This window comes from Marinifilum caeruleilacunae (genome assembly GCF_013141825.1).
In the GTDB taxonomy this organism is placed as follows: Bacteria; Bacteroidota; Bacteroidia; order Bacteroidales; family Marinifilaceae; genus Marinifilum; species Marinifilum caeruleilacunae.
In genome coordinates, this window is sequence record NZ_RZNH01000014.1 from 1 (window position 1) to 57,671 (window position 57,671).

47 protein-coding genes (1 of these 47 running past the window's edge) are annotated in these 57,671 nt (G+C 38.8%); 14 read left to right on the top strand and 33 right to left on the bottom strand.

Features of this window, described 5'->3' with window-relative positions; all coding sequences use genetic code 11:
• Positions 1-358: 358 nt before the first annotated feature.
• From ELS83_RS09870 to ELS83_RS09900, 7 genes are all read right to left on the bottom strand, one after another.
• Complete coding sequence (locus ELS83_RS09870) at positions 359-778, bottom strand: hypothetical protein (protein WP_171595404.1); 420 nt, start codon at positions 776-778, stop codon at positions 359-361.
• Positions 775-4,770: a DUF6443 domain-containing protein gene (locus tag ELS83_RS09875; protein WP_171595405.1), complete on the bottom strand. Its 3,996-nt coding sequence runs from the start codon at positions 4,768-4,770 to the stop codon at positions 775-777. Before ELS83_RS09875 ends, ELS83_RS09870 begins: the two co-directional genes overlap by 4 nt.
• Before the next feature lie 43 nt (positions 4,771-4,813).
• Positions 4,814-7,957, bottom strand: a complete 3,144-nt coding sequence (locus ELS83_RS09880; protein WP_171595406.1) for a hypothetical protein — start codon at positions 7,955-7,957, stop codon at positions 4,814-4,816.
• A gap of 495 nt (positions 7,958-8,452) precedes the next feature.
• Complete coding sequence (locus ELS83_RS09885) at positions 8,453-9,604, bottom strand: AI-2E family transporter (RefSeq protein ID WP_171595407.1); 1,152 nt, start codon at positions 9,602-9,604, stop codon at positions 8,453-8,455.
• 595 nt (positions 9,605-10,199) lie between these two features.
• On the bottom strand, positions 10,200-12,335 hold the full coding sequence (gene ovoA / locus ELS83_RS09890) for a 5-histidylcysteine sulfoxide synthase (protein ID WP_171595408.1): 2,136 nt from the start codon (positions 12,333-12,335) through the stop codon (positions 10,200-10,202).
• Between the two features lie 113 nt (positions 12,336-12,448).
• Entirely contained in the window at positions 12,449-12,766 is a 318-nt protein-coding gene (locus ELS83_RS09895) for an antibiotic biosynthesis monooxygenase family protein (RefSeq protein ID WP_171595409.1), read from the bottom strand.
• On the bottom strand, positions 12,763-13,710 hold the full coding sequence (locus ELS83_RS09900) for a hydrogen peroxide-inducible genes activator (RefSeq protein WP_171595410.1): 948 nt from the start codon (positions 13,708-13,710) through the stop codon (positions 12,763-12,765). The genes ELS83_RS09895 and ELS83_RS09900 overlap by 4 nt, the downstream gene beginning before the upstream one ends.
• 193 nt (positions 13,711-13,903) lie before the next feature.
• On the opposite strand from ELS83_RS09900, the gene mtnN reads away from it, so the two are divergent.
• The 6 genes from mtnN to ELS83_RS22560 all read left to right on the top strand — a co-directional run bounded on the left by mtnN (position 13,904) and on the right by ELS83_RS22560 (position 20,752).
• Entirely contained in the window at positions 13,904-14,614 is a 711-nt protein-coding gene (mtnN, locus tag ELS83_RS09905; RefSeq protein WP_171595411.1) for a 5'-methylthioadenosine/S-adenosylhomocysteine nucleosidase, read from the top strand.
• A gap of 3 nt (positions 14,615-14,617) precedes the next feature.
• On the top strand, positions 14,618-15,097 hold the full coding sequence (locus ELS83_RS09910; RefSeq protein ID WP_171595412.1) for an S-ribosylhomocysteine lyase: 480 nt from the start codon (positions 14,618-14,620) through the stop codon (positions 15,095-15,097).
• A gap of 98 nt (positions 15,098-15,195) precedes the next feature.
• The gene (locus ELS83_RS09915) at positions 15,196-15,645 is read left to right on the top strand and encodes a DUF3592 domain-containing protein (RefSeq protein ID WP_171595413.1); all 450 of its coding nucleotides are present in this window, start codon (positions 15,196-15,198) and stop codon (positions 15,643-15,645) included.
• A gap of 136 nt (positions 15,646-15,781) precedes the next feature.
• Positions 15,782-16,375, top strand: a complete 594-nt coding sequence (locus ELS83_RS09920) for a DUF4251 domain-containing protein (RefSeq protein ID WP_171595414.1) — start codon at positions 15,782-15,784, stop codon at positions 16,373-16,375.
• A 117-nt stretch (positions 16,376-16,492) separates the two neighbouring features.
• Positions 16,493-18,466, top strand: coding sequence for a peptidase U32 family protein (locus ELS83_RS09925; protein WP_171595415.1), 1,974 nt, complete (start codon positions 16,493-16,495; stop codon positions 18,464-18,466).
• A 171-nt stretch (positions 18,467-18,637) separates the two neighbouring features.
• Complete coding sequence (locus ELS83_RS22560) at positions 18,638-20,752, top strand: M3 family metallopeptidase (protein ID WP_171595416.1); 2,115 nt, start codon at positions 18,638-18,640, stop codon at positions 20,750-20,752.
• Between the two features lie 91 nt (positions 20,753-20,843).
• Here ELS83_RS22560 and ELS83_RS09935 read toward each other — a convergent pair whose 3' ends face one another.
• The 9 genes from ELS83_RS09935 to ELS83_RS09975 all read right to left on the bottom strand — a co-directional run bounded on the left by ELS83_RS09935 (position 20,844) and on the right by ELS83_RS09975 (position 31,331).
• Positions 20,844-21,431, bottom strand: a complete 588-nt coding sequence (locus ELS83_RS09935; RefSeq protein WP_171595417.1) for a TetR/AcrR family transcriptional regulator — start codon at positions 21,429-21,431, stop codon at positions 20,844-20,846.
• A 433-nt stretch (positions 21,432-21,864) separates the two neighbouring features.
• A complete protein-coding gene (locus tag ELS83_RS09940; RefSeq protein ID WP_171595418.1) occupies positions 21,865-22,287 on the bottom strand; it encodes a hypothetical protein in 423 nt (140 codons plus the stop codon).
• A gap of 462 nt (positions 22,288-22,749) precedes the next feature.
• Positions 22,750-23,691, bottom strand: coding sequence for an NrfD/PsrC family molybdoenzyme membrane anchor subunit (gene nrfD, locus ELS83_RS09945; RefSeq protein WP_171595419.1), 942 nt, complete (start codon positions 23,689-23,691; stop codon positions 22,750-22,752).
• 159 nt (positions 23,692-23,850) lie between these two features.
• Positions 23,851-24,384, bottom strand: coding sequence for a 4Fe-4S dicluster domain-containing protein (locus ELS83_RS09950; protein ID WP_171595420.1), 534 nt, complete (start codon positions 24,382-24,384; stop codon positions 23,851-23,853).
• Positions 24,381-26,615: a molybdopterin-containing oxidoreductase family protein gene (locus ELS83_RS09955; protein ID WP_171595421.1), complete on the bottom strand. Its 2,235-nt coding sequence runs from the start codon at positions 26,613-26,615 to the stop codon at positions 24,381-24,383. The genes ELS83_RS09950 and ELS83_RS09955 overlap by 4 nt, the downstream gene beginning before the upstream one ends.
• Positions 26,616-26,812: 197 nt before the next feature.
• A complete protein-coding gene (locus ELS83_RS09960; protein ID WP_171595422.1) occupies positions 26,813-27,658 on the bottom strand; it encodes a sulfurtransferase in 846 nt (281 codons plus the stop codon).
• A gap of 63 nt (positions 27,659-27,721) precedes the next feature.
• Positions 27,722-28,762: a porin gene (locus tag ELS83_RS09965; protein ID WP_171595423.1), complete on the bottom strand. Its 1,041-nt coding sequence runs from the start codon at positions 28,760-28,762 to the stop codon at positions 27,722-27,724.
• Between the two features lie 95 nt (positions 28,763-28,857).
• Entirely contained in the window at positions 28,858-30,738 is a 1,881-nt protein-coding gene (locus ELS83_RS09970) for a rhodanese-like domain-containing protein (RefSeq protein WP_171595424.1), read from the bottom strand.
• A 59-nt stretch (positions 30,739-30,797) separates the two neighbouring features.
• Entirely contained in the window at positions 30,798-31,331 is a 534-nt protein-coding gene (locus ELS83_RS09975; RefSeq protein WP_171595425.1) for a rhodanese-like domain-containing protein, read from the bottom strand.
• Positions 31,332-31,691: 360 nt separating this feature from the next.
• On the opposite strand from ELS83_RS09975, the gene ELS83_RS09980 reads away from it, so the two are divergent.
• The gene (locus ELS83_RS09980; RefSeq protein WP_171595426.1) at positions 31,692-32,387 is read left to right on the top strand and encodes a Crp/Fnr family transcriptional regulator; all 696 of its coding nucleotides are present in this window, start codon (positions 31,692-31,694) and stop codon (positions 32,385-32,387) included.
• A gap of 61 nt (positions 32,388-32,448) precedes the next feature.
• On the opposite strand, the gene ELS83_RS09985 is transcribed toward ELS83_RS09980, so the two are convergent.
• Positions 32,449-34,509 carry a helix-turn-helix domain-containing protein gene (locus tag ELS83_RS09985; protein ID WP_171595427.1) on the bottom strand — a complete coding sequence of 687 codons (2,061 nt, stop codon included), beginning with the start codon at positions 34,507-34,509 and terminating at the stop codon, positions 32,449-32,451.
• A gap of 257 nt (positions 34,510-34,766) precedes the next feature.
• Here ELS83_RS09985 and ELS83_RS09990 point away from each other — a divergent pair, with 257 nt between their 5' ends.
• Both ELS83_RS09990 and ELS83_RS09995 read left to right on the top strand, forming a co-directional pair.
• Positions 34,767-35,348, top strand: a complete 582-nt coding sequence (locus tag ELS83_RS09990; RefSeq protein WP_171595428.1) for an ankyrin repeat domain-containing protein — start codon at positions 34,767-34,769, stop codon at positions 35,346-35,348.
• A 73-nt stretch (positions 35,349-35,421) separates the two neighbouring features.
• A complete protein-coding gene (locus tag ELS83_RS09995; protein WP_171595429.1) occupies positions 35,422-36,510 on the top strand; it encodes an acyltransferase family protein in 1,089 nt (362 codons plus the stop codon).
• 482 nt (positions 36,511-36,992) lie between these two features.
• Here ELS83_RS09995 and hutU read toward each other — a convergent pair whose 3' ends face one another.
• Both hutU and hutH read right to left on the bottom strand, forming a co-directional pair.
• The gene (gene hutU / locus ELS83_RS10000) at positions 36,993-38,993 is read right to left on the bottom strand and encodes a urocanate hydratase (RefSeq protein WP_249414436.1); all 2,001 of its coding nucleotides are present in this window, start codon (positions 38,991-38,993) and stop codon (positions 36,993-36,995) included.
• A gap of 8 nt (positions 38,994-39,001) precedes the next feature.
• Positions 39,002-40,492: a histidine ammonia-lyase gene (gene hutH, locus ELS83_RS10005; RefSeq protein WP_171595430.1), complete on the bottom strand. Its 1,491-nt coding sequence runs from the start codon at positions 40,490-40,492 to the stop codon at positions 39,002-39,004.
• 341 nt (positions 40,493-40,833) lie between these two features.
• Here hutH and ELS83_RS10010 point away from each other — a divergent pair, with 341 nt between their 5' ends.
• Positions 40,834-42,156 (top strand): M48 family metalloprotease, encoded by a 1,323-nt coding sequence (locus ELS83_RS10010; RefSeq protein ID WP_171595431.1) that lies wholly within the window; start codon positions 40,834-40,836, stop codon positions 42,154-42,156.
• 61 nt (positions 42,157-42,217) lie between these two features.
• Here ELS83_RS10010 and ELS83_RS10015 read toward each other — a convergent pair whose 3' ends face one another.
• A complete protein-coding gene (locus tag ELS83_RS10015) occupies positions 42,218-42,874 on the bottom strand; it encodes a hypothetical protein (RefSeq protein WP_171595432.1) in 657 nt (218 codons plus the stop codon).
• Between the two features lie 219 nt (positions 42,875-43,093).
• Positions 43,094-44,794: a glutamate formimidoyltransferase gene (ftcD, locus tag ELS83_RS10020; protein WP_171595433.1), complete on the bottom strand. Its 1,701-nt coding sequence runs from the start codon at positions 44,792-44,794 to the stop codon at positions 43,094-43,096.
• A gap of 137 nt (positions 44,795-44,931) precedes the next feature.
• Here ftcD and ELS83_RS10025 point away from each other — a divergent pair, with 137 nt between their 5' ends.
• Complete coding sequence (locus ELS83_RS10025; RefSeq protein ID WP_171595434.1) at positions 44,932-45,828, top strand: LysR family transcriptional regulator; 897 nt, start codon at positions 44,932-44,934, stop codon at positions 45,826-45,828.
• A gap of 65 nt (positions 45,829-45,893) precedes the next feature.
• On the opposite strand, the gene ELS83_RS10030 is transcribed toward ELS83_RS10025, so the two are convergent.
• Both ELS83_RS10030 and ELS83_RS10035 read right to left on the bottom strand, forming a co-directional pair.
• Positions 45,894-46,454: a nitroreductase family protein gene (locus ELS83_RS10030; protein ID WP_171595435.1), complete on the bottom strand. Its 561-nt coding sequence runs from the start codon at positions 46,452-46,454 to the stop codon at positions 45,894-45,896.
• A 127-nt stretch (positions 46,455-46,581) separates the two neighbouring features.
• Complete coding sequence (locus tag ELS83_RS10035) at positions 46,582-47,457, bottom strand: radical SAM protein (protein WP_171595436.1); 876 nt, start codon at positions 47,455-47,457, stop codon at positions 46,582-46,584.
• A gap of 416 nt (positions 47,458-47,873) precedes the next feature.
• On the opposite strand from ELS83_RS10035, the gene ELS83_RS10040 reads away from it, so the two are divergent.
• The gene (locus ELS83_RS10040) at positions 47,874-48,737 is read left to right on the top strand and encodes an AraC family transcriptional regulator (RefSeq protein ID WP_171595437.1); all 864 of its coding nucleotides are present in this window, start codon (positions 47,874-47,876) and stop codon (positions 48,735-48,737) included.
• A gap of 6 nt (positions 48,738-48,743) precedes the next feature.
• On the top strand, positions 48,744-49,169 hold the full coding sequence (locus ELS83_RS10045; RefSeq protein WP_171595438.1) for a MarR family winged helix-turn-helix transcriptional regulator: 426 nt from the start codon (positions 48,744-48,746) through the stop codon (positions 49,167-49,169).
• A 29-nt stretch (positions 49,170-49,198) separates the two neighbouring features.
• Here the strand turns inward: ELS83_RS10045 and ELS83_RS10050 are convergent, their stop codons facing one another.
• From ELS83_RS10050 to ELS83_RS10090, 9 genes are all read right to left on the bottom strand, one after another.
• A complete protein-coding gene (locus ELS83_RS10050; protein ID WP_171595439.1) occupies positions 49,199-50,005 on the bottom strand; it encodes a glycine betaine ABC transporter substrate-binding protein in 807 nt (268 codons plus the stop codon).
• A gap of 40 nt (positions 50,006-50,045) precedes the next feature.
• A complete protein-coding gene (locus tag ELS83_RS10055; protein WP_171595440.1) occupies positions 50,046-50,843 on the bottom strand; it encodes an SDR family NAD(P)-dependent oxidoreductase in 798 nt (265 codons plus the stop codon).
• A 22-nt stretch (positions 50,844-50,865) separates the two neighbouring features.
• A complete protein-coding gene (locus ELS83_RS10060) occupies positions 50,866-51,327 on the bottom strand; it encodes a hypothetical protein (RefSeq protein ID WP_171595441.1) in 462 nt (153 codons plus the stop codon).
• Positions 51,328-51,452: 125 nt separating this feature from the next.
• Positions 51,453-51,854: a nuclear transport factor 2 family protein gene (locus ELS83_RS10065; RefSeq protein WP_171595442.1), complete on the bottom strand. Its 402-nt coding sequence runs from the start codon at positions 51,852-51,854 to the stop codon at positions 51,453-51,455.
• Positions 51,855-51,916: 62 nt separating this feature from the next.
• Complete coding sequence (locus ELS83_RS10070) at positions 51,917-52,762, bottom strand: enoyl-CoA hydratase/isomerase family protein (RefSeq protein ID WP_171595443.1); 846 nt, start codon at positions 52,760-52,762, stop codon at positions 51,917-51,919.
• Between the two features lie 351 nt (positions 52,763-53,113).
• Entirely contained in the window at positions 53,114-53,785 is a 672-nt protein-coding gene (locus tag ELS83_RS10075) for an NAD(P)H-dependent oxidoreductase (RefSeq protein WP_216616474.1), read from the bottom strand.
• Between the two features lie 373 nt (positions 53,786-54,158).
• Positions 54,159-54,692: a hypothetical protein gene (locus tag ELS83_RS10080; protein WP_171595444.1), complete on the bottom strand. Its 534-nt coding sequence runs from the start codon at positions 54,690-54,692 to the stop codon at positions 54,159-54,161.
• A 2-nt stretch (positions 54,693-54,694) separates the two neighbouring features.
• Positions 54,695-55,513 carry a hypothetical protein gene (locus tag ELS83_RS10085; protein ID WP_171595445.1) on the bottom strand — a complete coding sequence of 273 codons (819 nt, stop codon included), beginning with the start codon at positions 55,511-55,513 and terminating at the stop codon, positions 54,695-54,697.
• 21 nt (positions 55,514-55,534) lie between these two features.
• Positions 55,535-56,071 carry an HD domain-containing protein gene (locus tag ELS83_RS10090; RefSeq protein ID WP_171595446.1) on the bottom strand — a complete coding sequence of 179 codons (537 nt, stop codon included), beginning with the start codon at positions 56,069-56,071 and terminating at the stop codon, positions 55,535-55,537.
• Positions 56,072-56,339: 268 nt separating this feature from the next.
• Between ELS83_RS10090 and ELS83_RS10095 the strand changes: the two genes are divergently transcribed.
• Positions 56,340-56,921: a hypothetical protein gene (locus ELS83_RS10095; protein ID WP_171595447.1), complete on the top strand. Its 582-nt coding sequence runs from the start codon at positions 56,340-56,342 to the stop codon at positions 56,919-56,921.
• A gap of 183 nt (positions 56,922-57,104) precedes the next feature.
• On the opposite strand, the gene ELS83_RS10100 is transcribed toward ELS83_RS10095, so the two are convergent.
• A protein-coding gene (locus ELS83_RS10100; RefSeq protein WP_171595448.1) for a hypothetical protein crosses the window boundary here: on the bottom strand, positions 57,105-57,671 show its 3' portion. It continues 216 nt past the right edge of the window; only the last 567 of its 783 coding nucleotides appear in the window; its start codon lies beyond the right edge, outside the window — the gene reads right to left on this strand; the stop codon is at positions 57,105-57,107.

The window sequence follows — 57,671 nt, forward strand, 5'->3', positions numbered from 1 at the left end:
AGCAAAAAAATCTCTAAAAACCTCGCTACTACTACTGTTTTTCAATAACTTACACTCTTAACTTAATGACATTGGGCGCGAGCTTGTAGCTCGTGTCCTGTGAATACAGAAAAACAATCCAAACTCAAGCTACACCCTCTCTCATTACTGCTACACGTGACTTGTGGCGTTAAAAAGCGCAAACCTATTCCCATAAAATCATGTGACATATTTGCAAGTTCTGCTTCGCAGAGTCCGATCCCGATAGCTATCTGGGAGCAAACTCGAACTGGCGGGCAGTGCAAACTCGCGCCATCAGGTGCCGCACTCAAAAGATTCACTAAGTAGCCATTAGTCCAGTTCTTATGTCGATTAAATTTTATTTTATCGATAGTTGATCAAAATACCTTAAACACAATCGCAACTCTTTAGCTCTTTGTAGTAAATTCCGCTCCAATTCGTCTTTTACATTGAACTTTGAAAAGTACTGATCGTTTGAGTGCAATTCGTCTTTACTCACCCTAGGTAATACAAGTCTGTTTAAGTGTTTTAAATGAAGTGTTTTAAATTCATCTTCGTAATCTGGCATTTTGTCATTTAATAACTTAAATACAATCACCTCTAGATGTTCTTCTATGTTTTCATAAGAGATCGAAACGACTTTTTCATCGCGTCTATACTCAACATCATAAAAAGCATTCCCATTTATTGTTTCATTCACTTTAATAAAAGCAAACTCCAATTCAAGAAAGGAATAAAACATTCCTACGATTTTCAAATATTGATTTCCTTTTATCATGGTTTTATAATTTTAAATGCGTTTGGATGTAGTTTTAAATAATTGTTAATCATCTTTCGTTCCATCTGATAGAATATACTTGGAGTTCCCCGTGTTGGATCGAATCCAATATCCATTATTGGCTTCCCACTTCTCATTTGTTGCAACAACCATCTACGATTATACTGCATCATTTGACTGGTTATTTGGTGTGGAGATCCTGAAAAATGTGGCATATTATTCAAAATAGTAGAACCAGGACTCCTTGCAGCAGCTACGCTCACACGCTTCATTCCTTCACCAATTATTGTTTGACCTCCCTTGGCAGTACTCCTAGCCAACAAAGATCTACCCGTACCCAAAATAGAGGCAGCCCCTTCTATTCCACCTGTAGCCACAAACAACAAACCATGAATTGTGGCCTGAGTTACAGGGTGGTTTATAAAATCAGCATGAGCTCCATGAATTAAGGCACCCATGATTTGCTCCTGTCCTTGTGCGCTAAATCCACTACCTTCTGACAATAATTTTCCCAATAATTCAGGGTCATTCAGAATTTTCTGCTTTACATTTATTGCGCCATCCAGTGAGGTTACTCCGTAGTTTTGGAAAGCATTAAAATAATATCCTTCCCCAAGTTGGATACTTACATTTGCCCCAATATTGGAATAAGTATTATCGTCAACCTCAATCGTTTCATCACTGCCATCCCGATAGGTATAATGATTGTTACCATCTTCATCAATGTATCGATACCAATCCATCCCAGTCGGGTCAATATTATTGATCGGATTATTCCCGAAGAGGCTATATGGCGATTCGCTATAATAACCTTCCAGATGTGGATCAGGTGTTGTGGTTCGTACAATTGTACCATCATACATTCGCGCATGAAAATCCAACCACTCCGTCTCCTCCTGCAACTCTTTTCCATTAAAGAGGTATTTGTTTGTCGAAGCTTGGTTTAGGTTCATACATAAACCAAATGGATAATAATCAACAGACTGTACTGGTCTCGATTGATTCTCCAGGAAAGCCACACGGGTATTGCCCAGGTGGTCTTTCAAATGGTACTCGTAGCTGCCACCGTTTTCTGTGTGATTCACTACAAACCTTCCCTCATCGTGCAATATATATTTCAAAGAGCTTCCTTCATACACAAAGTTAGAGATATAATACAGCTTTCTGTTGTTGATGCTGTTCTTTATTTTCAGCCCTCCTGCCGAGTATTCATACCTTACTGAATTAGAGCCTATACTCATGCTTTTAGGAAGATTCAATTGATTGTATGCCAAACTTCTAATGCCCTGATTGCTGTTGGCAGTCATATTACCATTATAATCGTAGCTAAATTCGTTGACAGCCGGGGCAGTTCTTCCGTTCTCGCCCAGTGCCATTAGCTGGTTGCCCTGGTAACGGTAACGAAATTGGTCCTTTACTCCTGTACCCGAATTGTTTCGTTTCAAGTGCAGAATATTTCCATTCAAATCGTAGCTTATTCCATTGGCATTTCCTCCAAGATCATATTTTGTACTGTTGCTCCACGAAGAAGTTTTCTCCTCATAGTCGGCAGTTTTCAGGCGGTTAAGGGCATCGTAAATAAAACCATAGGCTTTTAAATTGCTGTAATTGCCCGATACACTGTTTTTCGATTTCCAAAGCATGGCGGCTATGTTTCCATTATATTGCACCCTATTGCTCACATTGCGAAGTTCGGAGCTATTGTTGTACAACAACTTCATGGCGAACAATTTGTTGCCAATTTGGTAAGGGTCGTTAATGTGGGTGAGCCACCCACGAATATTGTAACGGTAACTACAGGTCTGCTGTCCATTGTGATAGCTTTTGCTTTGTAACTGCCCCAACTCATTATAGGTTATGCCTAAGGTTTTCGTTCGGGCTTTGTTAATGGCCCCGCTCATGCTTAGGTATACCTGTGTAAGCCTACCTGCATGGTCGTAGTACAGCTCCTTATCAATTCTTTGTGGTCGACTCAGCTTTGGTGAGTTATGCACTTGTACACATCGCGTTAGTTTACCTGTAAAATCGTAGCGATTCGAAATGCAATCCTCAAAAGTAGAAGTCCGACCCAATTCAACCAGGCTTAAGCGTTGAAGACTTTGTATCATCTGCTGTTTCTGATCGTAGTAATAACTTGTTGTTAGCCAGCTGCCTTCTTCGGCTCCCAGAATTTTTTCTTTGTGAGTGCTAACCTGCCCTTTTATCGAAGTCATTCTATTGGAACCCGAAATGTTTTGCCCTGCATCAAAACCTATGGCCTCGCTTCCATACCTATCGTACCAGGTATAAGTATGTGCCCTTCGGCCCGATGGCACATAATTCAGGCTGTTGCCAACAGATGTTTGCAAGTTCAAAAACGACGCATTGGTTCTGATACTGCCAGTTTCAACTGGTTGGTTAAAATCGTTGTACAGCGTATACATCCATTCTTTTGTTGATTGATGGCGCTGGTTCCCATCCTGGCTTAAAACCAAACGATCTCTCTTATCGTAAAGCATGTAGATCCAATCGGCTCCCGGTAGTTTTTTATGAGTCATGCGCCTGCATTTATCGTATTTGTACTGGTAAGCAAATTGATTTAGCAATGCCTGACTGATTACAGGAATCCTGGCGATTACTTCATTCCTCCTGCCATATTGACGATTCGGTAAACCCATTGTGATGAGCGTATGATATCGAAGTGACCATCCACGATCTACCCTAATACCAGGATTAGGCATCCTGCCAGGGTAGGTAGTCGATAGCGCAATATTGTAGGAAAAATCACCCGATCCCGCCAAAGAAGGATTGAAGCTGTAGGAATCAGCTCTTCCCCCAACTAGACCTGGGAAGGGATTGTTGAAATCGGGAGTCCCAATCCCAATTAAACGCGCTGCTGTACCGCCATGAATAGAAACAAATCCATTCTGAACTGACAGGTGAATCGGAACACCAGTTGCAACATCCATACTTTTTAGATAGTAAAAATCAGGTGGTAGTATTCCCTCTCCTATTTTCCCAGTGGCGGATAGTGAAAAATCTCCTAAAGAATTATACACCACTGTATTGATATCGATTTCTATGCTAAGACTGTTGCGATTAATGGTATATCGTACATATCCTACAATTCTTTCCGGAACATGAGGGAAATGCCTGCCAAGTAACAAACCATTGTTCAGGTAATGCATTTCGAGAAAAAAGGTTCCTGTATAACTTGCATAGATTTGTCGGTATTGAGCTGTGGCTATGAGCTGAGGTGGCAACACATAACGAAGCTGTCCAAAATCATCATACACGTAATAGGTATCAACTACATCGGGCATATTGCCAGCATCTGGACCATCTTCAACATAACTCCGTTTAAGGATGATTTTCCCTTCTTTATCAGTAAATTCTTCAGTGGTATGTAGATTTCCTGAGTTCCAGTTTTCATCTTTTAATATGCTTTTATGCAAGCTGTTGGCCTGGTAAAATCCTTCCACTTCCAGGTCATCCCCTTCCATTCTGAACAAAAGAACTTCCATATCTTGATTGAAATCATAATCCATTCTTTGTTTGTGGTTCCCACTTACTTGCCAGGCCGCCCCTGGAGCTCCCTGTGCAAATACACGGTTCAGAGGCGAGGCATCGAACTGAGTTTCGGCATAGGCATATTGCTTTTCACCTCCATAAATAGCCCATTTATTCGGGTCTAATTTGGATGCCACATAGGCTCCTGCATTTGAATGTCTCAAAGCATATGGCAGGAATTTCTTCTTTTCACGCCCTAACTCATCATAGTCAAAAGGCTGAACAAGATCAAAACCATTAGGCGTCGCACCGATCTCTATGTTTTGATCAACTCGCCCCAGGCCATCAAAATATTTAAGGCTGTGCAGGGTTTTGCCGCTTAAACCACTGGTAGTTTGCGGCCTGGAAATTTTAATGTAATTTTTCGATTGTGTTTGTGCAAAACTTAAACATGAAACTAGCAGAAAACACAGTGGCATTATAGTTCGTATAGTGTATTTCATTTGTTTTTAATTTTTGGGGTTAAAATCAATAATTCGAGCTTGATCAATCATTCTCATCTTGGTAATGGTATTCATATTCCTCCACCACTTCCTTGTCATGATTTTTAATCCGTTTCAAACGTCCAAAGTCATCATATTCGTAGTAGTTTATCATACCTGCAATATCCGCTTCGGATATCATTCCAATTGCAGGATCAAAGACATAGGTTTTGATGGCTACACCCCTTAAGCGACTATCGGAACGCAGGAGCCTGTTGAGACGTTTCCACAAGTCATTTTGTGTATAGCTTTCCAATGTTCCTATGCGGCTATACACGTGTTGCAAATCACCTCCTGTTAATTGTCGACAAACGGCATTCACCCCATTTTCCAGATCTTGTGAAGATATTCCATCGGCCACAACCACGGCATATTGGTGGTTGTATGCCCACATGAAAGAAGAAAGAGGTCCAGATTTAGGTTCGTATTCCAACACATTACCGTAGGAGTCGTAACGCTTATAGTTATGCTGGTTTTCATACAAATCCGAATACAAAAAATTGACATAGGGTAGCGTATTTAATGAATAAGATAATCGTCTTACCGGTCGAGACATTGGTTCAGCCAGAAGCAGTTGTTTTGTAGAAAGTGGTTTGAAATGACCAGCTGTTGTTTTTGTATAAAGGTGCAGTTCAGAATCAACAATTTTCTCATCTTTGAAGCGGGTGATTTCCACGGGGAAGTCGTACATCTTCCTATCAACCATCTCTTTTAAAACACGGGCATTCCCTTGGTAACTACTAAGGTTTGGGTATGACTTTAAACAATAATCTATGGGGTATCTGTATTCTATACTACTGCTTTCTCCATCGCTGCAAATGGTTGATTCTTTTCTTACATTTTTATCCTCTCCATAAGTGTAAATCAATTTTGTACTTAAGGCAGGAATTGTAGATGATTTCTGATAATAGGTTTTACTTTTTGAACCTGGCAAGTAGGAATGCATTAAATGATGGTAAGCCACCCGGATATCTGCATAATCACCACCATTACTGCAAATGGCAATTGATTTCTTAGAAATACTTCTGACATCCCGGATATTAAATCCTCTAACTCGCTGGTATTGGTTCTCCTCTTTGTAAACCGGGTAAGAATTGGCATCAAATAATGTTTTTCGCAAAAGTTTACCTCTTTCCTGTAACCTGGAATTAAAGGGAATTAAGGGTGAATACTGCGTATTGTAAAGGGTATTAGCCTTATTGTCGGGATTGCTATGGTAATCGGAATATTCATAAAGGGTATAACTTCCATCTGCCTGCACTTCTGCAACCTGCGAATAACTGATGTATTTGCCAATACTGCTTGACGAAAGTGGAATAACCGGATTGTTATTCTTATTATAGTATTGAAAAGCTTTGCCACTAATCAACCTACCCGTGAAACTATAGTTGTAACGCGGTTTTACATTTAGAATACCACTCGATACCCCACCACTCATTCCCGGCTCGTAATCTTTCACATAGTAATATCGCTTGTAATGTTCATTCCCCAAACCATCAACATGTGTGATTTTCCTTATCCTTAAACCGCCTGCAATACCATTTTCTAATGACAATCCTGTACGCTCATCATTCACATAGGCACCATAACTGTTTTGTTCAAATTCAAATTTTGTCATTCCTCCTGTTGGGTATTGAATCTCTTTTATGATTCCATAGAAAACCTTAGAAGTCGGTCTACGCTGGTACAAAAAATTCAACTGATTAATCGATGGAAACAGAACTCCATTGTTAAATCCCCAATGGTCTGTTATGGTTGAAATATAGTCGGGAAGCAAGCCCTTATCCCGATACCTAAAGGTATGCACTTTGCCCCTGGCATTCTGATGGCTCCCCTTTTCAATCAGGCTTTGCAAAAAAAGGTGCTCATTTAAATTGGTGTTATAAGCAAAATCGAAAGATTTGAGGAGCTCGTTGTTATCCGTTCTTTTGATCTCAACACGGTCCAGTTTTAACCATGCCAGCCGGTCAAAATCTCTGCTCCACTGATCTATATAAGGGCTTTCAACAATATCAAGAATGCTATTATTGCGTGTATCAATAAGCCCGGGACCATTGAACAGTCGATTGTAATCGTCCCTACTGTATATTTCACGTTCAATTCTTGATTTCTGAAATTCAATCTTCAATGACTTTGCAGGAAAATCAATATGATCAAGATAGACAGGTGAGCTAAACTTTCCTGTAATTCCAGATCGAATTCCCCAGGATGAACAGGATGAACTTAAGAAGGAACCACCTCCATCTGCTCCTTGATTCGAATCGTAAGCAAATTTATACAAATGAGCTACAAAAGGACCGCGCTCATAGTTCAGGTGAATGAGCTCACTACCATCTGCCGATTCTATTTTAATTAGATACCATGTATTCGCAATACATAGTTCACCAGCTCGTTTAGGTAACGTTTCGATATTATCGGAATATTCAATAGCATCTGCTCCTCCAAAAGTATATTTCGTACCCTTGCCATCGGTGATTTCAAATGCTTCAAATGTTTTGGACAAATATGCATAACTGCCATTGGTATATCCGGTATTGTGAACAATGGTATTGATAAACTCTCCATTAAAGCAAACCGAAAAATTTTCATCACTTTTCACCACCCAATCGCCTTCACAATTCATGTAGAACTTGCCTGTTTTTCCCATAAAATTAAATTGGAACTCATCCGGTGCAGAATCATATGCGTGAGTATATTCATTAGGATTACTCAGTTTTGTAAGGTTTGCCCAATCAGATTGATTCAAATCGCCATGGCGATAATAAAAGCCACGCTTCCTAAAATTTAAAGCATCGGTTTCATCTGGCTGATCATTCACTATTCGTGTAATGGAACCTCCTGCAAACAATGACCATCCTTCACCAAGCCAACCCGGAGGAATATTGGGACGAACCCCTGCGCTATGGTAAGATAAATAAACATTTAGCCCAATGTTTTTGCCCTGAATAGCATACAAAGGAAGAGAAATGTTTGGAATTCCTTTATTTAAGGATACCGGGATATCACCATAGACGTCCAAATCGGCGATATTGGGACTAGGAATACTTTTAATTTGTGATTTTACAGGTAAAATGAATAAGACCAATAGAACTAATAGGCCAATTGTACTGGTAACAGCTCTATAGAATTTAGCATAGTTTTTCATCATATCACATTAATTTTTGGAACTCTTGGGGAATAGTTGTAGAAACAGCACATAATATGGATCATGTAACTTTCGAAGTCTTACAATTTGATCCATTAAGAGAGATTCGCTCGAGATTATACCTGAACAATCATCACAGGCAAACACAATTCCTTGTTAGAGTGAAGTAGCTTCATCTCGTAGCATTTAGTATCAAAGTTTGGAGGAGTGTGATATTTTCGGTTAGTAAACACCCAGTCACCGGATTGATTTCCAATCAGTTTAAAAATTACTTTATTGAATTCCTAGCGATATCGACAAACGCATACTCAGCATCGATAATCGGGCATTGAGCATCGATTTAGCAGATTTGGAAATGAGAATTTTTGGGTAAACAGCTTATGCTATAACAGAAAAAACCCACTTACATTTTTGTGTAAGTGGGTTGGGTTTTAAGTCTATATATTTTTTCAGTCGCAAGTCAAATGCTTGCAGCACATGCTATATTACAATTGTTGGCTATTGCGGCGATACCTCCTCTTTCTTTCCCAAACAGATGTATTCGTAGGATTCCAGTACATATCGTTTAATGAAAATGACAATGAGAATGGTAAGTGGGATACCGATAAGTAAACCTGGTGTTCCCAAAGTGTAGCCCCAAACACTTAGTGCCAATACCATGATTACCGGGTTTAAGCCAATATTTTTTTCCATGATAAATGGATTTAGCAGCAGTTCTTCTATAATGCTGGCTACAATAAATGTGGCAATTACAATTCCATAATAAAATAGAAAGCCATGCTCATTTTCTATGGATAAAACCAGGCAGGACAAGGCAATGGGAATAAGGCTAAGATACTGAAGATATGGAATGTAAGACAAGATGATAATGAGCAGTGTGAACATGATGATGCCCGGCAAATTTAGAATGGAAAATACCAAAATATAGAGCAGGGAAAGGATCAGCACAATTTTTGTTCTGAGCTTGAAGTAGATGAAAAAGCTGCGGTTAAAATCGTCGAGTACCATCTGAAATTTCGACTCGATTTTGTTTTTAAAATATCTGGCCTTCAGCGAAATAAAGTAATCGAAATTGAATAGTATCAGTACAAAATAAAGCAGGGAGGAATACAGAATATACAAAAAGCCAAAACTTTCAGAATCATCCTTCTCCTCTACCTCCGAATCGGTCTGAAATACAGAAGTGATTTTACCAAAAGCCGATGAAATGGTTTCTGTATCCAAATTGTCGCCTAATTTTGCTTTCAATGTATCAACCTGTGCTTCGAAATCCATTTCCAGGTTTTCCGATTGGTAAATTTCGCCAACATAAGTTTTCACTTTCTGCTCAATGCTTTCCAACTCGCTCTTGTTATCGGAAATTAACACATGGAAACTCTGATTGACCCTCTTAAAATCTTTGTTGACATAGCCTGCAAAAAACACAAGCGACAGAACAAAGATGCCCATGATCCCGGCCAGGAAAAGAAAAGATGCCAATTCGCGGCTCTTAACAAGCTTCTGTATTTTTTCTATGGCTGGCAAACAAGCAAATGCCAGGAGCAAACCAATGACAAATGGCAAAAAATAACCGTACAAATAGAAAAAAGCTATGGCCGATAGTACAACAAAAGCCGTAAGAATAATTTCGTGTTTGTATTTACTAAGCATAGTGGTTTTAATTGGTTAAAAGTTCTAGATAGCATTCAGCTTCAAGCCTCAAGCTACAAGCCTCCCATCTGCTGGCCAAAGTTTCTGACTTGTGTCTTGCAGACAGCATCTAAATATTTGCAAAAAATGATTTTAAAGGTAGAGATAAAAATTTATTATCATCATTAGAGAGTGAATATTGTACTTTTTTTTGTGGAAAGGGGTATGATGCTTTTTAACTGCAAGAAAAAAGCCACAAGTCACAGACTTGCGGCAGTGCAGATTATCCTCAAAAGTCGCTGTCCGGCATTCTTAAAATTGTGATTTTATTCGAAGAAAGGCTTTAGTAAGACCGATAGCTATCGGGACGGGAAGCTGATCCCGATAATTATCGGGAGAAGATCACCCGGCCGCACTTAAGCATTTCAAGAATCAAATTGCAATTTTCAGTTCGCCTTGGGTTTTTTGCTTACTTTTTGGGCTTAAGCCAAAAAGTAAGAGCCCCTCCGGCTAGAGGAGAAATAAATAGCATTCAGTGTTTAACTATTTTATTTACGACTGCAACATACGAGTCATAGACTTGCGGCATTTGCTTCGAATTCTTTATAAGATTTAATTATCTCTTTCTCCAGATGGTCATTTCGGCTACCGTGTGCTGGTACTTGCGCGATGTTTCGCGGATGACAAAAGGCACATCGATTGGATCTTCCAGCAGTTCAAACTGATCGGACAAGAGATCTTTAAGTCCTTGCAGTGTGGAATAGGGTTCTCCATCTTTTCTGAATCCTCCAATCCATTTTTCTGCTTCGGTAAACTCTTCCAGCCAGGTGTAAGGCGATGTCAAAACCAGCAATCCATTCCTGTTGATTCGCGTGGAGATATCAGCCAGAAATTTCTTCGGATCGTACAAGCGGTCAATCAGGTTGCCTGCAAATACAAGGTCGTAGCCAGTAAAGAGTGCTTTCAGGTTACAAGCATCGGCCTGGAAAAATTCGACTTTCTCGCGGTAGGCATCCAATCCAAAATCGCTCAATTTACATTCCTGGTAGGAATTGAGTTGTCCCTCTTCCTGTCGCAGGTAGTTGAGTTTTCCGGTTTCTTTCAGCTCGGTTCCAATGCGAATAAAGCGGGCCGAGAAATCGAGACCTGTAACCTGTTTAAAATGCTTTGCCAATTCGAAAGTCATGCGGCCAGTTGCGCATCCTAAATCTAATGCTTTGCTTTCATCAAAGCCTTTTAAATGCTTCTCTATCAAACCAATACAAGAAAGGGCGTAATTTTCCACCCCAAAGTACTTTTCGCCATACTGAAATTCGCAATATTGCGATACCAGTTCATCGGTTTCGTAGTAATCCGATTTGATCTCTACCTCCTCGTCCGACTCGATGTACCTAAATCCTGCATGTTGGAAAAAATGACGGCGAAATGCGTAACGCGAATCACGAATGGCCAGGTTGCCTGTAGATATCCACGAACCTCCTTTAATCAGGTTGTGCTTGGCATCGAAAGTTGGGGTCGAAAAATCGTCGTAGAATGGGTGAACTTCAAATCCATCCAATCCGGAAATTGGCATTTCGGTCCACTGCCAGACATTTCCAACTACATCGTAAAATCCGGCAGATTCGAATCGATCTACAGGACAAGAGGATGCAAAGTGCTCCAGGTTAATATTTCCTGGCGCCTTTTCCCAATCGGGTTGGTCCGGGATGTTTACGCTATCGTACAAACGGTAATATTCTGCTTCGCTAGGCATGCGCAATTTTTTCCCGCTTTGCGCGGATTTCCAATTACAAAATGCTTTCGCCTCCAGGTAATTGACTTCAACCGGCCAGTTCCAGGGCATGTCTATCTCCTCGCTCACCAGGCGAAGCTTCCAGTTTTCACCATCTTTCAGCCAAAAGAAAGGAAAGCTACACTTTTTGTATTGTACCCAGTTCCATCCCTCTTCGGTCCACCATTCTGGGTTTTCATAAGCACGATCGTCTACAAAAGCTTTAAACTCTTGATTTGAAACTAAATACTTTGAGGCATTAAAAGAATTGATTTCAGTTTTGAAGCTTCCAAATTCGTTGTCCCAACCGTAGAGCGCAGCTTCTCTTTCTTTTCCAATTTTCACCCTGCCCGATGCTACACTTATCAATTCATTTTCGGGTGCCACGCCACTCTCTTTGCATGTTTCAAAAAGGTCGATATTTTGCACCTGATCGATGGGCAACTGCCTGATCAGCACCGAGGAAGTCTCGATGTGAATGCGCTGATGCTCAATACCCATGAGCAACACCCAAAATTGAGAATCCCAATCGATGGGCATTTGAATGGGCAGTTCCTGAATCAGCTTTTCAATGACTTGCTTTACCTGCTTTCGATATTCCTTTACTTCGACCAGCTTTGGCCAGTCGTAATGCTGTTCGTTCAAATCGTCCCAGGACATCTCATCAACACCCACCGCAAACATCGACTCCAGTTTCGGATTGATTCTTTGCTTAAGAATGCCGGCCAATATCAACTTATTGATAAAGAAAGTTGCAGTATGCCCGATGTAAAAAATCAGTGGGTGACGAAGTGGATCGGCACGCATGTAAAATGCTTCCTCTGTTTTCAGACAATCGTATAAACGATCGTCGAGCTCCCAGGTAGACTGGAAGTAGGACAAAATTTCCGCTCTTTTCTCTTCGGGTGTACCCTCATTCAAAATGGGCGATTTGGTATGTAGAATATTCTGGTATTCTGCTATTTTTGTTGCATTGTTCATCATTTTCGGTTTCAAAGTTTCATTTGAAGGTAACCAAAAATGCATGCAGAACAAAGCAAAAACAGCTTCGATCTGGCTTTTAGGAAAGAATTAACATTACCCTAAAGGGCAACTTACTTCTCAAAAAAGTAATCGGAATCTACTTTACAAATACGCACCGCATATTTCTTGTACCACTCTTCTTTGCCTCGTTTCTGGGCAATCTGATGTGCCGGGTGTTCTTGCCATTTCTTAATGGCCTCAAGGCTTTCCCAATAGGATACGGTAATGCCCAATTCATTTCGTGCCGATTCTACACCCAGGAAACCCGGTTGAGTATGAGCCAAATCCATCATGGTATCGGCCATTTCGGCATAACCTTGATCGCCCTCTTCCCTCAAAGACGAAAATATTACGGCATAATAGGGTGCTTTAATTGTTTTTGCAATCATCCTTCAATAAAATTAGTTTTTACGACTTCCTTGCCTTCCTTATTCAGCATTTGCTTTGGAATACAAGACTGAATGGTTTCCACCACCGATGTCAGCAAGTTTTTTCTCACTTCGCTTTTCAATTGAACCAGGCTAATCTCCCTCACTTTTTCTATTCCTGACAGCTCCTTCAGCAAGTCCTCCTGATCGGCAGGAATCATTAAAGTAGCCAGTTCGGGAACAAAGGTGAGTCCTCCCTTGTACTCCACAATCCTGCGAAGTGCATCAATATTGTTGCTTTCATAAATCAGTTCACTTTCATGCTTTCCAGCAATGGAACACATATTGGCCACCTGGTCCATAAAACAGTTCCCTTCCTTTAGCATCCATACATTTTCAGTATTTATCTTCTCAATCTCAACTTCATCTTGCTCGAAAAGAGCATGTTTTTCGGAGACATAGAGATAGAATTTCTCATAAAAAATGGGCTTTAATTCCAGCTTACTTTTTATTTGAATGGGGGTTGAAATAATGCCTCCATGTAATTCCCCTTCTTTCACGCCCTGCAAAACTTCCTCGGTAATCAACTCTTTAACAACAAGTTTAATTTTTGGAAAACGCTTTTTCAGTTCATCGGCAAAAAGTGGAACCAAATAAGGCGAAAGCGTAGGTATAATCCCTAAATTCAAGTCACCCTGCACCTCTTCCGAAAGTTCAAGTGCAAAATCTTCCAGGTGTTTCGATTGGGTTACCAACAACTGGGCCTTCTCCAAAAACAGTTCTCCATTACTTGTGGTCTCCACCTTTTTTTTGCTGCGATCGAATAGTTTAATGCCCAACTCTTCTTCCAAAGCCTGTATTTGCAAGCTAACCGCAGGTTGAGATACGCCCATAAACTTTGCCACTCGCCCATAACTGCCCAAATTACCCAGGGCCAGTGCGTATTCAAGTTGTTTTAAAGTCATGTAATTAGATTTTGTTATAGATAACTCAAATATAATTAAATTCGCTTATAGCTAATGCACTTCCATTTGATTATCTGGAAAGAATACAAATAAATTTATAGCTTCCCTCACAAAAAGGCATTTAGTTTTATAACTTTGCACTCACAAAATCAATTTACCAAAACACAGTACGTGTTACTTTATACTATAGTGAATGAAAATAGGAATTATTGGTGCAATGGAGATCGAAGTGGTAAGACTGAGAGCTTTATTGTCGGATAAAAATGAACAAAAAAAGGGTGGTTTTGTTTTCTATACCGGGAAACTAAATGGAAATGAGATTGTTTTGTTGCAATCAGGCATTGGCAAGGTTAATGCAGCCATTGGTGCAGCCATTATGATTGACAATTACACGCCCGATTTTGTGATTAACACGGGAGCCGCAGGTGGCTTTCCAGGCGATTTAAAAGTAGGCGATATCGTAATTTCTAGCGAATTGATCCATCACGATATGGATTGTACGGTATTTGGATACAAAACAGGCCAGGTTCCTGGCATGCCGGCAAGTTTTAAGGCCGACGAACGCCTGATTGAACTGGCCGATAAATGCATTCACAGGCTAAGCGATGTGCAAACCAGGACAGCGAGTATTCTTACTGGCGATCAGTTTATGAACAACCCGGAGGCAACCCAAAAAATTAAAGAGATTTTCCCGGCTGCCGAAGCTGTAGAAATGGAAGGGGCTGCCATTGCTCAAACCTGTTTCCAGTTTGCAACTCCTTTTGTTGTTATCCGATCTATTTCGGATATTGCTGGACAAGAGAATGCGGTTGAGTATGAAGAATTTGTAGAAACAGCAGCTGTGAATTCTGCAAATATGGTTGTTGAAATGACAAAAGAATTAGCAAATCAGATAAAAGAATAAGATATGGAAAAGATAGATAGCTTTACGGTAGATCACAATAAATTGAAAAGAGGAATTTACGTATCGAGAAAAGACAAGGTTGGAGCCGAAGTGGTAACCACTTTCGATATCAGAACCAAACTTGCCAACCAGGAACCTGCAATGGATATTCCTGCCATGCATACCATGGAACACCTTGGTGCTACCTTCTTAAGAAATCACAAAGAGTGGTCTGAAAAAACCATTTATTTCGGTCCTATGGGATGTAGAACAGGTTTCTATATTATTTTCCATGGCGATTTAAAATCGGAAGACATTGTGGAGGTAACCAGAGAAATGTTCGATTTTATGGCTGAATTCGAAGGAGAAATTCCAGGTACCAATAAAATTGAATGTGGAAACTATGTAAGTCACGATTTAACCGTTGCAAAATGGGAGTCGAACAAGTATCGCAGCGAAGTACTTTCCGATTTAAAAGAAGAGAATTTGAACTACCCTCAATAGATCGTTCAAAACGACATGAAAGGCTGTCCATTATGCGACAGCCTTTTTTATTGCCTAATTTTCACTAAATTTAGGAAAATTGAGAAGACCTATTGTCTATGAAAATTTCGGGCTTTCGTTGTATTCTTATTACGGTACTGATATTGCTGATTCCCATTTACGGGAACTGGAGACTATTCCTGCAAGGTGAAAAAGCAGAAGGAGTTGTGATTAGAATCAGCAAAGACAGCATTAGTGGCATCTACTCTATCTACTCGATTATACGATACGAAGTGGAGGGCGAGCACTATCGCATTAAAGGTCTCGAAAATGTAGAATATCCAATAGGAAAAAAGTTCACCATCTTGTACCATCCCGATAATCCTCAGGATGCCATTCTGTATAACTTAAAAGGAGTGTACTTCAACCGAATGACCTCTGTTGCCATTGTGCTTTTTGTACTGTGGGTGGCTTTTTACCTTAGTTTCACTCCAAAAAGCGAAAAGCGTAAATCGGAACAGGAACGCTTTAAAACCAATGGTAAATTTTCGCACCACAAACTGAATTAAGCATATCAGCTTGACTCAAATAACTAATTTTCAATCTTTTTAAGATTTCTTGACATTTGATTGGCACGCATCTTGCAATTCGATTGTCAACTGCAGTAGTTAAAAATTTAGGGATAGAAAAATTTATCAATTAGTTATGAGAAAAAATACAGTTAAAATAGTATCAGTTGTCGTATTAGGACTTACAATATCCTTTTCGGCTTTAGCAGATGGCAAAGAATTGACAAAACAGGAAAAAAAGGAATTGAGAAAAGAGAAGAAGGCCATTCGTAAAGCCGAAAGAGAAATGTACGATAAAGCACTGCACGAGCAGGCTTACCAGGCTTTAAAAGATCTCGATTTTGTTTTGGAAGCACATACCGTGCAAGGGAAAAGAGGCAAAACCATTAATGTTTCAGACAATCTGAACTTTATTTCGGTTGAAGAAGATAAAGCAACGCTACAGTTGGCTTTTAGAGGATATGGCGGACCTAACGGATTAGGAGGCATTACATTGAATGGAAGAATCAGCAATAAAAAATACTCCACCGATAAGCATGGCAATAAATTCCTGAAATTTAACGTAATGGGCGCTGCCTTGCATGCCGAAGTGAGAATTGATTTAAATGCTTCGAACAATTATGCAAATGCATATGTTGAGGCTTCGACCAGAAGCGGTAAAATCCAGTTTCATGGCCGATTGGTTCCCAAAAGCGAAACCAGAACCTATAAAAGTGGTTTCGACATTTAAATAACAAACACAACATACGCTCACCGTTCTTTTTCGAAAGAGCGGTTTTTTTGTGCCTAAAACTCGCTAAGCCCAATTTTCGGTTCTATCTTTGCAAACAGAACAAATTTTTAAAGAATGAATAAACCAGAATTATTATTACCCGTTGGGAATCCTGAAATGTTTCATGCTGCCGTAAAAGGTGGAGCCGATGCCGTATACCTTGGACTGCGACAATTTAATGCACGTGGAAGAGCATCGAATTTTACAAGCTCACAATTGCTGGCTCTCATTAAAATTGCCAGGAAGAACAACATGAAGGTTTATCTTACTTTAAATACGGTAATTAAAAACGAGGAATTGCCCGATTTGCTGGATACCTTAAACCTGGTGCAGAAAATTGGTGTGGATGCCATAATCATTCAGGATTGGGGCGTTTATTACCTGGTAAAAAAGCATTTCCCGAAAATTACGGTACATGCCAGTACACAAATGGCACATCACAATTCGCTGGGTGCGATCTATTGTAAAGATAAAGATTTCGAGCGCGTGGTAATGGCCAGGGAATTAACCCTGCCCGAACTGAAAGAGATTCGCAAAAAATCGGATATTGAACTGGAAATCTTTATGCATGGCGCATTGTGCTACTCCTTTTCGGGCATGTGTTTGTTCAGCAGCTTTTTAGGTGGTAGTGGCGCCAATCGCGGCCTTTGCGCACAACCTTGCAGAAGATTTTACGAAACCGGGAAAGAGAAAAGCTATGTATTCAGTTTAAAGGACAACCAGGCCGTTGATGTTTTGCCCGACCTAATGAAAATGGGTGTTGAATCCATTAAAATTGAAGGCCGTTTGAAACCGGCAGAGTTTGTGTACAATGTTTCGAGGGCCTATCGTAAGGTAATTGATGAGAATGATGTAAAAACGGCCAAAGAGATTTTGGCTTACGATATGGGGCGTGAGAAAACTGGTTATTTTCTTGCCGGAAATGTAAACAAAGCCATTACAGAAAATACCAACACAGGAATTTTGATTGGAAGGGTTGAAAAAAGAACAAAGAACACTGTGATTTTCACCTCTAATCATGAAATTAAAGTTGGAAACAGGGTTCGATTCAAGCAAAAAAACGGAGAACCGCAAAAGGCAGTGAAGGTGAAAGAGTTTAGAGAACTGAGCAAAGCTTCCTATGAACTCGAAATTGGAAATGTAGTTGCCGAGAAAGGCGACCAGGTGTACCTGGCCGGAATGATGCAGGAAAAATTCCCAAACAAATTCCGCGAAGAAGGAAAACCACTAAAAGCCAATCTTCACCGAACGGAGAAAGCAAAAATCTTACACTCACTGGGCAAAAAGAACATTCCTCAGAAAGAACAGGTTTACGTTCGAATCGATTCTTTGGCTTGGTTGAGAAAAGTTCATTTGAACGAGGTAAACTACCTGATTTTGAACCTGAAAAAATCGGAATGGGAAGAGTTGAAGTGGGATGTGCCTTTCCTGCAGAAAAATGCACAAAAAATCATGATTGAATTGCCAAAATTCATCCAGGAGAAAGATCTTGATTTTTACAAGCAGCTGTGCAAGAAAGCTATGCGAAACGGATATCAGAATTTTATGCTGAGCCACATCTCTCAAAAGTTGCTATTGCCAAACAAAGCGCGTGTTTCCTGTAACGAGAATGTGTACCTGTTTAACGATGCCGCAATTGCGCACTTGCGTGATGAAAGAATCAATCTGTACAGCCATCCCCAGGAAAATGACCTGGAGAATTTGTTAAAAAGCAATGACCGATTCGGAATTGTACCAGTCTACTTCTACCCACAACTGTTTTACTCGCGCATGCCAGTAAAAACAGTAAACGATGAATTAATTGACGATATGCAGGGCGAATACAATAAAGAACTTCGCGATGGAATGACCATTGTCTATCCAAAACATCCGGTAACGTGGATGCAACAGAAAAATAACCTGTACAAAGAAGGTTTCAGAAGGTTCCTGATCGACCTGAGCAACGAGAAAGTATCCTCGAATACTTTCAAAAGACTGATGAAGAATTTCCAGCAATCGAAACAGGTACAGCCATCTACGAGTTTTAACCTTAAAAAAGGACTTAAATAACAATTAGCAATTATCAATGATCAATTAACAATTAGGAATTGATCATTATTAATTGATAATTGCTAATTGCAAAAAACATGTTGCTAAATGGGTAAAAACCCTTAGTAAAGACAGAGTTTTTTACTATTTTGGCGATTCAACAATTTTAATATTAACACTAAACCTATTAAAGTGAAAAAGACGTTCCTTTATTTACTTGTAGCAGGTGTTGTTTTTACAGCCTGTGATGGAAAAAAAAGCGAGCAAAAGACTGACAATCCGTTTTTTGCTGAGTACAACACTCCTCATCAAACTCCTCCGTTTGATTTAATTAAATTCGAACATTTCGAGCCTGCTTTCATGAAAGGTATGGAAGAAGGTCGTGCGGAAATTGAAGCCATTGCGAACAGCAAAGAAGCTCCAACTTTCGAAAACACAATTTTAGCATACGAAAAATCTGGTGCTTTATTGGATAAAGTAGGAAATGTATTCTACAATATCAAAGGATCAGAAAATACCGATTCAATTGCTGCTTTGGCGAAAAAATTATCGCCAATTACAACAAAGTACTATGGTGATATCAGCCTAAACGAAAACTTATTCAAAAGAATTAAGGCAGTTTACGAGCAAAAAGATCAATTGGAACTTTCTGTTGAAGAACAAACCATGTTAGACAAAATGTACAAAGGATTTGTTCGCGGTGGTGCTAACCTTCCGGCTGACAAGAAAGAAAAACTTCGTGCAATTGATGCTGAACTTTCTTCATTAACGCTTCAGTTTGGCGAAAATGTACTGAACGAAACCAACAGCTTCGAATTGGTTATCGATAACGAAAAAGATCTTGCTGGTCTTCCTGCTGGTGTTATTGGTGCTGCTGCCGAAACTGCAAAAGCTGCTGGTAAAGAAGGCAAGTGGATGTTCACAACTCAGAAGCCAAGCATGTTGCCTTTCCTACAGTACGCAGATAATCGTGATCTTCGTAAGAAGCTTTACATGGGCTATGTAAATCGTGGTAACAACAACAACGAGTACGATAACAAAGAGATTGCGAAGAAAATTGTAAACCTTCGTATCCAACGTGCTAAATTGTTTGGTTACAACAACCACGCTGAATACATTTTGGAAAGAAACATGGCTAAAACTCCTGAAAAAGCCTTCGAATTGTTGAACAAGCTTTGGACTGCTGCTCTTCCAAACGCGAAGAAAGAAGTGAAGGAGATGCAAAAAATCATTGATAAAGAAGGTGGTAAATTCAAACTGGCTTCATGGGACTGGTGGTACTATGCTGACAAGGTGAAGAAAGCAAAATACGATCTTGACGAAGAAGAATTACGTCCATATTTCGAAATCAACAACGTACGTGAAGGTGCATTTGCATTGGCTAACAAGCTTTGGGGTGTGAAATTTATTGAGCGTAATGATATTGCAAAATTCAACCCGGAAAACCAGGTGTTTGAAATGCAGGAAGCTGATGGAACTCACATTGGTATTTTCTATATGGACTTCCACCCACGTGCTTCTAAGCGTGGTGGTGCATGGATGAGCTCATTCCGCAAGCAATCAGGTTTCGGTACAGATAAAGAGGTTACTCCTATCATCATGAACATCTGTAACTTTACCAAGCCTGTTGGCGATACTCCTGCTTTATTAACTCCAGACGAAGTTGAAACTTTATTCCACGAATTTGGTCACGCTCTTCACGGATTTTTCTCTAAGTGTAAGTACAACTACTTATCAGGAACTTCTGTATCTCGCGATTTCGTAGAGCTTCCATCTCAGATTATGGAAAACTGGTGTTTCGAGCCAGAAATGTTGGCTATTTACGCGAAGCATTACAAAACTGGTGAAGTAATTCCTGCTGAGTTGGTGAAGAAAATTCAGGATGCTGGTAAATTCAACCAGGGTTTTGCAACTGTTGAGTACCTTGCTGCTTCTATGTTGGATATGAAATATCATACACTTTCAGAAGAATTAACTGATGATGTAATGACTTTCGAAAAGAACTACTTGAACGAATTAGGTTTGATTCCTGAAATCTATTCAAGATACCGTTCTACTTACTTCAACCACATTTTTGCTGGTGGTTATTCAGCTGGTTACTATGCTTACATTTGGGCTGGTGTATTGGATACTGATGCTTTCCAGGCTTTCAAGGAAACTACTTTATTCGATGCTGAAACTGCTAAAGCATTCCGCGATAACATTCTTGCAAAAGGTGGAACTGAAGATCCAATGGAATTGTACGTACGATTCAGAGGTGCTGAGCCAAGCATTGACGCATTGTTGAACAAGAGAGGATTAAAATAAGCTATAACAGATAGCGAATCAAATATAAAATCCGATCCACAATGTGGATCGGATTTTTTTATATTATTCATTATTCATTACACATTATTCATTACTCCTCGTATTCGGCCTTGGTAATATACATATTCAAAATCTTTTGCTGCATGGCATCAATTGGATATCCTTCTGGCTCCAGGACATAATTCATAGCTATACCATCCAACATCGAGGTTAAAAACTCTGTTTCCATTTCGGGATCGGCCGCACCGCTCTTGCTGAAATATTCATTCAGCACATCGAACTTCATGCTCACAATTTTATCTAGTTCCTGCTGGTACAATGGCAGAACACCTGGCTGCCATCGAAGTGCATAGAACAATTTAAAGAATTTTAGGTTCTTTTCGGTCGAGTCGAAATAATCGTTGATAAAGAAGAGCAATTCAACTTCCAGAAGATCTCCATCCTCATTCGGATCCAGTCCATCGAATAGAATATGAACCGCCTCATCCACAATGGTATGCAGCAAATCTTCCTTGGTTTCGAAATAGGAGAACAACTGATCCTCCGAAATATCTGTAGCTTTGGCTATGCTTGCTCCGGTAGCTGCAAAATAACCTTCCTGCACAAAAATTTCTAAGGCTGTACTTAGAATTTCTCTCCTCTTCTCTATCTCTTTCGGTAATTTATTTGTAGGAGCCATAATCACAATTGTTTAAATAAAAACATCGGTTTTTATCTAAGTTACAACAGAAATACCGTTATTTCCAAATATTTACAAATACCAATATGTTCTAAACCTCGATTTGGGAACTAAAAAAAAGAGCCATTCACCTCAGATTTACTGACACTTACAGAGTCTCATGAAACTTTCAATAAATTTGTGTGCAGGTGGATTTGTGTAATTTGAATCTCATCGGGTATTTATTCTCTCCAGAGAGTATGCTTGACTTTCTATACCAGGTGAGTGAAAATGTCTTGATTAGTAGCCCATCGTAAGTTATTACACTGTTGGTTATAGAAAATTACGATAAGATTTTCCAATGATAATTAAGATCACAAAAAAGCCCTCGTTCTCCCTTCAGGAATTCAGCTTCAAGTGCATTTAGAAATGAATAGAAGCAGTCATGTGTTGATTATTTTCTATATTCTATTTTTTTTCGAAACACCATATTCACTCTGAATTTGGAATCATTTATAGAAAATTCCTTATCTCCTCCTTCAGCACCAGAAGCCGTTGCCTGGTATGCATCAACATATTCAAAACCTAATTTGGACATTGCATTTAACAAGTCGGTTTGATTTCTAATTTGTAACTTTTTTCGATTTTGTAACAATAATTCCAATTGCTCCAAAACCTGTTTGTATTCAGATTTTTTGTAATCAATGCTTATACCCGATCCTCCCAATAGCTTGGTATTTTCTGATGTTATGATTACATACTCCGGAAGTTGTTCTATTTTGACACCTGAAGATTCGCTTACACTCAACTCTTGAGCACAAACACTATTTATACTGGCAAATAGAAGAATTACTAAAATAGTTTTAATCTTTTTCATCTTAAAAAATATTAATTGTTAATAGAATTTACAAAGAATGATAATTGGGAGCAATGAACTCCAACTCACATAAGTCCCAACAGTATAGCTAATTATAAATATGCAATCCGATTTTTATTTATACAAGCGATATCGACATATCGTATCTAACAATCGACGAACGCACACTCATAATCGACTTAATTTATATTGAGTAATTTTTGAGATCGTAATTTGGCTTAATGGAAAGTAAAAATCTGCTTCATGAAACATTACTTTTTTGATTCTAAAATTCCAATCAAGAACAGCCTCTATAATTGAAATTACTTTTAAAACGCTTAGAAGAACGCATTAGAAAATGAAGCAAAAAAAAAGGATACAGTAACTGTATCCTTTTCAATTTACGTGATTAACTTGTTTCAGTTCCCCAAAACAATCATTTTAAACCTAAGCTTTACAATTTGGATGATGCATGATCGCATGTTAATATAGATACTTACTAATTTGTCCGGCATCTACCATGATAAAACGGAAGATCATTCCACCCAAAAGGATAAGGAAAGCCGGAAATGCCACAGGTATTTTTTTTCCTCTCAGTTCCATAATTTCCAAAATGGCAGGTACCAGTAATCCCAGTACCACTACTCCACCCCAGAATGGCAATGTATAAGCTCCGCCAAGGAAGAGTTGTGCTGCTTCAATTTGAGCGGCATTACTTGCCAGGAATCCCATAAACAAATGGATGATGAAAAAGATTTCGATTCCGATCAATATCAAATCAATTTTACTAAAAAGGGTTCTTTCCAGATGATCTTTCGACATCCACATGATAACAGCTGCACCTGTAGATAAACCAGAAACCAGGAACAAAGGGCCTAATATTGAGGTGTTCCACAATGGTCTGGCATTAAATGCCGAAAGCAAAATACCGGTATAAATTCCTAAAATTACCGATGAAACAATCATTACCCAGGCCAATGGCTTGCGATATTTGTTCACCATCTTTTCGATATATTCCAACCACTCTACTTTGAATTTCCAGTTGGGAACCAAATCTCTCCAATAGGCAACACACCATACAATTGATAGTGGTGTAACCAGCATTAAAACCCATGCTCCCCAAGACATTGGAGATTCTAAACGGATTGTGGTATACAGTTGCCAGAAATAGAGTTTATTCTTTAAATCGAGGAATAAAGCAAACAAACCAATTACCAAAATAGCCGGCACAAGGAAAGTTGCTCTTCTTACGGCAGTTGGCAATTCTTTTTCCCTGCCTAATATGGTATATAAAGCGGCAAAAAATAAGATTCCTGCTGCCAATCCACCTAAAAATAAATACAATGGAATTTCCCATCCCCAAATCGCCAGTACTGGATCGATTTTGGGATTCATTCTTCCACTAATTATAATTTCTTCGTTCATAATTCGATTGTTTTTAGATTTCGTTCATCAGACTTACCCCAGCGCATAAGAAGCCTGACGAACGGAATCGTATTAAAACTTGAACTTGTTAAAACCTGCCGGAGAAACGCAATACAACAACCAACTTGAATGGCTTTGCCGGCATTATCTTGAATATCATTAAACCAGATAGTAAACGTGTGGTTTTGTTCCCACTTCGGGAGCCAGCACTTTCCAATCTCTGTTTTGTAACAATTGATATACTTTGCTTTCCTTGTCATCCAAATCGCCGAAATACATGCATTCGGTTGGACATACCGACACGCAGGAAGGCAATTTTCCTTCGCTTATTCTGTGATGACAGAAGGTACATTTGTCGACAAATCCGTCGGGATGAGAGTAACGGGCATCGTAAGGACAAGACTGAACACAGGCACCGCAACCAATACATTCGTGGCGAGTTACTTTTACCAACCCTCCTTCTTCGTAATGACTTGCCCCTGTTGGGCAACATCTTACACATGGAGAATTTTCGCAGTGGTTGCATCGCTCTGATCTGAGCTCAATACTCACATTTGGAAATGTTCCTTTTGCATTTTCGATAACCCAGTCGCGACAGTATCCAATAGGAACACGATTTTCGTTTTGGCAGGCAACAACACAATCGCTACAGCCAACACATTTTTTTGTATCAATTACCATTGCATATCTCATGATACTACCTCACTTTCTGGTTTATCTGTTACAAAACTTACAAAGTTTCCACGCATTCCGGTTCCACCCATAATTGGGTCAACCATAACGTTTGTTACCAATTGAGTATCGCTAATTCCCTTACCGTATGATCGTTTCAGTTTCTTATTGGCTCTACCAAATCCGTGAATCATATAAACATTGTCTTTTCCGATACGCTCGGTAACGCGAACTTTAATTGGAAACTCCGAAACAACTCCATCCTGGTTCTTCAGCCAAACCTCCTGGCCATTCTCCAAATTATTATCGGCAGCCACAAATGGGTTCACCCACAGGCAATTTTCGCTCATCAGCTCATTCAGGTTCGGATTGTTAACCGTTCTTCCGAAGGTGTGCATTGGAGCTCTACCATAATTCAGGCGATAATATCCTTGCGGTGGCTCGGGGTGTGGTGTATAATTCGGAATTGGGTCGAATCCTTCCATTTCCAGATCCAGGGAGTACAGCTCAATCATTCCGGTTGATGTTCCAAATTCATGGTAATCATCCTCTTCCAGGAACATTGGACTCTTACGATCTAGTTTCAGAACGCCTTTCTCCTTTAGTTCTGCCAACGAAGAACCTACTTGCTTCAATTGCCAATCGATTACCTCGGCATAACTTTCGTAGTTGAAGTGTTTCGATAATTTCAGTTTCTTAGCCAGTTTTCTAACGATCCAGTCGGATGGTTTCGATAAATATTTTGGCTTAACAGCCGGAACACGAACGGCAATATTAGGTACACGATTCGGAGACAAACGCATATCGTCGTAACGCTCCAGGTAGGTACATTCAGGCAATATAATATCGGCATAACCCGTAATTTCCATTGGCATGGTATCAACCACCACCAACAAATCGAGGTTTTGAATGGCCTCTAAGGTCCTTTCTGTATCAGGAATGGTGGAAATTAAATTGGTTCCCACAACAAACCATCCTTTTATTTTATGATCCGATTCGTTATCGGGATGCGACATATCTACAAATACATTCGCAATTGAAGATCCTGCCAAAGCATATTTTCCATCAAGGTAATCGTTCCAGGTCCAGCTTGCCGGTGGATAACCCGGGTGAGGGAATGAAGGTACTTTTGCTTTTTCGGGGAAGTAGAAACCACCTTTTCTACCCCACGATCCCAATAAGGCATTCAGCATGGCCATTGCCCTGCATCGTTGTGTATCATCGCCATACCAGGTAACGTGGCGGCCAGGATGTATTAATGTTGCTGGTGCGTGAAAGGCCATTTCTCTTGCTGTCTGGCGAATCACATCAGCACTAATGGTGGTAATTTTTTCTGCCCACTCAGGGGTTTTATCGGCAACATGGGCTTGCAAATCTTCCAGACCATAAGCGTATTGCTCGATATAGTTTTTATCGTATAATTCTTCGGTAACAATTACGTTCATCCAAGCCAGTAAAAGGGCAAGATCGGTAGCCGGTTTAATTGGCAACCAGTATTTCGATTTGCTGGCAGCTGTAGATAATCTTGGATCTACAGTAATAATTGTTGCACCTCTATCAATGGCTTTCGACATTTCCTGCACATGAGAGTTGTGCATGTTCTCTCCAATGTGGTTTCCAATCAGCACCAAACATTTGGTATTTTCAAGATCGACTGGTTCTGGAGAGTTGATATTTGATCCAAAAGTAGTATGGAAGCCCACCTCTCTGGGACCTCTACACTGAGCGTAGGAAGGAGCTGTAATATTTCGTGAACCAAAAGCTTTAAACAGTTTTCCGAAATGTGCACCACCCGAACCGTGTTTGAACAAGGCAAGACTTTCTGCTCCGCTTTCGTCTTTAATTTTATTCATTTTTTCGGCGATAAAACGGAAGGCTTTATCCCAACTCACCTCTTCAAAAGTTTGTTTCCCGTTTTCCTCAACACGCATTAAAGGGGTTTTTAAACGATCAGGATCATTGTACATTCCGATTCCTCCTGTACCTCTCGGACAGAATCTTCCGTTAGAATGCGGATCATCTTCGTTTCCTTCAATTTTCCAGATTTCACCTTTTTCATCGGTGTAAACCCATCCGGCACACTTCCAGAAACAAACTTCGCAGTATGTTGGGAAGCGCTTTATTTTTGAAGCATCCATTGGTTCAGCAGCATTTACCTGCCCAATCATGGCATTCAATAGCGGATTGGCTAAAACCAAACCTCCTGCGCCAATTGCGGATAACTTAATAAATTCTCTTCTCGACTTGTTCATCAGGTTGATATTTTAAATTGAACTGATGCTATCTAAACAGATATATAATTTGTGGTTTTCTTTGATTTTACAGATTGAATAGCAAATTCAGATAAACACTACTTTCTTCGTAAATTTATATTTGCAGTAGTCATTGAGCTGAACTCATATCCTTCGAAGAACGAAGGATATGATATCAGATTTATGAAAAAATGAGCTTACTTCTGAACTGTTTCTGTAGCAGTCCACTCAAACAATGCTCCATCGTAAACTTTTACCTTAGGGTAAGCCAAAGCAGATTTAAGTGCCAGGTAAACGATTCCTGCACGAACACTCGATTCGCAGTAAAGAATTACTTCCTTATCTTTTGTAATACCTGCAGCAGTAAATAATGCCTGTAATTCTTCTTTCGATTTTAGTTTGCTTTTGCTGGTCATTACATTCTTAAACTCAAGGTTGATAGAGTTAGGAATATGTCCCTTAGGCAATTTAGATTCTTTAATTCCCTTGTATTCGTCAGCCGAACGTACATCTACCACAACTGCGGCAGCCGAATTTGTTGCTTTTTTCACCTGAACCATATCGGCAATAGCAGCTTTATTTATTGCAACATTAAATGTAGTTGCTTTTCTCTTTACAGGATTTTTGGTTACAGGCTTACGAGCCATTCTCCAGGCTTTCATGTGTCCATCAAGAACTTTTACGTCCTTCGCACCTAAATACTTTAAAATCCAGTATACACGACCCGAATATTTTCCCGATCCATTATCATACAATACAATGGTGTTGTTGTTGCTAATTCCTTTAGCACCTAAAATTTTAGCGATTTCGGCTGTTGATTTTAAGGTACTTTTTGGTTCTGCCTTATACAGATCTTTATGATTTACATGAATCGCACCGTCAATGTGTACTTTCGCATAATCAGTAGCTTTACGTGTACTTACCAGCACCACGTTATCATTGTTCTTGATCTTTAGAAATTCTTTTACAGAAATTACATCCTGAGCAAATGTCATTTGCATGCCAAGAAAACAAACAAATGCAAGCAATATCATTTTTTTCATCATCTAATTTTTTTGAGTGTTATTAAAAAATTGGGAGGTATTTCACTCCCAATCAATCAATTGTTAAAACTTCACAGTTACCTGTAACATGAAAATATCATTATCAATTTCATCAGCTCTTTCTGCACGGTACACGTAGTTTGCCTGAATCTTGGTCCAATCGTTCAAGAAATAGTTCAAACCATAAGTTGTACAGAATTCTGTGTTGTTGCCCATATCTTTATCCGAATCGAAGAATTCGCATTTAAATACTGGCTGAAGGTTGTTGTTGAACTTGTACATTGCCATGATAAAACCACCATCGCGTTTCACGCTACCCTGATGTAAGGTTAGCTCTTCGCCACAACCTCCACCGGTTGTATAAGATCCAACATCTTTACCATATAAGTATTCGGCTTGCAACATAAAAGCACCAGTTTTGTACTGAAGGTCGGCACCATATCTTGTTCTTTCGTCATCAGGCATTCCTGCTGTAGCAGAAGCTGATTCACCATACTTGTAACTTGCACCAATTTTGAAGTTCTTATGAGGATTTAATACTACACGTGCAGCGTAATCCTTCTTCTTGTTGTCGTCCTTATCGAATAAGCCAGTACCATTGGTTACTGCAAAACTGTACTGGAACAAAGTGGTATCGGCTCCACCTAAAATCATAAAACCACGGTCACGATCTGGAGTAGCCAATTGCTCAACAACTCTCGAACGGTTTATTGTGTGTAGTTTGTGACAAGGTGTATTCAATTCCATTGAGATAGGCGACTTGAAAGAACCCAGTGAAATTTTAGCAAAATCGAAACGAGAATAGGTTACAAATGCATCCAAAAGGTAAGCATCTCCATCATGTCTTGTATTATCAGGACTTGCTTCCAATACTACATAGTAGCTGATATCGTAAGGAATTTTCCCCATTACACCAATTCGTGCACGATTAAAATCGAATGTGTTGGTATCGTCGTTCGCAGCATTTTCGTTGTACTGATATTTTGGCTGAATAAAACCAAAAACGTTAACACCTTCGCCCGATGGTTCGTCGCAACCCTGTGCATTTACCATCATTGGAAGACAGAAAGCAATTGCAAATAGTAATGCATATAATTTTTTCATGATTATCTTTTTTAGGTTTTGGGAATTGCATTTCAAATGCTTGCTGTGCAATTCCCGATATTCGGTTAGTTTTTTGAATATTTTTTATTCCTGTACTAGTTTACCAATGGTAAATCGGTTGTTGGCGTGCTAAACTTGTGACTTTCCAATGATGGATAAATCATGTTGTTCGAACCAAATTTTAATGAAACTGCATCGTAACCCAATACACTTAGATAAGCAGTAATCATAGAAGAAGTCTGACCAGTCCAACAGTAAGTACATACTGTAGCACTTGCATCAAGATTTTTCAACTCGTCATTTTCAAGGCTTAAAGGCTTAATTCTGTACGCACCTGCAATGTGACCATACTTGTCAACATCTGCCTGATCCCAGAAATTGTTAATGAAATAGTTTGCTGGAGATGTTAATACATCTGAAGCTTTTACTCCTTTAAATCCACCTGAAGTCATTGCTGTAACTCTTTCCTGAAGAATGGCAGCTCCTGTAGTAGCCGAAGAAGTTAATGTTGGATATTCGAAAGTTTGAGGAGTTTCTACAGCTGTAGTTACCCAGTTTGCATGACCTTCACCGTTAGCGCCATTTGTAGCACCTGAATTGTTTTCCCAGGAAGCAGATAAAGTTGAATTCCAACCACTCATACCCCATTTAAGTACTTTAGCATCGGTGTATCCGCTTAAGCGCAATGCAACTACTGCATGACCCGCAGTTTGACCAGTGTAACAAGCAACCAAAATTGGTTTCGTTGTACTTGCAGCATCAGCTACAATATTTCCTAATGATGAGTTTATTGCACCATCAATATGTCCATTATTGTAATCGGTTTCCGAACGGATATCGATGATATCGTAAGTAGAAAGGAAGGTATTCAAATCAGCTTCTGCTGGAGCAGCTGTAATCCATCCATTTAAAATGTCCGGTAAATCAAGATCATTGGCTACCAAATAATCAGATAAAGTTTCGAAAGGATTGGTTTCTACCGGGTTAGAAGTAACAAGTGGTAAATCGGTTGTTGGAGTAGAAAACTTATGACTTTCCAATGATGGATAAATCATGTTGTTCGAACCAAACTTCAGAGAAACTGCATCATAACCAATTACATTAAGGTAAGCAGTAATCATAGAAGAGGTCTGACCTGTCCAGCAGTAAGTACATACTGTAGCATCAGAATCAAGATTTGCCAATTCGCCACCTTCGATACTTAAAGGCTGAATTCTATATGCACCAGCAATATGTCCGTAATGGTCAACATCGGCTTGTGCCCAATAGTTATTAATAAAATAGTTCGATGGATTTGTTAACACATCGCTTGCAGAAACACCTTTGAAACCAGCAATAAGCATTGCATTTACTCTCTCTTCAAGCATGGCTGCACCTGAAGTAGCAGTTGTACTGAAACCAGGGAAGTTAAAAGTCTGATTTGTAGCCACAGGAGTAGTTACCCAGTTTGCATGTCCTTCACCAACTGCACCATTGGTAGCACCTGAGTTACTTTCCCATTTGCCCGATAGAGTTGAGTTCCAACCGCACATCCCCCATTTTAATACTTTGGCATCTGTGTATCCGCTTAAGCGCAATGCAACTACTGCATGACCAGCAGTTTGACCAGTATAACAAGCAACCAAAATTGGTTTTGTTGTACCGTTGGCTGTATTCAAAATATTGTCTAAAGATGAATTCACAGCACCTTCGATATGACCTGCTGCATAATCGGCTGCCGATCTGATATCAATAATATCATAAGTATTCAGAAAAGTTGCTAAATCAGCTTCTGCTGGCGCTGCAGTAATCCAACCATTCAAAACATCCGGAAGATCAAGGTCATTCTCGACCATATAGTTGGTTAATGTTTCAAAATTAACCGTTAGATCAGGACCCGGCTCTGGAGTATACACATCATTCTCTTCCTTACAAGAAGTCAGAAGTAATGCGGGTACCAATGTAAAAATAAAGAAAAACTTCATTAATTTTTTCATGACTCAATAGTTTAGATTTGTATTAGTTTAGGGTTTAATTAGGTTAGATAGTTCAAGTTTTAACATCCGCCTGAATCTTCTTCTTCAGTTGCGGCATATTCCATCCCACCTTCTTCAATATTATCTTCGCTGATTTCGGGATAAGCTTCGTGCCAGCCATGCCAGCCTCCGCTAATTACCTTCACATTTTTGTATCCAAGCTGCTGTAATTTTAAGGCAGCCAACGGACTACGATTACTCTTCTTGCAGTACAGAATCAGTAATTCTTCCTTTTCTGGTACATACAATCCTTCTTCATCCCATACCTTTTCGCTTGCAATTCTAAATTCCAGAACTCCTCTTGGAATAGATACCGACCCGGGGATATAACCTTTATCATGTTCCTTTGGCAGGCGTACATCTAATAATACATATGGATCTTCACCATTCATTAAAGTGTGGAAATCGCTTACTGTTATTTCAGTAATTTGTACTCGCGCATCAGCCACCATTTCATCAACGCTCTTGTATGTTTTTGCAGTTTGGTTCGTATTACTGCTACAAGCTGCAAGAGCAATAAGGCAGATAAAGAAAAAAGCCTTTATTGTTTTCATAGATTTGATATTTAGGTTTAAAAACTGTAACATTTTGATAAGAATTATTATATTTGCACGTTCTTATAACGTTTGCAAGTATTTTGATAAGCAGAATTGATCTTTTTGAAATAAAACTAGCCTGCCCTCAATAAAGATTTATTTCTCTATTACAATATTAAAGGATTCCCACCCTGAAATCGAGAAAACTGCATCCCAATCCGTCAACCCAGAATCGGTAATTTGAAACAAAAAGTTTGACTCCAGACAGGTCAAAACTTGATCTATTACATGTTTTTTTCCGTTATATGACATATGATTATACTCTAAATTTGTATATATTTACAGGAGTGCATACAACAACCTAAACCCCCTTACCCTATGGCAATGCCTGTAAAAACAACCTGTTGCAAAGATTGCGTAAGCAAATCTGCTTGCTTTAAGGAACTGTCTGATGAAGAACTAGTTCTGATAGACCAGGGACGCTTCGAGGTCACTTTTAAGAAAGGTGAAATTGTATGTAAGCAAGGCATGCTTGCATCTCATTTGATCTATATTAAGAGTGGATTTGTGAAAATGTATATCGAAGGAGGTCACAATAAAAACATCATTTTAACCATCGAAAAGGATGGATATATGATCGGATTACAGTCTCTTTTCGGTAATAGTGTTTTCCATTACACAGCTGTTGCCTACGAGAACACAACTGTGTGCCTTTTCGAAATGAATACCATTAGTAAAATTATTGAGCAAAACTCTGGTTTTGCTTCGAAACTCATAGCTCGCCTGAATGAAAATACCATTCGCGGATATGGACGTCTTTTCTGTCTGACTCAAAAACAGGCCAGTGGAAGGTTGGCAGATATTCTCTTATGCCTGTCCGATCGTTTGTACAAAAGCAATAACTTCGAAATGGCGCTCTCGCGAAGAGACCTTGCTGAAATTACTGTGATGTCGGTTGAAAGCCTTTCACGGGTGATTAAGGAATTTAAGGATGATAAAATCATTTCCCTGGAAGGAAGAAACCTGGAAATACTTGACAGAGAGAGGTTAGAACGAATTTGTGAAACAGGATAAAACTAATAATAAAATCAAAAAAAGGATTTCCAAAATTGGAAATCCTTTTTTTTGATATCATCTAAATCAGTTTTTTATCTTTTAGTACCTTCTTTAAGCGCTCGTGGCGTTGATCAAATTTCTTTTTTAACACCTGCATAAATTCTTTATACTCTTTGGTATCACTTATTTCCTCCAGCAAAGGATCATCTTCTAAAAACAGGATCACCCAAAATGAAAACTGATCCTCTTCGGCGAATCGTTCCAGCTCCTTAAAAGCTCTTTCCCTATCTCCTTCCTGTACGGCACAAACTGCTAAACTTAAATGTTTGTAGATGGAAGTATGTGTGTTGGCAAATTCCCTGTACGAATCAAACAACAATTTGGCTTCCTGGTATTTTCCTACCTCTTTATAAACATGAGCAATTTTAGAATCTTCTCCGGCATAGATATCCAATTTTCGCTCTTCTCGCTCTTTTACAAAAATACTGTAATACTTATAGGCTTCCTGGTAGTCTCGTTGGTAGTAGCAAATTTTTCCGATTTCCTGGAGAATATCCAGGCGTGTTTGGTCTTTATTCCAGGCAGTAATCAGAAGTTGTTTGGTTTCTTCCAAATCCTTGTTCTTAGCCAACAAAACAAAGGCTCTTAAATATTCCGAAAACAAATTGTTCGGATTGTGATCAAGAGATTTATTAATGTATAATTCTGACTCTTCCACAAAGCCAGTTTGTATCAGCGCATTACTAATATGTAAGTAGATATAGCTGGCTGTTACAGAATCGTTGGCAGCAATATTCAGTTGAATTCCTCGTAATGCATATTCGAGGTATTTTTCCGAATTAGGCATAAAATTCGCATAGAAATTCGATAGGTTATTTAATACGTAAGCAGAATTGGGTTGATACTCCAAAGCTCTTTCAAAATATGGAATGGCCGCAGCATTCTCCCCTTTTGCGAGGTAGGATAAAGCTTTTGCGATTAGGCTTTGATAATCCTTCGAATCGTATAACATGGCCTGATCGGCATTAGCCACCACCTTATCGACATGTAATTTTTCAGCCTTAAAAATATCTAAGTAATAATAGCCCATCGACTTAAATGCATAAGCACGTGCAAATTCAGGATCGAGTTCAATGGCTTTATCAAGATGAGCAATGGCTTCAAGTAAGACCTCTCTCTTCTCTTGTCGCATTAATTCCAAAGCCTTTAAATACTCATCGTATGCCTCAAGATTATCGGTAGGTGTTTTGTCCATTAACTCCTCTTCTTCGGGTGTAATAATGGCTTCTACACTACTTGCAATTTTTTTTGCTACTTCTCTCTGTAATTTAAAAATATCCTGGGCCTGCCTGTCGTACTGTTCTGCCCACAAATGCGTGTCGTTACTGGCTTTAATGAGCTGAATATTCAATAAGATCTGATCGCCTATTTTCTGACCACTTCCTTCAACAAAGTAGCTTACATTTAACTCTTTGGCAATCTCGGGAATGCTAAGGTTCGAATTTCTATATTTCTCTACCGAAGTTCGGCTGATTACCCTTACATCTTCGATTTTCTGCAGGTGATTCAAAACCGACTCCATTAAACCATTTACAATGTACACATTAGCTGAATCTTTGCTGTCGTTCTTAAAGGGTAGCACGGCAATCGATTTATCTACCTCATTATCGCCAAACTGAATTGGATTCAAAATAAAATAGGTAGAGAGTATGCTTAGCAAAACAGCAATTATTACGACAATAGTACCTTTGCGCGAATTTGGTTTTCGAGCTTCGCTTTCCTCTTTTGTTTCTTCTACTACTTCGTGCTTTCCGGTTTCGCCTGGCGGATATCCATACAACTCTCTAAAACATTTAATAAAATAAGATGTGCTGCTAAAACCAACCTGGTAGGCAACTTCTGAAACATTTGCATCGCCCTGCAGCAAAATTTCTTTGGCATTTTCTAGTCTTATTTGCCTGATAAACTGGCTCACAGAAAGATTACATTGTTTTTTAACTTTTCGCAAGAGATTGGAACGACTCATTCCTACTGCATCAGCCAATTCGGATACTCCAAAACTTTCGTTGGACAAGTTGTCCTCAACAAGTGAGGTAAGTTTTAATAGAAATTCATTCTCTTCAAATAAGTGATCGGTCATTATAGTGGGGTAAAATTGTCATCAATAAATCGGGAAAAAGATACAAATAATATCAAGATTATTCAGCAAGATATTCTGTTGTATTCTGAGGTTTTTGGTGCTTAAAAATCGCTTCTTGCATCATATTTTATACCTATGCGCCATAATTTATACTGATTCTCAAAAGCTTATATTCTTCGATTTTTAAATGATATGTGCTGCATCATGATTTGAAAGACCTTTACATCAAACAAATGTTGAACTAAAAATCAGTAAAAATGAAAGCACATAAATTATTAGCATTCGCAATGTATTTCCTATTTGTATTAGCAGTTTATTCATGCGAAAACAAGAATTCAAAATCAGACACAACAGTAAAGGCTGAGAAGGTAAAAGCTCCTAAAACCGATATTCATGCGGCTACTTTTATGGGAAATTTAAAATTAGTAGAACAGCACATTGCTGCGGGCACCAATTTAAATAGCAAAGAACCCATTGGCGGGTCTACCCCATTAATTACAGCATGCTTATTCGGCAAAACCGAAGTTGCAAAGGCACTTATCGATGCAAATGCTGATTTAAGCATTAAAAACAATGATGGCTCAACCGCCCTTCATGTTGCAGCATTCTTTTGCAGAACAGAAATTGTAAAAGCTCTTCTTGAAAAGGGTGCCGATACCAATATAAAAAACAATGCTGGTGCCACTGCTTTAGAAAGCGTTTCGGCTCCTTTTACGCAAGTTAAAGGTGTTTACGAGTTCTTTAATAAGGAATTGGGACCTCTGGGATTAAGATTAAATTTTGAAAGAATTGAAAAGGCAAGACCTGAGGTAGCTGAATTGCTGAACAAGCAAAGCTAATTCTTATTTTGCCGACAAATTGTAAACCATTAAATTCAGGGGGCAAAATGCCCTCTGGTAAATCATAGAAATCATGACAACAACAGAAAGAAGATACGATATTGATTGGCTGAGAGTGATCACCATTGCTTTGTTATTGATCTACCACATTGCCATTGTTTTTCAGCCCTGGGCTCCATTTTTAGCTTTTATTAAAAGCGATACTTCAATGGAAAGCATTTGGATTCCGATGTCTGCGCTGAATATCTGGAGAATACCATTGCTGTTTTTCGTTTCGGGAATGGGAGTTTGCTTTGCCATGCGCAAAAGATCGGGCGCACAATTACTTCAGGAACGCAGCATTCGAATATTAATTCCCTTTCTGTTTGGAATGTTTTGCATTGTTCCTTTGCATTTTCTGATCTGGAAATCTTTTTACAATCAGGACCTGGCATACATGACCAATCCAAGCCATTTGTGGTTCCTTGGAAATATATTCGCCTATGTTTTGATTTTATTGCCACTTTTCCTCTACATGAAAAAAAATCATTTCAGGATCAAAAGCAGCTTGAACAAATGGTTTAAAAGTCCACTGGCTTTGCTCTTTGTAATGATTCCTTTTGTATTGGAAGCCATTCTGGTTAATCCAAATCCTTTTGAAATGTATGCCATGACTTTGCATGGATTTATACTGGGATTATTGGCCTTTTTCTTTGGTTATATTTTCATCCTTGCCGGAGAAACACTTCGAAGATCTTTGATGAAATGGAAATGGTACTTATTAGCCTTGGCAGTAGGCATGTACACTACTCGTTTGTTGGTTTTCGAATTGCAATCGCCAAACTATCTTATGGCCATTGAGTCGAATCTCTGGATATTTGCAATTTTTGGTTTTGCTTTCCAGTATTTAAACAAAGGAAGTAAAACATTGAGCTATTTAAGCGAGGCAGCCTACCCGGTTTATATTATACATATGGCAATGTTGTATGCTGCATCTTACTTCATAGTACCGCTACAAATACCTGCAATTCTTCAGTTCGTACTAATTAACCTGTTTACATTTGCTGCTTGCTTTGTATTGTACGAATTTGTGATAAAACGAAGTATTGTATTGCGACCTTTGTTTGGACTTAAAATTAGAGTCAAACAAAAATTAGAATTGAAAACACAAGAAATACATTAATTTAATTTGTCTTCGTAATAATTTAGGAAGGATATATAAGGGTGCTCTACATCTTAGGTTTTAACAAGAAATAGTATCTATAAGTATAACGCAAGTCTGTTGCTTGATTTTACATTTTGGTGCAGAGCACCATAATCTTTATAGATAAGATATTATTATTATGAATGTAGGTACAGAGTACCGTAATATACAATATTCTTAATTGAACAGGCAATATCAGCTTAAGTAAAAATACCAGCTTGTAGAGTTATTTATTCGGAATACGAAGTACTGATTGCCTACTTTGCGTTAGGGATTGAAGTGAATACCCCACAGCGAGGAACGAGCGAGGAGTAGAAACGGAAAGCCCGACCGACGAAGGAGGGAACGCCCAAACCGTATCAATCCGTATTTCATTTCAATAGCTATCCTGAGATGATGGGATGAACAAAAAAGGCTCAGGTTTCCCTGAGCCTTACTAATCTATAATGAATCTGCTTGTCCTAAAACAAGTCTTTTAACAATGAATCTTCAACCAGGTTAGGCAGAGTAACCTTTAAATCTGGTCTACGATCCATTTCACGTTTAATCGCAAACATTGCTTCTTCGTTTCGGGCCCAGCTTCTTCTTGCAATACCATTGTTTACATCGTAAAACAACATGTTTTTCAAGCGAGCATCGGCCTCTGGAGTTCCATCAAGCAGCATACCAAAACCACCGTTGATTACTTCTCCCCAACCTACACCACCACCGTTGTGGATGGATACCCAGGTTGCTCCTCTAAAGCTATCGCCAATTACATTATGAATGGCCATATCGGCAGTAAATTTACTACCATCGTAAATGTTCGAAGTTTCTCTAAATGGCGAATCAGTACCACTTACATCATGATGATCACGACCCAAAACTACCGGTCCGATCTTACCTTCGGCAATGGCATTGTTGAATGCTTCAGCAATTTTTGCTCTACCCTCAGCATCGGCGTAGAGAATACGAGCCTGGGACCCAACAACCATTTTATTTTTCTTTGCATCCTTAATCCAGGTAATGTTATCCTGCATTTGCAACTGAATCTCTTCTGGCGACGATTCCATGATTTCCTGCAATACATTCATTGCAATTTCATCGGTCATGTCCAAATCTTCTGGCTTACCCGAAGTACAAACCCAACGGAAAGGACCAAAACCATAGTCGAAACACATCGGACCTAAAATGTCCTGAACGTATGACTTATATCTGAAATCGATGCCATTTTCAGCCATAATATCAGCACCGGCTCTTGAAGCTTCCAAAAGGAATGCATTTCCATAATCGAAGAAATAGGTTCCTTTCGCAGTGTGATTGTTCACAGCTGCTGCATGACGACGTAAGGATTCCTGAACTTTTTCCTTGAACACTTCTGGTTCTTCGCGAATTAATCGGTTCGATTCCTCGAAACTTACATCAACAGGATAGTATCCTCCTGTCCATGGAATATGCAATGATGTTTGATCGGAACCTACATGAATAAAAATCTCTTCCTGATCGAATCGCTCCCAAACATCTACAACATTACCAATGTAAGCGATAGAAACCACTTCGCTATTGGCTTGCGCCTGTTTTACGCGCTTCACCAGGTCGTCCATATTATCAACCAAGACATCAACCCAACCTTGCTCGTGACGTTTGGTTGCTGCTTTTGGGTTTACTTCAGCTGCAATGGTAATACAGCCCGAAATATTTCCTGCTTTTGGCTGCGCACCACTCATTCCACCTAAACCTGCTGTCAGGAAAATTTTTCCTGATGGAGTTTCACCTTTTTTCAAGATTTTACGGAAAGCGTTCATAACAGTAATTGTAGTACCGTGAACAATTCCCTGAGGTCCGATATACATGAAAGAACCCGCGGTCATCTGACCATATTGTGATACACCAAGCGCATTGAATTTCTCCCAATGATCTGGCTTCGAGTAATTTGGAATTACCATACCGTTGGTCACAATCACACGAGGAGCACCTTTCGATGATGGGAACAAGCCCATTGGGTGACCTGAATACATGTGCAAGGTCTGCTCATCGGTCATTGTAGCCAAATACTTCATGCAAAGCAAGTACTGCGCCCAGTTTTGGAAAACCGCACCATTTCCCCCGTAAGTAATCAGCTCTTCAGGATGTTGAGCTACTGCAGGGTCAAGGTTATTCTGCATCATTAACATGATACCTGCAGCTTGCTGTGATTTTGCAGGATACTCTTCGATTGGTCTTGCATACATTTTGTATTCAGGCTTGAAGCGATACATGTAAATGCGGCCAAAATCTAATAGTTCCTGTGCAAATTCAGGAGCCAGTTCAGCATGCCATTCTGCAGGGAAATAACGCAAGGCATTGCGAATGGCCAATTGCTTTTCCTCTACTGTTAAAATATCTTTTCTTTTAGGAGCTCTGTTGGCATCCTTTGGATATGCTTTTTTTGCAGGCAATTCCGATGGAATCCCCTGTAATATTTGTTCTTGAAATGTCATCATTTTCTCTCCTATTTCACGATAAACGCTCTGTTTTTCACAAACTCAACCATTGCATTGATATCATCTTTCAATACACGGTCGTCTTCCAATTTGTCCACCTTAGATCTGATGATATCAAAGTTCTTTTCGATGATATCCGACAATCTGTTTGGTCTTCTGAATTCAATTGCCTGTGCGGCATACATCAACTCGATTGCAAAAATCTTTTCTAGATTACCAAGAATCTGGTTGAATTTACGTCCAGAGATACTTCCCATAGAAACATGATCTTCCTGTCCTAAAGAAGTTGGAACACTATCAGCTGATGGTGGGAAACACAATGATTTGTTTTCAGTAACCAAAGCCGCTGTAGTATATTGAGGAATCATGAAACCAGAGTTCAATCCTCCACTTGAGGTCAATAAGCGAGGTAAACCATATTTACCTTCCAACAATAAGTAACATCTTCTATCGGCAATATTACCCAATTCCGAAGCTGCCAATGCACAATAATCAATTGCCATTGCCAATGGTTGCCCGTGGAAATTACCACCCGAAATTGCTTCAGTTTCGCTCAATACGATTGGGTTATCGGTAACAGAGTTCATTTCGATTTCTGCCATTTCCTTAACATGAGCAAATGCATTTCTCGAAGCACCATGTACCTGAGGAATACAACGCAATGAATATGGATCCTGAACACGTTCGCAATTGCTGTGAAGTTCAAGATTTTCCGATTCATCAAGCAACATGCGCATGCGCTCTGCTACTTTTATATTTCCCGGGAAAGGACGAATTTGGTGTAGTGCAGATTTGTAAGGAGCTGCACTTCCCATAAAGCCTTCTAAACTCATTGCTCCGGCAACATCTGCAAGGTCTAGCAGATATTCCATTCTGTGCAAACCTTTAATGGTGTGAGCCAAAATGAACTGTGTACCATTAATCAAGCCTAAACCTTCTTTGGCAGCAAGGCTAATTGGTTCCAAGCCATGCTTAGCCAACACCTCTTTGGCAGGAAGAATCTCTTTTCCAACCCAGAATTCACCTTCACCTAATAATGGCAAAAACAAGTGCGACAATGGAGCCAAATCGCCCGATGCTCCTACAGAACCTTGCTCAGGAACAACTGGTAAAATATCATTTTCAATGAAGTATAAAATACGTTCGATAACTTCCAAACGAACCCCTGAAAAACCTTGCGACAAAGCTTGCACTTTACAAATCATCATGATTTTAGACAACTCTTTGCCAATTGGATTACCAACACCAACCGCATGGGTAATAATCAAGTTCTCCTGAAGCTTACTTGTCTCCTCAGGTGAAATTTGAGTATCACAAAGTGGTCCAAAACCAGTGTTTACACCGTAAACAGCTTTATCTGAATTCGCCATAGTCTCAACCTTAGCTCTGCACTCATTTACTTTTGCAATAGCTTCTTCAGTTAAGACAGCTTTTAGCTCACCTCGAGCAATCTGTATTGTTTTATCAACTGTTAGTCGATCTATCCCGTATTTAAACATTGTTCTTGTATTTTATTTATTGCAAATGTAAAAGCTATTTTAATACCCAACAAGACTAGTTTTATCAAGATATAATAACCCACAGTTATCATTCATTAAAAACTTATCAGAATCAAACCTTCTAAAATCCCAATACTTTATATTTTACTTATAATATTAACACCCTATTAACTGCGAATTTACAGGGCTTACTTTTATAAAATCGCACACTTAGCTACAAAGCTGATAACCTATTATTTAAATTTATTTTACTTAATCATAAAATATAATTACTTTAGAAGTTCAATTAATCATATTTGGAATAATTTTTGTTATTACCAGCACTATAAAAACGATAAACAATGAAAACAAAACTCACCTTATTCGTGCTATTACTCATCTGTTTTAATGGCATGGCAAACAAAACCAACTTTAGTTTTTGGACTCAAATCTGGATGGACAACACCAGTTCACAAGAAATTGCACAAGGCAATTACCAACTCACTCTTCACAATCATCACTGGAACTACAAGAATCGTAAACTCTTGCACGATGCATCGCAGGAATATTTGATTCAACTGGAACTTCAGGATGCATTTTATGTTGATCCGGAACTGGAAGATTATTTGTACCAACTGGTACATCAAATTCGATCTAAAGAATTTCCAGAACAGCAAAAGGTTCATTTGAATGTAAAAATGATTAAATCTGTTATTCCGGAAACCTTCTCTTTTGCAAATGGAACCATTATTATTAGTACAGGAATGCTTTCGCTGCTTCAATCGGAAGATGAGTTGATGGCGATTTTAGCCAGGGAAATTGCTCATTTAACCCTCGACCATAATGTAGAAGCGTATTCAGCACTGCAAACAAAGAGAACCATTGCCGGAATTATTGGGGCCGGAGTGTATATTGCCAGTACTGCAAACGCTATGGACAAAGGAGAAAGCTTTTGGGATGCTGAATACCTGGGAAGTTTTGTGGGAGCAGGCTCGGAATTGCTTTCATACGGCGTGTTAAGTGCGCTTGGTGTAGGTTATAACAAAGCAAGAACCTACGAAGCAGATGAAATTGCACAAGAATGGATGATGGAAAACAAGAAAAACCCATATGCTCTTGCCCAGGCAATCAGACGTTTACAATTCTATGAAAATCAGCACAGGGGAACCATTCATGAACTTGCCGAGAATCGTTTCTTTCTAAAAAATCGCTTCGAAAACATTCTAAACAAAAGAAAGTACAAGCTCGTTCCTGGTGGCATAAAGATGACTCTGGTAGATTTAAACTACGATACCAACATTTCGGATTGTTTAAAAACCAATTCAAAACTACTGGTTGCCAATGAATGCTATGCAGAGGCACTGCCATTGTTGGAGCGTTCTATCGGGTCTGAATGGACTTCGGGAGAGTCGTATTTGCTAAAAGCAATTTCTCTTCGTCATACCAAATACAGTCAGGAGGACAATCAAAACATTCTAACAATACTTGATATGGCAGAAAAGAATGCTGTATCAGAATTGCCATGGATCTGGTCGGAAAGAGCCCTGATTCACCTCAGGCTGAATGAAGATCAGTATGCCTTGGAAGCCTTGCTTAGATATGAAGAGTATTTTGCGCAAGATCAATCGGACGACACTTTATGGGCCAAAAGAATGATTGCCAAACTTCAAAAAAGAATCAATTAGAAAAAAGTTATTTTCAGAGAGTCTCATCTAAATATGAGGCTCTCATTTTATAGGGTACTGCTTATTCTAAACTCAAATAATTAATAGCAGTCCAATGAATAGGATAATTAGGGGAACTCGAATCAATAATAATCACGTAAAAACTCCCTCTTGCCTTATATAAAACAACAACTGAAGGAATTTTTTCTTGATAATCAAAAAGAATTTGATGTTCTCCACATCTATTACTAAAGGACATTTTATATATATCGGCAGAAAAACCTTTATAATTAGTTCCTTCAAATCTTTTATGTATTTCTGATCGTTTATCTATGTGTAGCTTAAATCTTTTATTAAAAGAATATCCATATTTTACTTTTACTCTACTTTTTCCCTTTGGATTAAATACTTCTCCAGACCTAATATTAACTTCATCTAAAGTTAATTTTTCATTATAGAAAATATTATCTAAATCAATTTCACCTAAATCTTTAAACTCCCAAATTGTTATTCGATAATCCTTCTTATATCTGATGATAGAACGAACTGATCTTTTCCTAATATTACTATGTCCAATTTCAACATATTTCTCGGCATCCTTTATAAGCCAAGTATACTCCTTCCATTTCTCCCAACTAGAAGAATGAGCATATACCACAATTTCATATGTAAAAAATACAACATATGACATTACTATAGCTATAGCCCCTGAGACTATTATTTTAATTATTTTGTTCATTATGGTCGAAGCTTAATTTTCATAAAGTTATTAAACATACACTATATCCAGCATAATATAAAATAAAAGGTATGATTTGAGCATCCGCTATTTCTAAGGCTGCAAATTCAATCTAGCTCGATACCCTCGCTCAAATGAGGGCATAGAAGCCCATAGTTTTGAACAAAAAAAACCTGCCAGACTCCTGACAGGTTCAACAACAACATAGTAATTCACTAATTAAATCTTAGCATTCACTATATCAACAATTTCTTTTTCGTTCGCCACAGCTTTGTCTACAATCGCTTGTCCTTTAGCGATAATATCTTCAGCCCATGCTTTATCTGTAAGGTCAGCAGCATTGATTTTCACATTCATGAAAGCACCAATTACACCCGAACGAGCAGCCAAAGCACCTACGCCAGCATCGGTAACCGAGTTAGGGTTTCCAATTTCAGCCATTGCTTTACAAACATCCATACAGCCTAAGCAAAGCTCCATAGTTTGGAAAGGAACCATAGTTGCAAACTTGGTAGCCTCTTCCATTGCTTCTGCACGAGCTGCTTTTTCTTCTTCACTTCCTTTTGGCATACGAACCGCATCCATAATTTTGTTGAAGGCATTGGTATCTTCATCAACCAACCAGGTAAGCTTGGTGTGGTATTCTTTTCCTTTTTCAGCCCAATCAGAGAACTCTTCCCAACGCTCATCCCAACCTGGTTTGTGAGCAGAAAGGTTAGCTACCATTGAACCAAGAGCTGCACCCATAGCACCCATATAAGCAGAGATTGATCCTCCACCCGGAGCCATAGATTCAGAAGCGGTTTCTTCTACGAACTCAGTCAGGTTTAGATCAACCAATTTCTTCTGACCTTTTTTCGCTTCATTCTCAAGGATATATTCGATAATCTTCTTATCAGCATCGAATGGGTATAACTCATCCAAGCCTAAAGATTTTACTGCAATCTTAATGATTTCGCGATCGGCAATACCCGTAGAACGACCTTGCATACGTAGGTAATGCTTTCCTGCATCCAACATTGCTTTCAATGGTACAACACCTACCAACTCCGATCCTGTTACACGGATACCACGAGCCTGAGCTTTTGCACACACTTCATCAAATGCTTTATGGATAGAAGTTACCGAGATATCAGTCATATTCATTGAGATCTGAGCCACTCCGAATTCTTCAATAAACCACCCAATTGCCTTGGTTGCTTTCAAAGTACCAGGGATCATTACTGGTTTACCGTTCTCATCTTTTACAATTTTACCTGTGATAGGATGTCCTTCACGCTTGGTACGACCTCGCTCGCGTACGTCGAATGCAATTGCATTGGCACGACGAGTAGAAGTAGTATTTAAGTTGAAGTTATATGCAATTAAGAAGTTACGAGCACCAACAGCAGTAACACCCGACTTGGCTACAGCATCAGTAAAAGCTGCTGGCCCAAAATCTGGTTTCCACTCTTCTGTTCCGATTCTTTCCTTAACAGCTTCGTATTCTCCTTCGCGACAAACTGCAAGGTTCTTACGTTCTGGCTTACGAGCAGCATGCTCATAACAATACACAGGTACACCAGCTTCTTCACCAATACGCTGAGCCAATTTGTGCGCATACTCAACTGTTTCTTCCATTGTAATGTTCGCAACCGGAACCAACGGACAAACATCAGTAGCACCAAAACGAGGGTGAGCACCTGAATGCTTACTCATATCGATTAATTCAGCTGCTTTTTTTACAGCACGAAAAGCTGCTTCACAAACCTCATCAGGAGTTCCAACCATGGTAACTACAGTACGGTTGGTAGCTTTTCCCGGATCAACGTCAATCAGGCTTACGCCTTCAACAGATTCAATTTCGTTTGTAATCTGCTTAATGATATTCATGTCGTTCCCTTCAGAAAAATTAGGAACACATTCGATTAATTGCTTCATATTGATTTAGATCTAAATTTGTTGCTTAAATTATCCTATATACTTTTCTCGAGTAATCGTAATAGAATTTCTAATTGTGTAAAGTTATCACTAAGTTTGATACCTAACAATACTATTTAATTTAGGGATTCATAACTATGAGTTATCAAACAGAATTTAGACATTTTAGGTATTTTTTGGCTTTGGCAGAGGATTTACATTTTCGTAAAGCTTCGGAACGCTTGTTTATTTCTCAACCTGGTTTGAGTCGACAAATCAAGCAAATGGAGGAAGCCCTGGGCATAAACCTGTTTGAAAGGCACAACCGAAAGGTAAAGCTTACCAAGGCCGGCGAATACATGCAAAGAGAGCTGATTAATAATTTTCAGCGTTTGGATGATATCATTTCTCATGCAAGGCTTTTAAACGACGGAATGGATGGTAATTTAAAACTTGGTTATGTGGGTTCAGCCATGCAATTGGTAATTCCTGATCTTCTTTTGAAATTTAAAGAGGAGCATCCTAATGTTTTGTTCGATATCAACGAAATGGATAACAACAAGCAAATTAAGGCCCTGTTAAAACAGGAAATTGATGTTGGTTTTGTGAGAATGGAACGTGTGCCAAGAGGTTTGAATATTCTTCCTCTTTTCGAGGATACATTTTCGTTAGTGCTTCCGGCTGAGCACAAAGTAGATTCCGGCAATTTTAAAGGCTTATCGCAATTTAAAGATGAACCCTTCATCCTATTCGATTCCTCCTACAGTCAATCTTACTACGAAAAAGTAATGCAAATTTTTGATGATGCAGGTTTTGCTCCTATCATTTCGCACAATACGGTGAATGCGAGTTCTATTTTTAGGCTAATTGAGAACAATTTTGGAGCTTCCATTGTTCCAACCTCACTAAAATTGGGCTATGACATGAAAATTAAATTCATAGAACTGGATAAAATTCCACAGCGAACCACCTTGAAATTGATTTGGAACAGCGTAAATACCAATCCACTTTTAGAGAACTTCCTGAACATTGCCGAAAATGTTGATTTTAAATAAAAAAAAGACTGCAAACATGATATAACATGTCTGCAGTCTTATCTCAACATCACTACTTTTTGTGATTAAACAAATCTCAAAATCTCATCAACCTCTTTTCTTGGAGTGGCTTTCGGACTTTCATCCGGGTAACCATAAACAATCATTGCTGCTACAGTTTCTTCTTCGGGAAGACCAATAATTTCTGAAATGGCCTTATCATTAATTACACCCATAATGGTCGTACCAACGCCTTTTGCATGAGCCGCCAAACAGAAAGTCTGACAGGCAATACCTGCATCAAACACTTCCCAAGAGTTTGCACTTCCATCGTAATTAAACTCACCATCTTCCAACTCAAGCTTTTCAATTTTACCACTCTTTCCTTTCACAAAACTCAGGATCGCAACATTTTTGGCATTCGCAAGCGTTCCAATATTATACACAAAGTCATTTACGCCATCGTGCTTTAATTTGGCAATCGCTTCAGGATCATTTACCATAGTGTATCGCGCTACCTGATAATTGCCCCAGGAAGGTGCCCAGCGAGCATGCGAAATAATCTCTTTCATCGTTTCCTGATCAACAATCTCATCCTTAAATTTCCTTACGCTTCTGCGCTCTTCAATCATTTTTATTGCGTCCATTTCGTTCTGTTTTTTATATGATTTGGAATTGATAATTTCTAAAAGCTTTACCCACCAAAGCTAGCCTGTAATCTTGATTAAGCTATTGTAGGTCCAGGGGTTAAAATTGTACGATTATTGGATGTACTTAGATAGAATGACGCAATGGCACGCTATCCAAAACAAGATCATCTGTATCGGAAATTACATAGTCTACACGATCGATGGCCGATTGTTTGTCTTTTGGAAGCTGAGCATCAAAACTAACAGTATTGATAATGTGGATTCCCATATAATAGGTAGGCACATCTACCAGTTCCAAAGTTTTCTTTTGTTCTTCCAAAACCTCACGTTCTGTAGCCAGTTCAAAATTGCCTTCGGCGATATCTTTTGCCAACTTCGTACCTTCGTTCGGACTTAAAGTGGTTGGAACAATTCCCAATGGTTTGACTGTATTAATCAATTTTGCATTGGCTTCTGCATTTTCAATTCCTCTTCCTTTACCAGCTGCTCCAAACATAAATCCATAAAAGAAAGTAATGCCTGCCCTATTTAAACGTTCCAATTGCTCATAGGCATCTTGTAAAGAAGCACCTTTATTCAGATAATCAAGCGCATCTTCCAATCCTGTTTCAACACCAACCCACAAATCGCCAATTCCCAATTTGGCCAAGTCAGCCAGTTCCTCATCTGTTTTGCCCATGATATTATTAATGGATGCATACATGGTAATAATCTCAACCTCGGGCAGGTATTTGTGAATCATTTCGGCTACCGCTTTTAAGCGTCTCCCCGAGAGCACAAAGGCATCACCATTCACCAAAAATACTCGTTTCACCTTCGGATATTTCTCCTGGGCTTCCTGCAAATCCTTTTCGACCTGCTCCATTTTATCGACCGAGAATTTTACATCTCGATACATGGTACAAAATGTACATTTGTTATGAGCACAACCTACGGTTACCTGAAGTAGTAAAGTATTCGCCTCGTATGGAGGTCTGTAAACTGGTCCTGTGTAATTCATTTTCTTACAATTTTATTCACGCTATTCATTCATTTACAATACAAAGTTAGAAAGCTCAAGCTCAGGCTTACTGTAAGAAAATTGGATAGAATTGTATCTTTAATGGCTTAAAGAGCAATATAACTTTCAACTTAGCGATTTTTCACCCCAAAAATGCTTACACATCGCACTTTACAACCTAAACAACCAATAATTATACAATCTAAAATCAGAAAGGATTCCTCCCAATGCTTTTTCATTATCAACTTATGGGAACAGTATTTTGTTATGATAGAACTCGAATTATTGGTACCACAAAAGGAATAAATTGTACAAATATTGGTTTTTGCTACAAATCAGCCCCTTTAAGCTTTTGTTAACACTCTTTTCTGCCTCATATTACGTATATTGCGTTCAAACAAACCAATTTGAATACAATGCATACAGAAAGAGCAAACAAATTATTCGAAATACATATTGAAGAATTATCGACCTGGGGAAAGCGCCCGCACAAGCACAATTTTTTTGAGATCGTGTATGTAGAAAAAGGTTCTGGCTACCAATGTATCAACAATCATGAATTTCAATATCATGAAGGGAATATTTTCCTGCTTCCTCCACTCGATTGTCATTCTTTTAAAATTGAAGAAGAGTCGCGCTTTTATTTTATTCGCTTTACCGATCATTACTTCCTGAAGAACGATGGCCTTACCAATTACAAAGATTGGTTCGACAAGGTTGCCTATATTTTAGCCAATTACAATAAAGTACCAGGCGATATTATTACCACAACACGCGAAAGAAATTTTATCATCGACAATATCAAATCTATCTACCAGGAGTATTTATCGGCCGATAGCTATTCCGATTCTATTATTGCAGGATCTATTGCCTCCATACTAAATGTTCTGGCCCGAAGTATCGAGAAGAGATATGTTGACCAGGCCAATGAAATCGATAATCGTTTTGGTGAGATTTTGAGGTATATCAACACCAATATTTTTGATGGTGAAAAGCTGAGAGTACCAAAACTGGCCGATAAATTTGGCATTTCAAAATCCTATTTTTCAGAATATTTTAAGAAACAAGCCGGAATTAGTTTGGCCGATTACATTATCAAATCCAAACTGAGAATTGTGGAGACCAAAGTGCTGCACACCGACCTGTCATTAAAAGAAATTGCCTACCAGTTGAATTTTACCGATAGCAGTCACCTGTCGAGATCTTTCAAGAAAATTTATGGTATGACTGTGAAAGAGTTTAAAAACGGAGGTCATACCCAGTGTGCTCCCCAAATTTAATTCAAGATGAACGAATCAATACATCCCGATGGCTGCCTATACTTTGCGGCAAACTCACTCGCACGCCATTTGAACAACCTGGCCGAAAATGCATTTAAATTTACTTGCATTACTCCTGCCTATGCTTTTGTAATGCTCGAAATTTTGAAAGATCCAGGATTAGGACAGAACGAACTTGCCAGGCGGGTAAATGTAAAAGCCTCTACCATGACTCGATTTGTAGATAAGCTCATCGAAAAACAATTGATTAAGCGTACAACCGAAGGCAGAAGTGTAAAGATTTTCCCAACAAAAGAAGGTGAAGATTTTAAGCCAATTATCGAGCAGGCGCTCACTATTTTACATGATTCTTACTGCGACTTGCTTGGTAAAGATCTTGCCATGAACATGACAGATCAACTTCAGGACATCAACCATATCCTTGAAAAATAAGTCGTTCAGAAGCTAAAGATCTATATAAATTACACCAAAACAAGCTTATTGTGAGCCAGTAACCATCTTTTGGTCACTGTGTCCAGCTCTTCATTTTTAATCGAAACCTGGTAGTCCAGATCACTGATGATTTCGTTTGAAAACCGAAGTGAGTCCAATAAGCGAAGTTGATCTTCAGAAAACAAATGTTTCCGATCCTCCCGAAGTAAAAGCACTGCCCTATCGACAGGTCCCAAAAGTCCTTTGGGATCTTTCAACTCCCGGATGTTATACAGATGCTGCAAAAAATTCGGCTTCCATAAAGGAACTACAACCCACTCCTTATTTGCGAAGGCCCGCTCCATAGCAGTATAACAACACTCCTCGGTTCCTGTAAAAAAACGATATCCTGTTTTACTTAAGCCATACAAATTCATGATTTTCACGGATGATCGGCTAATTCCAGCTCCAGGGCAAACCCCCTGAATGGCTGGCCTCATTTTTTCAGCGACATTTTTTTTGTGAAGATCCGCAATTTCAGACACCTCTTCTTCAGGCACATAATCTGGCACCGCCCAAATTGAGTAAGGTTCATAAAATAAACCCAACTCCAGAATGGACACATCCTTTTCTAGCTCTGCTTTATATTTTCCATCGCTAAATGGCAGCCAGGCCGATGTTAACATATCAAGCTCACCATATCGAAGCTTGTCAAAGTTATCCTGATGTGGAGAGTACACTCGATTTACCTCGAAACCCATACTCCTCAACACATTGGTTAATAAAGACGCTGTTACCCTATGAAAAGAGAGATCCGTCACCCCTATTGTGATTAACTTATTATACCTTAGCCGCATGAGTCGATTTCCTTGTCTGTCCGTAGAGTTTTTATTGAAATTATCCTATCATTTTTTGTGTCAATTCAATCAGGTCAGCAAGAATGACTTGGTCGTAAGCATCAGGATGAGCCATTGCAAACGAAGCTCTGTCATTATCGAAATACTTTCCAGATACATCAGAAAATTCATCAGATACACCCAAGGCAATTAAAATATCAGCTCCTTTTTCGGCAGGAGACCAATATTGACCATAGGCTTCGTTTGCCATTTTTGTATTCAACAAGGATCCTGGATTCACAGCAACAACCATCAATTCAGGCACTTCCCGGGCCATATAAAAACTCCACATTGTAAAAGCCAACTTACTTTGTGCATAAGCATCGCTTACGCCAATACTTTCCTCACCTTTTAAAGCTTCAAATGAGATAGATGACTGCGCTGCCGAGCTTAAATTCACTACTCTAGCTTGCTCTGATTTCTTCAATAATGGCAACAATTCGTTGGTAAACAAAACCTGTGCAAAATAATTTACTACGAATCTCAACTCTAAGCCATTTTTGTTATGCGATTCCGGACTATGAAATACGCCAGCATTATTAATTAATACATCAAGCTTTGATAGATCACTATTCACTTGCTGAGTCATCTGTTTTACCGCTTCAAGATCAGAAAAATCAGCTACAAAACCTTTCACACTCTTGTTTCCTGTTGCAGATATTATTTCAGATATCACTGCATCCAGCTTATTCTTATTTCTACCATGCAAATACACTTCATGACCATCCGCAGCCAGTTTTGTTGCAGTTAATTTTCCAATACCATCGGTACTTCCTGTTATTAAAATCGTCTTTTTCATGTCTATCTATTTTAAGCATTGTCTAAGCAATCTCTACTTTTTTGATTTTAAGCACATGCATTATGGCCCTCAAAATCATCAAAACAGTAAATTTTTCTTTTGTGAAATCAATTTGAATTACGGATGCCGGTACACCAGCAATCACATCAAAAAATTTGTGGTTGACCTCCTCCACCTCGCCAAAGGATACAATTTCACCAGTCTTTTTATCAAAGATATCCTTCAGTAAGGAATGATAGAATAATACTTTTTGATCATGCTGCAACAAGCACTCCTTGCCCATAACCAACTCTTCTACGTAATAAATCGAAATCTCAACTTCATCATCCTTAGGCAGATCACCTTTAAAAAAGCGATCGCATACATATTTATAGCCAGCACCCAGGCTAAGCCTTTCTTTTTTGCCTCCATTTTGGAAGTCAAATATCAATTGATCCTCTTCCAGTTTAATTTCATTTACAACTGAACTATTCGTACTTATCATCGCTCAAATTCTTTCTATTCCTTTTCCTCTGATAGGATATGCACAAAATTACAGACATTAGAAGATACTATTATTGTAAGCTAATCCCTTAAAATTGTATTTTAAAGGGTTAGAAATACAAATCATTAATCAATAAATGTTTCCTTAACGTGCAGGGTATCCATATATTCCTTTATCACACTGATCTTTCCATTGGTAAACTCAAAGAGGAAATGATATGGGTTATTATAGACTCTACCATTATTCAACACACCATAGGATTCATATTCAGCAGCCACTCGATTCCCTTCGGCGGTCCATGCAATTGGTTTCAAATGCAAACCTTTTGGAATAGCGCTTTTCACCATCACAATCAGTTCTGCAATTCCATCTTTGTCCATTGTTCCTGAAATTGGTAATTCTCCTTTCAACCCCATGGCTCTCCACTGCACATCATCATGCAAGAAAGATAAAGCCGCTTCTGCATCGGCAGCTGAAAACTTTTCAAAAAAGTCTATTACAACCTGTTTGTTATTCTCTTTTTTCATTACGAATCATTTTATTGGGATGCGATATCAAATCACATCCCAAATTTTAATTTTTTTATTCCTTACTTAACATCTTGAATGCCCACAACCAAATCATTCCAGTTGTGCTGATTATTCATGTCGAACTGAGCACCATTTTCATCTGCGTAAGCAAATCGTTTAATTGCAGGAGTTTGGCTTGTAGCCTGGTACAATTGATATGCCTCTTCTTTTAGAGCTTCATGTATTGGCAAATCGATTGAGGCATGTACTGCACGTTTGGTAGCTTCAATTGATGCAGAAGGGAATTTCGATATTCTCTCTGCCAGCTCTTGTACAAAAGGGCCAATCTCATCAGCTTCAAATGCTCTGTTTACCAAACCATAATTGGCTGCCTGATCGGCATCAATATCCCTTGCAGATAAGGTAATTTCCAAAGCTTTTCCCAATCCTGTTAAACGGGCCAAACGAGAAGCACCGCCACCACATGGCAAAATTCCCATACCTACTTCCATTTGCATGAATTTGGCTTTTCCGCGAACTGCAAAACGCATGTCCAAAGCCTGTGCAAATTCACTTCCTCCTCCACGGGCATAGCCTTCAATTTTAGCAATCGTTGCTTGTGGTAACTCACTAATACGCTGAAGTACTTTTTGAAGATATAGCAACTCTACTTCCTCTCTTGACACTACAACAGTTGACATTTCTTTTAGGAAATTGGTATCGGCGTGAGCAACAAAAATATCTGGATTCGCCGACTGGAATACCACAACTTTAATGGAACGATCGTTTTCCAACTCTTCTGCCAATGCATTTAAATCGTTCAACATTGGAATTCCTTGAATGTTTACCGGTGGATAATCAAAAGTTACCCATGCTTGTCCATCTTTAATCTCTACTTTAAAAGTTTCGTAACCTATTGTTTTCATCTCTTTTTTATTTTCTGTTATACACTAATTTTAAATCGCTTACACTCTTCGAAGATTGATAATACAAATGTAGAGTATGAGAAACATAGAGGCACTGTACCAAAAGCAGCATGAATTGTATTTTTACTGGTTGCATATACAACTACCAAGTACAATACAGTCAAAATTCAACTTATTTCCTTTACAACCACCCATTTCACATCAAAAAAACCAATTTAAATACATTTTAATGATGAGTATTTCAATTTGTCTTTACATTTTCATTGCTGATAAAAAAAGGTGGCACAAAAAAAAGCCTGTCAGCTCTAAAAGCTAACAGGCCATAAACAATAAAACCAAACAGTCAGGATTTTATCTAAGCCATTCAACAACTTCTTCCATTGGGAAACGAGATTGTGGAAATGGAGAATCCTCCTTTTTGTAACCAAATGCTACCATAGCAGCAACTCCAAGCTTATGGGTATCAACAACACCTTCTTCAGCTAAAATTGCTTCTACTTTTGCTCGGTCAAATCCTTCAATCGGACAAGAGTCAATTCCAATTTGAGCCGCTGCAGTCATCATATTTGCGAATGGCAAATACACTTGTTTACATGCCCAATCGAAAATCTTACGATCATCGGTCAAATCAAATTCATTCTCCATAAAATTTTTGAAGAAATCATTTTTCATCTGTTCGATATCCGCCGGCAACTTATCAACCACTTGCGATTTGTATTTTAGGTAATCCGAGCCCACTCTCATTTCATCGCCTTTGCGAGCCAATAATATTACAAAGTGACTTGCCGAAGCCAGTTGCTTTTGTGCACCCCAACTTGGTTCCGATAATTTCTCGCGTAAATCACTATTTTGTACCACAACAAATTTCCATGGCTCCCATCCAAACGAACTTGGAGAGCGTCTTCCTACTTCAAGAATAAATTCAAAATCTTCATCTTTAATTTTTTGTTCTGGTTCGAACTCTTTAATGGCACGGCGATATGCATGTGCTTTTAAAATTTCTTCTTTTTTTGCTTGCATCATTTTATATTTTTCAATTATATCTTGTTTTTATTATAATCAGGCATTACTCACTTGCGTGATGTGGATACTGCTAAATCCCGACAATACAAAACTATATAATCGGTAATGTCGGATTGTTGTAATCAAATCGTATAGAATTGTATTCATAAAGGTTGTACATACAATCGTATTTTGCTTCAAAATCCCTTAAATAACTGATTACTACAAAAATATGTGATCACCCCAGATGAGAATTATAGCAATGATCAGGAAAAAGATCATTACAAAATAACAGCCAAACTTAGTTGCCTGCGGTGGTCGCGGACGAAAATCCGTCAGGTCGCATTTTTTAAAATTTTGTCGTACCATTTGTTTCTCGAAGCGTACAAGGATACTATTCCTCGATAATTTCAATCTTTTCTGCCAAAATACTTACCACTCGCACATAATCCTTGCCCGACTTCTGCATTTTATCTCGTAAACTCTTCACTTCGGCAGCCGATAAACTATCTGCAACACCCGTTTCCTGTTTGCGTTTTACCCAATCTTTATCCAGACATGGAGTATGATCGATATGGCATAAAAGGGTCTTTTCTCTTGCGATCTCATCAACAAAAGCTCTTTCAATTTTTTCACACTCTACTCTGCCTGTTAACTTTAGCTTTTTATGCTTGAGTTTGGCATTAAATTGCACCAGGATATTGTCCGGCACCACTTTCACAATAGAACCATTGGCTGATTTAAGCTTTAGTTTCTTTTCCTCTGCTCCACAAAAATGAACGGCTAATCCTTCTGTTTCAATCCGCTTGCCTTCAAAATATTCCACATCCTCAATCAATTGGTCCAATGCAACAACATCCACTTTCTCTTCTTTGCAAGATAAGAGTCCCAATATTATTATTGGAATCAGGAAAAAACGCTTATTCATCTTTATTTATTTTTAAAGTTTTCGACATACGATTTGGGTATAAATGCAATATTCGCCCTAATTTCTTCCCGATAGGTTAGCAATTCGGGAAACTGATAGAAAAAGGAAATTTTTTGATTTTTGATATCGCTTTTTAATGGCTGATCCGAAAGCACAAAAAAGGTCCAGGATTCTGCAATATCTTCTTCAGGGCTTTCTGCGGCATAATCTGTTACAAACTCATCTGAATGGTCCAGGTAAAACTGGTACAACCTGTCAGCCAATTTTTCCTGATTTCTTTTCTCACAAATTCTGTCCCATTGTCGTAAAAGTTTTCCTTCCCAGAATTCCTCCACAAATAAATTCAGGTAACTCCCTTTAATGGCATAACCTTCATCCGTTAAATATCCCCGGTCAGGATCTTGTATTTCATCATCGCTCAATTCAATTTGCATCGAGTTTAAGCTAAGCAAGTGCCCAAATTCATGTATTAATGTGTGGGTATAGTCCAGAATTTCTATGGAATCCCTGCTAAAGATGTTCATATCGGCAGTATCTAAATCTACCTGCCAGAAATCAACTGTTTCATCCATCTGATTCATTCCTCCCAAATCCTCATTTCTACCATCCGAGAACAATCGTAAAGACACTACATATTTCTTTAGCAAATCATTGGGTAAGATTGAACAAACTGCCTCCCAATATTGAAAGCCCAGTGTATCGATTTTTGAATTGGGGCTTTCAATCCTTCCATTTTCTATCTTCCAAACACCAACCTGCTGGGCATTCACCATTTGCAAAAGACAAGGCCATATGGCAATCAGGAATAGGATTTTTTTCATTTAAACGAGTTTTTAATGTGGTCACTTTAGGTAAACCTGATAATCTTCAATTTTTTGTTCCAATCTCCGATGTAAGTACTCATTTTTATCAAATAGCTCCTCACAAATCATTAGCGCTTCCTTTCTGTAGGCCAACATCTTATCCTTGGTCCAATGCCCAGGTGGTTCCTGGAGGTTGGTAATTCGATCGGCCAATTTCACCATTCCCACCTCCTTCTCTAACTGATTAATGCGATTCAAACTATCCATCATTTGCTCTTGCTTCGTCGAAAGCTGTTCATTTTTAGTTAATGCCAGCACTCCTTTTGCAACACGATCGCCAAAAGCTTCGCTAAGTTCTTCCAGTTTCGTATCGGTATCCTCCAGTGTATCATGCAATATGGCGAGCTGCACTGCAAAATCAAGATCAAAGGTATTGGCTGCAGCATAAGCCATTAAAATTTCCATGGCTACATTGGAAATATGCAGCAAGTAGTTTGAGTTAGTTCCCGGAACTTGCTGGTTCTTATGCTTTTCTCCAGCAAATTTTATTGCTTTCTGATAGATCTCCTGTGTCATGCGCTCTGTTTTAGTTGATAATTTTTACTGCCCACCATGATGAACAAACGAAACAACAACATTCATTATGTTTTGGATGTGAATTTATAAACAATAAATTTTAATCAAAAAATTTTTATCAGAATTGAGCATCCGAATTTAAAATGTTCACGCAACCTCTTTCACTTTACAGCATCATTAGAATAAATGCCGGATAAACAACAAGAGCAAAACGTATTTAGGTACTATTTTTGTTGTTTTTAGGCCAATAACTCTAAATACTGATGTGATGAAGAAATGGATTTTTATTTTATTGTTGGGATTATTTACGGGTTGTTTGGATGATAATGATAACGAAATCATTTATCACACACACGACAACAGTGTTGTTTTATTACAGGTAAATTATACCGATTATGTGTTTGAAGGTGGAATTGAGTTGTTCCTGCATTCGGAATTTAACGATGCAGATACCATTCCCATTAGCGTTGATTATGTACCTCCTGGAGATTTTGGAAGTATTGCATTGTACTACGAACCAATAGAAGAGTTGATTTTTGAAGGTACCATTGTATGGTCAGGATCTGGTAAGAGATCTTTCCCGGATAGAATTTACCACCCAAATAACTTCTTGTATCTGGATGAAGAAATTGAAAAACCTGAAGATGAAAGGTTTCAAATCATATTTCCTGAAGAAGGAGTTGAGTATCCTTTAGATTCGATTTGGAATTCGATCAACGAGCTTTCCATTGTATCACGATATCTGGAAGGTGGCAAAAAAATTGGAGTTTTTCGTTATACGCCAAGTGTCGGAATTGGTGATCCGAATGAATGGAATTGGTATGTGATTATGAACACAATACCAGACTAACCACTAACTATGAATGAAAGGAGATGAGTACTTCACTTGTCTCCTTTTTACATTTCCAGTTCGGCGCAAAAAAAGGCGCAAAATCTCGCGCCCGTAATTTCATATTTCAACACCAGTAAAGCAGTTTACACACAGTAAAATAATCATTATTACAGATCACTCTTTACTGATAACTGTTCAACGTTATTTAACTGTTTTCTTCATAATTGCAATATAAGACCAGTTCAGGTCTCTCAACTTCATCGCTTCTTCGATTTCACGTTGCGTGTCAGCATCCACATTAAACACCTCGTTTCTGCCATAAGCATCGAAATAGTGAAGGTAACCATCGAACATGTCAAAGGTCATGTGAGTCATTCTTACATTGCTTCCCGAAGGCATCAGCACTCGCGTTAAGCTCCAATGGCTCATCGTTTTTGCATCTACCCTTTTCTGATGAATTGGCAGGAATAATTCTGTTTCAGCTTTTTCATACTCATCAAATTTGCCTTCTGCAGCTTCCATAAAATTCATTCTCATTACCGTTCCAACATCCATTTTAAAATCATCTTCGGTAGCAACAACAACCTTCATAAACACTCTTTTACTGAGTTCACGAGATTTCACCGTCTCTTTCAGCTCTGCCTTTAAATCCTCGTCAGACATTTCAGGGTAAGCCTTTTTAGCAGCAGCAAAGGTATCTCCATTTGCCATCGCCTTTACCGGATCATCATAGATGGTAACTGTAAGGTACTGATAACCTTGTTCACT

Excerpts from the sequence above, each read along its gene's own strand:
- ELS83_RS09870 (WP_171595404.1), bottom strand. The coding sequence starts at position 778 with ATGATAAAAGGAAATCAATATTTGAAAATCGTAGGAATGTTTTATTCC.
- ELS83_RS09875 (WP_171595405.1), bottom strand. The coding sequence starts at position 4,770 with ATGAAATACACTATACGAACTATAATGCCACTGTGTTTTCTGCTAGTT.
- ELS83_RS09880 (WP_171595406.1), bottom strand. The coding sequence starts at position 7,957 with ATGATGAAAAACTATGCTAAATTCTATAGAGCTGTTACCAGTACAATT.
- ELS83_RS09885 (WP_171595407.1), bottom strand. The coding sequence starts at position 9,604 with ATGCTTAGTAAATACAAACACGAAATTATTCTTACGGCTTTTGTTGTA.
- ovoA (WP_171595408.1), bottom strand. The coding sequence starts at position 12,335 with ATGAACAATGCAACAAAAATAGCAGAATACCAGAATATTCTACATACC.
- ELS83_RS09895 (WP_171595409.1), bottom strand. The coding sequence starts at position 12,766 with ATGATTGCAAAAACAATTAAAGCACCCTATTATGCCGTAATATTTTCG.
- ELS83_RS09900 (WP_171595410.1), bottom strand. The coding sequence starts at position 13,710 with ATGACTTTAAAACAACTTGAATACGCACTGGCCCTGGGTAATTTGGGC.
- mtnN (WP_171595411.1), top strand. The coding sequence starts at position 13,904 with ATGAAAATAGGAATTATTGGTGCAATGGAGATCGAAGTGGTAAGACTG.
- ELS83_RS09910 (WP_171595412.1), top strand. The coding sequence starts at position 14,618 with ATGGAAAAGATAGATAGCTTTACGGTAGATCACAATAAATTGAAAAGA.
- ELS83_RS09915 (WP_171595413.1), top strand. The coding sequence starts at position 15,196 with ATGAAAATTTCGGGCTTTCGTTGTATTCTTATTACGGTACTGATATTG.
- ELS83_RS09920 (WP_171595414.1), top strand. The coding sequence starts at position 15,782 with ATGAGAAAAAATACAGTTAAAATAGTATCAGTTGTCGTATTAGGACTT.
- ELS83_RS09925 (WP_171595415.1), top strand. The coding sequence starts at position 16,493 with ATGAATAAACCAGAATTATTATTACCCGTTGGGAATCCTGAAATGTTT.
- ELS83_RS09935 (WP_171595417.1), bottom strand. The coding sequence starts at position 21,431 with ATGGCTCCTACAAATAAATTACCGAAAGAGATAGAGAAGAGGAGAGAA.
- ELS83_RS09940 (WP_171595418.1), bottom strand. The coding sequence starts at position 22,287 with ATGAAAAAGATTAAAACTATTTTAGTAATTCTTCTATTTGCCAGTATA.
- nrfD (WP_171595419.1), bottom strand. The coding sequence starts at position 23,691 with ATGAACGAAGAAATTATAATTAGTGGAAGAATGAATCCCAAAATCGAT.
- ELS83_RS09950 (WP_171595420.1), bottom strand. The coding sequence starts at position 24,384 with ATGAGATATGCAATGGTAATTGATACAAAAAAATGTGTTGGCTGTAGC.
- ELS83_RS09955 (WP_171595421.1), bottom strand. The coding sequence starts at position 26,615 with ATGAACAAGTCGAGAAGAGAATTTATTAAGTTATCCGCAATTGGCGCA.
- ELS83_RS09960 (WP_171595422.1), bottom strand. The coding sequence starts at position 27,658 with ATGAAAAAAATGATATTGCTTGCATTTGTTTGTTTTCTTGGCATGCAA.
- ELS83_RS09965 (WP_171595423.1), bottom strand. The coding sequence starts at position 28,762 with ATGAAAAAATTATATGCATTACTATTTGCAATTGCTTTCTGTCTTCCA.
- ELS83_RS09970 (WP_171595424.1), bottom strand. The coding sequence starts at position 30,738 with ATGAAAAAATTAATGAAGTTTTTCTTTATTTTTACATTGGTACCCGCA.
- ELS83_RS09975 (WP_171595425.1), bottom strand. The coding sequence starts at position 31,331 with ATGAAAACAATAAAGGCTTTTTTCTTTATCTGCCTTATTGCTCTTGCA.
- ELS83_RS09980 (WP_171595426.1), top strand. The coding sequence starts at position 31,692 with ATGGCAATGCCTGTAAAAACAACCTGTTGCAAAGATTGCGTAAGCAAA.
- ELS83_RS09985 (WP_171595427.1), bottom strand. The coding sequence starts at position 34,509 with ATGACCGATCACTTATTTGAAGAGAATGAATTTCTATTAAAACTTACC.
- ELS83_RS09990 (WP_171595428.1), top strand. The coding sequence starts at position 34,767 with ATGAAAGCACATAAATTATTAGCATTCGCAATGTATTTCCTATTTGTA.
- ELS83_RS09995 (WP_171595429.1), top strand. The coding sequence starts at position 35,422 with ATGACAACAACAGAAAGAAGATACGATATTGATTGGCTGAGAGTGATC.
- hutU (WP_249414436.1), bottom strand. The coding sequence starts at position 38,993 with ATGATGACATTTCAAGAACAAATATTACAGGGGATTCCATCGGAATTG.
- hutH (WP_171595430.1), bottom strand. The coding sequence starts at position 40,492 with ATGTTTAAATACGGGATAGATCGACTAACAGTTGATAAAACAATACAG.
- ELS83_RS10010 (WP_171595431.1), top strand. The coding sequence starts at position 40,834 with ATGAAAACAAAACTCACCTTATTCGTGCTATTACTCATCTGTTTTAAT.
- ELS83_RS10015 (WP_171595432.1), bottom strand. The coding sequence starts at position 42,874 with ATGAACAAAATAATTAAAATAATAGTCTCAGGGGCTATAGCTATAGTA.
- ftcD (WP_171595433.1), bottom strand. The coding sequence starts at position 44,794 with ATGAAGCAATTAATCGAATGTGTTCCTAATTTTTCTGAAGGGAACGAC.
- ELS83_RS10025 (WP_171595434.1), top strand. The coding sequence starts at position 44,932 with ATGAGTTATCAAACAGAATTTAGACATTTTAGGTATTTTTTGGCTTTG.
- ELS83_RS10030 (WP_171595435.1), bottom strand. The coding sequence starts at position 46,454 with ATGGACGCAATAAAAATGATTGAAGAGCGCAGAAGCGTAAGGAAATTT.
- ELS83_RS10035 (WP_171595436.1), bottom strand. The coding sequence starts at position 47,457 with ATGAATTACACAGGACCAGTTTACAGACCTCCATACGAGGCGAATACT.
- ELS83_RS10040 (WP_171595437.1), top strand. The coding sequence starts at position 47,874 with ATGCATACAGAAAGAGCAAACAAATTATTCGAAATACATATTGAAGAA.
- ELS83_RS10045 (WP_171595438.1), top strand. The coding sequence starts at position 48,744 with ATGAACGAATCAATACATCCCGATGGCTGCCTATACTTTGCGGCAAAC.
- ELS83_RS10050 (WP_171595439.1), bottom strand. The coding sequence starts at position 50,005 with ATGCGGCTAAGGTATAATAAGTTAATCACAATAGGGGTGACGGATCTC.
- ELS83_RS10055 (WP_171595440.1), bottom strand. The coding sequence starts at position 50,843 with ATGAAAAAGACGATTTTAATAACAGGAAGTACCGATGGTATTGGAAAA.
- ELS83_RS10060 (WP_171595441.1), bottom strand. The coding sequence starts at position 51,327 with ATGATAAGTACGAATAGTTCAGTTGTAAATGAAATTAAACTGGAAGAG.
- ELS83_RS10065 (WP_171595442.1), bottom strand. The coding sequence starts at position 51,854 with ATGAAAAAAGAGAATAACAAACAGGTTGTAATAGACTTTTTTGAAAAG.
- ELS83_RS10070 (WP_171595443.1), bottom strand. The coding sequence starts at position 52,762 with ATGAAAACAATAGGTTACGAAACTTTTAAAGTAGAGATTAAAGATGGA.
- ELS83_RS10075 (WP_216616474.1), bottom strand. The coding sequence starts at position 53,785 with ATGATGCAAGCAAAAAAAGAAGAAATTTTAAAAGCACATGCATATCGC.
- ELS83_RS10080 (WP_171595444.1), bottom strand. The coding sequence starts at position 54,692 with ATGAATAAGCGTTTTTTCCTGATTCCAATAATAATATTGGGACTCTTA.
- ELS83_RS10085 (WP_171595445.1), bottom strand. The coding sequence starts at position 55,513 with ATGAAAAAAATCCTATTCCTGATTGCCATATGGCCTTGTCTTTTGCAA.
- ELS83_RS10090 (WP_171595446.1), bottom strand. The coding sequence starts at position 56,071 with ATGACACAGGAGATCTATCAGAAAGCAATAAAATTTGCTGGAGAAAAG.
- ELS83_RS10095 (WP_171595447.1), top strand. The coding sequence starts at position 56,340 with ATGAAGAAATGGATTTTTATTTTATTGTTGGGATTATTTACGGGTTGT.